The organism is Curvibacter sp. APW13, assembly GCF_032337135.1.
Taxonomy (GTDB): domain Bacteria; phylum Pseudomonadota; class Gammaproteobacteria; order Burkholderiales; family Burkholderiaceae_C; genus Allorhodoferax.
Genome location: NZ_JAVXZZ010000007.1, coordinates 55,923 through 113,593 on the forward strand (window position 1 = coordinate 55,923; position 57,671 = coordinate 113,593).

General features: G+C 60.6%; 49 protein-coding genes and 2 tRNA genes (2 of these 51 cut by a window edge). 9 read left to right on the top strand and 42 right to left on the bottom strand.

Annotated elements, in window-relative coordinates:
• A protein-coding gene (locus tag RQP54_RS19495) for an ATP-binding protein (protein WP_315680229.1) crosses the window boundary here: on the bottom strand, positions 1 to 1,810 show its 5' portion. The gene continues 182 nt to the left of window position 1, outside the view; the window shows 1,810 of its 1,992 coding nt (coding positions 1-1,810); it begins with the start codon at positions 1,808 to 1,810; the stop codon falls past the left edge of the window.
• A gap of 106 nt (positions 1,811 to 1,916) precedes the next feature.
• On the bottom strand, positions 1,917 to 3,485 hold the full coding sequence (locus tag RQP54_RS19500) for a B12-binding domain-containing radical SAM protein (protein ID WP_315680230.1): 1,569 nt from the start codon (positions 3,483 to 3,485) through the stop codon (positions 1,917 to 1,919).
• Positions 3,486 to 3,503: 18 nt separating this feature from the next.
• On the opposite strand from RQP54_RS19500, the gene RQP54_RS19505 reads away from it, so the two are divergent.
• Entirely contained in the window at positions 3,504 to 3,845 is a 342-nt protein-coding gene (locus RQP54_RS19505; RefSeq protein WP_315680231.1) for a DUF167 family protein, read from the top strand.
• Positions 3,846 to 3,866: 21 nt separating this feature from the next.
• Here the strand turns inward: RQP54_RS19505 and RQP54_RS19510 are convergent, their stop codons facing one another.
• The gene (locus RQP54_RS19510) at positions 3,867 to 4,505 is read right to left on the bottom strand and encodes a hypothetical protein (protein ID WP_315680233.1); all 639 of its coding nucleotides are present in this window, start codon (positions 4,503 to 4,505) and stop codon (positions 3,867 to 3,869) included.
• Between the two features lie 186 nt (positions 4,506 to 4,691).
• Between RQP54_RS19510 and RQP54_RS19515 the strand changes: the two genes are divergently transcribed.
• From RQP54_RS19515 to priA, 5 genes are all read left to right on the top strand, one after another.
• Positions 4,692 to 5,243, top strand: a complete 552-nt coding sequence (locus RQP54_RS19515) for an outer membrane protein (protein WP_315680234.1) — start codon at positions 4,692 to 4,694, stop codon at positions 5,241 to 5,243.
• 105 nt (positions 5,244 to 5,348) lie between these two features.
• Complete coding sequence (locus RQP54_RS19520) at positions 5,349 to 7,601, top strand: protein-disulfide reductase DsbD family protein (RefSeq protein WP_315680236.1); 2,253 nt, start codon at positions 5,349 to 5,351, stop codon at positions 7,599 to 7,601.
• Between the two features lie 11 nt (positions 7,602 to 7,612).
• Complete coding sequence (locus RQP54_RS19525; protein ID WP_315680237.1) at positions 7,613 to 8,026, top strand: CoA-binding protein; 414 nt, start codon at positions 7,613 to 7,615, stop codon at positions 8,024 to 8,026.
• Between the two features lie 55 nt (positions 8,027 to 8,081).
• On the top strand, positions 8,082 to 9,215 hold the full coding sequence (gene hemE, locus RQP54_RS19530; RefSeq protein WP_315680239.1) for a uroporphyrinogen decarboxylase: 1,134 nt from the start codon (positions 8,082 to 8,084) through the stop codon (positions 9,213 to 9,215).
• A 407-nt stretch (positions 9,216 to 9,622) separates the two neighbouring features.
• Positions 9,623 to 11,767 (top strand): primosomal protein N', encoded by a 2,145-nt coding sequence (gene priA / locus RQP54_RS19535; protein WP_315680240.1) that lies wholly within the window; start codon positions 9,623 to 9,625, stop codon positions 11,765 to 11,767.
• A 304-nt stretch (positions 11,768 to 12,071) separates the two neighbouring features.
• Here the strand turns inward: priA and RQP54_RS19540 are convergent, their stop codons facing one another.
• The 3 genes from RQP54_RS19540 to RQP54_RS19550 form a co-directional block, all read right to left on the bottom strand.
• Positions 12,072 to 12,293: a hypothetical protein gene (locus RQP54_RS19540; RefSeq protein WP_315680242.1), complete on the bottom strand. Its 222-nt coding sequence runs from the start codon at positions 12,291 to 12,293 to the stop codon at positions 12,072 to 12,074.
• 451 nt (positions 12,294 to 12,744) lie between these two features.
• Positions 12,745 to 14,286 (bottom strand): methyl-accepting chemotaxis protein, encoded by a 1,542-nt coding sequence (locus tag RQP54_RS19545; RefSeq protein ID WP_315680244.1) that lies wholly within the window; start codon positions 14,284 to 14,286, stop codon positions 12,745 to 12,747.
• 204 nt (positions 14,287 to 14,490) lie between these two features.
• Positions 14,491 to 15,486 (bottom strand): AEC family transporter, encoded by a 996-nt coding sequence (locus RQP54_RS19550; protein WP_315680246.1) that lies wholly within the window; start codon positions 15,484 to 15,486, stop codon positions 14,491 to 14,493.
• Positions 15,487 to 15,643: 157 nt separating this feature from the next.
• On the opposite strand from RQP54_RS19550, the gene RQP54_RS19555 reads away from it, so the two are divergent.
• Together RQP54_RS19555 and RQP54_RS19560 are read left to right on the top strand one after the other, a co-directional pair.
• Entirely contained in the window at positions 15,644 to 17,743 is a 2,100-nt protein-coding gene (locus RQP54_RS19555) for an ATP-dependent helicase (protein ID WP_315680248.1), read from the top strand.
• 86 nt (positions 17,744 to 17,829) lie between these two features.
• Complete coding sequence (locus tag RQP54_RS19560; RefSeq protein WP_315680250.1) at positions 17,830 to 18,723, top strand: phospholipase A; 894 nt, start codon at positions 17,830 to 17,832, stop codon at positions 18,721 to 18,723.
• A gap of 15 nt (positions 18,724 to 18,738) precedes the next feature.
• Here the strand turns inward: RQP54_RS19560 and RQP54_RS19565 are convergent, their stop codons facing one another.
• The 15 genes from RQP54_RS19565 to RQP54_RS19635 all read right to left on the bottom strand — a co-directional run bounded on the left by RQP54_RS19565 (position 18,739) and on the right by RQP54_RS19635 (position 36,026).
• Positions 18,739 to 19,311 (bottom strand): hypothetical protein, encoded by a 573-nt coding sequence (locus RQP54_RS19565; protein WP_315680252.1) that lies wholly within the window; start codon positions 19,309 to 19,311, stop codon positions 18,739 to 18,741.
• A gap of 91 nt (positions 19,312 to 19,402) precedes the next feature.
• Entirely contained in the window at positions 19,403 to 21,322 is a 1,920-nt protein-coding gene (locus RQP54_RS19570) for a nucleoside-diphosphate sugar epimerase/dehydratase (protein WP_315680305.1), read from the bottom strand.
• Positions 21,323 to 21,398: 76 nt separating this feature from the next.
• On the bottom strand, positions 21,399 to 21,959 hold the full coding sequence (locus RQP54_RS19575) for a sugar transferase (RefSeq protein ID WP_315680254.1): 561 nt from the start codon (positions 21,957 to 21,959) through the stop codon (positions 21,399 to 21,401).
• A complete protein-coding gene (locus tag RQP54_RS19580) occupies positions 21,956 to 22,957 on the bottom strand; it encodes an SDR family oxidoreductase (RefSeq protein ID WP_315680256.1) in 1,002 nt (333 codons plus the stop codon). Before RQP54_RS19580 ends, RQP54_RS19575 begins: the two co-directional genes overlap by 4 nt.
• Positions 22,911 to 24,158 (bottom strand): glycosyltransferase family 4 protein, encoded by a 1,248-nt coding sequence (locus tag RQP54_RS19585; RefSeq protein ID WP_315680258.1) that lies wholly within the window; start codon positions 24,156 to 24,158, stop codon positions 22,911 to 22,913. The genes RQP54_RS19580 and RQP54_RS19585 overlap by 47 nt, the downstream gene beginning before the upstream one ends.
• A 7-nt stretch (positions 24,159 to 24,165) precedes the next feature.
• Positions 24,166 to 25,302: a non-hydrolyzing UDP-N-acetylglucosamine 2-epimerase gene (wecB, locus tag RQP54_RS19590; protein ID WP_315680260.1), complete on the bottom strand. Its 1,137-nt coding sequence runs from the start codon at positions 25,300 to 25,302 to the stop codon at positions 24,166 to 24,168.
• Between the two features lie 12 nt (positions 25,303 to 25,314).
• Positions 25,315 to 26,430: a UDP-2-acetamido-2,6-beta-L-arabino-hexul-4-ose reductase gene (gene wbjC, locus RQP54_RS19595; protein WP_315680262.1), complete on the bottom strand. Its 1,116-nt coding sequence runs from the start codon at positions 26,428 to 26,430 to the stop codon at positions 25,315 to 25,317.
• A 3-nt stretch (positions 26,431 to 26,433) separates the two neighbouring features.
• Positions 26,434 to 27,516 carry a polysaccharide biosynthesis protein gene (locus tag RQP54_RS19600; RefSeq protein WP_315680263.1) on the bottom strand — a complete coding sequence of 361 codons (1,083 nt, stop codon included), beginning with the start codon at positions 27,514 to 27,516 and terminating at the stop codon, positions 26,434 to 26,436.
• Positions 27,486 to 28,457 (bottom strand): hypothetical protein, encoded by a 972-nt coding sequence (locus tag RQP54_RS19605; protein WP_315680264.1) that lies wholly within the window; start codon positions 28,455 to 28,457, stop codon positions 27,486 to 27,488. Before RQP54_RS19605 ends, RQP54_RS19600 begins: the two co-directional genes overlap by 31 nt.
• Positions 28,458 to 28,459: 2 nt before the next feature.
• Positions 28,460 to 29,263, bottom strand: coding sequence for a class I SAM-dependent methyltransferase (locus tag RQP54_RS19610; protein ID WP_315680266.1), 804 nt, complete (start codon positions 29,261 to 29,263; stop codon positions 28,460 to 28,462).
• Positions 29,260 to 30,396, bottom strand: coding sequence for a glycosyltransferase (locus tag RQP54_RS19615; protein WP_315680267.1), 1,137 nt, complete (start codon positions 30,394 to 30,396; stop codon positions 29,260 to 29,262). The genes RQP54_RS19610 and RQP54_RS19615 overlap by 4 nt, the downstream gene beginning before the upstream one ends.
• 7 nt (positions 30,397 to 30,403) lie before the next feature.
• Positions 30,404 to 32,134, bottom strand: a complete 1,731-nt coding sequence (locus tag RQP54_RS19620; RefSeq protein WP_315680268.1) for an ABC transporter ATP-binding protein — start codon at positions 32,132 to 32,134, stop codon at positions 30,404 to 30,406.
• Positions 32,134 to 33,075, bottom strand: coding sequence for an FkbM family methyltransferase (locus tag RQP54_RS19625; protein ID WP_315680269.1), 942 nt, complete (start codon positions 33,073 to 33,075; stop codon positions 32,134 to 32,136). Before RQP54_RS19625 ends, RQP54_RS19620 begins: the two co-directional genes overlap by 1 nt.
• Positions 33,072 to 34,310 carry a hypothetical protein gene (locus RQP54_RS19630; protein WP_315680271.1) on the bottom strand — a complete coding sequence of 413 codons (1,239 nt, stop codon included), beginning with the start codon at positions 34,308 to 34,310 and terminating at the stop codon, positions 33,072 to 33,074. The genes RQP54_RS19625 and RQP54_RS19630 overlap by 4 nt, the downstream gene beginning before the upstream one ends.
• A gap of 129 nt (positions 34,311 to 34,439) precedes the next feature.
• Entirely contained in the window at positions 34,440 to 36,026 is a 1,587-nt protein-coding gene (locus RQP54_RS19635; protein WP_315680272.1) for a hypothetical protein, read from the bottom strand.
• On the opposite strand from RQP54_RS19635, the gene RQP54_RS19640 reads away from it, so the two are divergent.
• A complete protein-coding gene (locus RQP54_RS19640; RefSeq protein ID WP_315680273.1) occupies positions 36,025 to 36,180 on the top strand; it encodes a hypothetical protein in 156 nt (51 codons plus the stop codon). The genes RQP54_RS19635 and RQP54_RS19640 overlap by 2 nt on opposite strands.
• Positions 36,181 to 36,400: 220 nt before the next feature.
• On the opposite strand, the gene RQP54_RS19645 is transcribed toward RQP54_RS19640, so the two are convergent.
• The 21 genes from RQP54_RS19645 to rpoB form a co-directional block, all read right to left on the bottom strand.
• Entirely contained in the window at positions 36,401 to 36,673 is a 273-nt protein-coding gene (locus RQP54_RS19645; protein ID WP_315680274.1) for an FkbM family methyltransferase, read from the bottom strand.
• Positions 36,673 to 37,344, bottom strand: coding sequence for a PIG-L deacetylase family protein (locus RQP54_RS19650; RefSeq protein ID WP_315680276.1), 672 nt, complete (start codon positions 37,342 to 37,344; stop codon positions 36,673 to 36,675). The genes RQP54_RS19645 and RQP54_RS19650 overlap by 1 nt, the downstream gene beginning before the upstream one ends.
• A complete protein-coding gene (pseI, locus tag RQP54_RS19655; RefSeq protein WP_315680277.1) occupies positions 37,337 to 38,383 on the bottom strand; it encodes a pseudaminic acid synthase in 1,047 nt (348 codons plus the stop codon). The genes RQP54_RS19650 and pseI overlap by 8 nt, the downstream gene beginning before the upstream one ends.
• A 1-nt stretch (position 38,384) precedes the next feature.
• Entirely contained in the window at positions 38,385 to 39,095 is a 711-nt protein-coding gene (locus RQP54_RS19830; protein WP_409997593.1) for a WbqC family protein, read from the bottom strand.
• A complete protein-coding gene (locus RQP54_RS19660; RefSeq protein ID WP_315680278.1) occupies positions 39,083 to 39,721 on the bottom strand; it encodes a formyltransferase family protein in 639 nt (212 codons plus the stop codon). Before RQP54_RS19660 ends, RQP54_RS19830 begins: the two co-directional genes overlap by 13 nt.
• A gap of 20 nt (positions 39,722 to 39,741) precedes the next feature.
• Positions 39,742 to 40,953 (bottom strand): formyltransferase family protein, encoded by a 1,212-nt coding sequence (locus tag RQP54_RS19665; RefSeq protein WP_315680279.1) that lies wholly within the window; start codon positions 40,951 to 40,953, stop codon positions 39,742 to 39,744.
• Positions 40,954 to 40,967: 14 nt separating this feature from the next.
• On the bottom strand, positions 40,968 to 42,104 hold the full coding sequence (gene pseG, locus RQP54_RS19670; protein WP_315680280.1) for a UDP-2,4-diacetamido-2,4,6-trideoxy-beta-L-altropyranose hydrolase: 1,137 nt from the start codon (positions 42,102 to 42,104) through the stop codon (positions 40,968 to 40,970).
• Entirely contained in the window at positions 42,062 to 42,763 is a 702-nt protein-coding gene (gene pseF, locus RQP54_RS19675; protein WP_315680282.1) for a pseudaminic acid cytidylyltransferase, read from the bottom strand. The genes pseG and pseF overlap by 43 nt, the downstream gene beginning before the upstream one ends.
• Positions 42,760 to 43,878 carry a DegT/DnrJ/EryC1/StrS family aminotransferase gene (locus tag RQP54_RS19680; RefSeq protein ID WP_315680284.1) on the bottom strand — a complete coding sequence of 373 codons (1,119 nt, stop codon included), beginning with the start codon at positions 43,876 to 43,878 and terminating at the stop codon, positions 42,760 to 42,762. The genes pseF and RQP54_RS19680 overlap by 4 nt, the downstream gene beginning before the upstream one ends.
• Positions 43,871 to 44,239, bottom strand: a complete 369-nt coding sequence (locus RQP54_RS19685; protein WP_315680286.1) for an FdtA/QdtA family cupin domain-containing protein — start codon at positions 44,237 to 44,239, stop codon at positions 43,871 to 43,873. The genes RQP54_RS19680 and RQP54_RS19685 overlap by 8 nt, the downstream gene beginning before the upstream one ends.
• 10 nt (positions 44,240 to 44,249) lie before the next feature.
• Positions 44,250 to 45,617, bottom strand: a complete 1,368-nt coding sequence (locus tag RQP54_RS19690) for a UDP-glucose/GDP-mannose dehydrogenase family protein (protein WP_315680287.1) — start codon at positions 45,615 to 45,617, stop codon at positions 44,250 to 44,252.
• A gap of 33 nt (positions 45,618 to 45,650) precedes the next feature.
• Positions 45,651 to 46,823, bottom strand: coding sequence for a UDP-4-amino-4,6-dideoxy-N-acetyl-beta-L-altrosamine transaminase (pseC, locus tag RQP54_RS19695; protein WP_315680307.1), 1,173 nt, complete (start codon positions 46,821 to 46,823; stop codon positions 45,651 to 45,653).
• A 222-nt stretch (positions 46,824 to 47,045) separates the two neighbouring features.
• A tRNA-Gly gene (locus RQP54_RS19700) sits at positions 47,046 to 47,121 on the bottom strand.
• 7 nt (positions 47,122 to 47,128) lie between these two features.
• Positions 47,129 to 47,204: transfer RNA gene (locus RQP54_RS19705), tRNA-Phe, on the bottom strand.
• 50 nt (positions 47,205 to 47,254) lie between these two features.
• The gene (locus tag RQP54_RS19710) at positions 47,255 to 47,914 is read right to left on the bottom strand and encodes a response regulator (protein ID WP_315680288.1); all 660 of its coding nucleotides are present in this window, start codon (positions 47,912 to 47,914) and stop codon (positions 47,255 to 47,257) included.
• Between the two features lie 15 nt (positions 47,915 to 47,929).
• Positions 47,930 to 50,200, bottom strand: a complete 2,271-nt coding sequence (locus RQP54_RS19715; RefSeq protein WP_315680290.1) for a sensor histidine kinase — start codon at positions 50,198 to 50,200, stop codon at positions 47,930 to 47,932.
• Positions 50,197 to 50,820, bottom strand: a complete 624-nt coding sequence (locus tag RQP54_RS19720) for a DUF4390 domain-containing protein (RefSeq protein WP_315680291.1) — start codon at positions 50,818 to 50,820, stop codon at positions 50,197 to 50,199. The genes RQP54_RS19715 and RQP54_RS19720 overlap by 4 nt, the downstream gene beginning before the upstream one ends.
• Positions 50,777 to 52,090, bottom strand: coding sequence for a 16S rRNA (cytosine(967)-C(5))-methyltransferase RsmB (gene rsmB, locus RQP54_RS19725; RefSeq protein ID WP_315680308.1), 1,314 nt, complete (start codon positions 52,088 to 52,090; stop codon positions 50,777 to 50,779). Before rsmB ends, RQP54_RS19720 begins: the two co-directional genes overlap by 44 nt.
• A gap of 5 nt (positions 52,091 to 52,095) precedes the next feature.
• On the bottom strand, positions 52,096 to 52,605 hold the full coding sequence (locus RQP54_RS19730) for a hypothetical protein (protein ID WP_315680292.1): 510 nt from the start codon (positions 52,603 to 52,605) through the stop codon (positions 52,096 to 52,098).
• A 73-nt stretch (positions 52,606 to 52,678) separates the two neighbouring features.
• Positions 52,679 to 56,899, bottom strand: a complete 4,221-nt coding sequence (gene rpoC / locus RQP54_RS19735; protein WP_315680294.1) for a DNA-directed RNA polymerase subunit beta' — start codon at positions 56,897 to 56,899, stop codon at positions 52,679 to 52,681.
• A 19-nt stretch (positions 56,900 to 56,918) separates the two neighbouring features.
• On the bottom strand, positions 56,919 to 57,671 hold the 3' end of the coding sequence (rpoB, locus tag RQP54_RS19740) for a DNA-directed RNA polymerase subunit beta (RefSeq protein ID WP_315680295.1). Its footprint extends 3,360 nt past the window's final position; the window shows 753 of its 4,113 coding nt (coding positions 3,361-4,113); its start codon lies beyond the right edge, outside the window — the gene reads right to left on this strand; its stop codon occupies positions 56,919 to 56,921.

The following is a 57,671-nucleotide window of genomic DNA, read 5'->3' on the forward strand; positions in this document are numbered from 1 at the left end:
CGAACACGCGCTCCAGGTGCGCCGCCGGGATGCCGACGCCGTTGTCCTGCACGGTGAGCTTGACGTGGCTGTCTCCCTGCTCCTCGGCCGAAATGCTGACCACGCCGTGCGCGATGCCCTCGAAGGCGTGCACCATGGCGTTGTTGATGAGGTTGGTGAGCACCTGGCCCAAGGGGCCGGGGTAACTTTCGAGCGACAGCGTGGCCGGAATATCGGTGCGCACCTCGTGCGAGGTCTTGCGGATGCTGGGCCCGAGCGTGAGCAGGATTTCCTCCACCGTATCGTGCAGATTGAAGCGGCGGCGGTTGACGCTGGTCTGGTCCACCGCCACCTGCTTGAAACTGGCCACCAGGTCGGCCGCATGGCGCAGGCTGCGCAGCAGGATGCCGGTGCCTTCGCGCGTGTTGGCGACATAGTTCTCCAGGCGGCTGCGGGTGAGGCCTGAAGCCATGGCCGCGCCGAAGTCGCGCGTCTGGTCGGCCATGGTGCTGGCCACGGTGAGGCTGTTGCCGATGGGGGTATTGAGCTCGTGGGCCACGCCCGCCACCAGTGAGCCCAGGGCCGAGAGCTTTTCGCTGCGTACGAGTTCGGACTGGGTAGCCTGCAGGCGTTCCATGGCTTCGGTGAGCTCCTGGGTGCGCTCGTTGACGCGCTGCTCCAGGGTGGCATTGAGTGCGCGAATCTCGCCCTCGATGCGGCGCTTCTCGGTCACGTCGACGAAGGCCAGGATCAGCAGCGACTCCCCTTCGAGGGTGATGGTGCGTCCGGTGATGGAGACCAGGATGTCCGCGAGGTCATCGCCGCGGCACATCCAGACCTCGGTGTCATCGATGGCCCCGGTCTGCGACAGCTGCGCAATCATGGCCTCGCGGTCGGTCTGGTTGCGCCAGACGCCGTTGGAGGTGCCACTGGAGTCGACGATCTCGGAGCGACTGCGGTGGAACATGCGCTCCCAGGCGCCATTGAGGTCACGCACCCGGAAGTCCCCGCCGTGGTGCGACACGGTCATGGCCACGGGTGAACCGTCGAAGATGGCCGCGAACTTGGCCTGGCTGAACACCAGGGCGGCCTCGGTGCGGCGGCGCTCCTGCAGCTCGTGCTCCAGCTCGCGGGTTTTCTGCTCGCGTTCGCTCAGCAGCGCCGCCAGGTTCTGGCGCATGCGGTCCAGCCCGCCAGAGAGGGTGCCGAACTCGTCGGCCCGGAACCAGTGGAAGGGGCGCGAGAGGTCGCCTGCGGCCATGCGTGTGGTGCCCGACTCCAGATCGCGCAGCGGGCGGATCATGCGCCGCTCCAGCAGCATGAGGATGAAGGCAAAGGAGATCACAACCTGCGTGAGCAGGGCCAGGCCCAGTTTGGCGAGGTCCACCAAAAATTCGCGCTTGATGCGGGTGGTACTCATCTCGACCACGAGGTGGCCCACACGTTTGCCGCTGTAGGTGACCGGGCGCTCTTCGCGCAGGATGTCGCCCTCCACCAGGCCTTCCACCTGGCGCTTGACGAACACTTCGCGGTATTCGTCCGACACCGTGACCCGCGCCACGTCGGGGTTGCGCATGACGGCATCCACCAGCTCGGTGGCCACGCCACGGTCCAGGTTCCAGATCGCTACGGCCACGCCGCGGGCCAGCACATCGGCGTACTGCTGCATGGGCAGGGTCACGCGCAGTTCCACTTCCTTTTCCAACCGACTCGTCACCTGGAAATAGGCCAACACCAGGGCCGGCAGCAGGATGCTCAAACCAGCCCCCAGCACCAGCGTTTGCCGTACGGACAGGGTTCTCAGTGGGCGCCAGCGCAGAAGTGGGGTCATCGTCGGTTGTGGAGGCACGCCCGCCTGGAGCAGCGCGTGCAGTCTACGGACACTGTAGTGGCAATTGCCTGCTCAGGCAATACACCACAGTGCATGCTACCGCAAGTCAGTGACTGCCGGCGTGCATCTGCTGGCGCTGGTCCGCGCCCCTGCGCCGGCTGCGCGACTTGTCCACCGGCGGCAGCAAGCCCTTGAGTGACTCGGGCTGCACGTGGGCACCGCTGGCGGCGTAGTCGGCCAGCAGCGCCGCACGCACCGGTGTGGCATCCAGCCCACGCACCGTGACCAGGTGGGCAAACAGGGCGTCCACCAGCGCATCGGGCGTCCACCCCATGGTCTTGCCATGCTGCGCCCACAGCCAGGTGGAGAAGGCCCAGAAGTGGGCGAAGGGCGCGGCCCCCAGCAGCAGCGGCAGGGTGCGGGAAAACCGGCCGGAGTTGGCCACCAGATCCCAGTAGCGGGCAAAGCGGGTGAAGGCCTGCATCTGCTCCAGAGGTACATCGGCCGTGGCCTGCACGGTGTAGGGCGGCTGCGGGTCGTAGACCATGCCCCACGCCTGGGTGTGGCGGGCAATGGGCGTGCCGCGCAGGCGCTTGAGGATGCCGACCTGGATTTCATGCGGGCCCAGCGCCCACAAGGTGTCGAAGCCCTGCGCGAAGCTCTCCAGCGTTTCGCCGGGCAGGCCAAAGATGAGGTCGGCGTGCAGGTGCGCCGTGGACTGCCGCGCCAGCCAGCGCAGGTTGGCCTGGGTGCGCGCGTTGTCCTGCTTGCGCGAGATGCGCTTTTGCACCTCCACATTGAAGGTCTGGATGCCCACTTCGAGCTGCAGCGTGCCGGCGGGAAAGCGCGCCAGCAGTTCCTTGAGCCGGTCCGGCAGGTGGTCGGGGATGACCTCGAAGTGCGCCATGAAATCGGGTTCGCCTGCACCGGGCGCGGGCAGCTTGGCGAGGAAGAATTCGAGGATGCGGGCCGAAGCGTCGATCTTGAGGTTGAAGGTGCGGTCCACGAACTTGAAGTGCCGCACCCCGCGCTGCCACAAGGTCTGCAGCGCCTGCATGAAGGCATCCTGCGGAAAGCTCCAGGCGGTCTTGTCCAGCGAACTCAGGCAGAACTCGCAGCGAAAGGGGCAGCCACGCGAGGCCTCGACGTAGATGACGCGGTGGGCCACATCCTCGTCGGTGTACTCGCCGTAGGGCATGTCCAGCTGCTCCAGCGCTGGTTGCTCGCCGGCAATCACCTTCATCAGCGGCTGCGGGCCATGCACCAGGGCGCGGCACAGCTTGGGGAAACTCACGTCGCCCCAGCCGGTGATGACATGGTCGGCCCAGGCGACCACGGGCTGGGTATCGAGCTCGTGGCTGACCTCGGGGCCGCCCAGCACGATGACCAGGTCGGGCCGTGCGGTTTTGAGCGCCCGCACCAGTTCCGTCGTCTGCGCCACGTTCCAGATGTAGACCCCCAGCCCGAGGATGGCACGCTCGACCCCGTCCACGGCCTGCAACAGATCCTGGGCGGTCTCTTCGACGGGGCGGTTGATGGTGTATTCGCGCAGGCAGCTTCCGGCGCGCAGGTCGTCTCCGCCGTAGCGCGCCATGTTGGCCAACAGGCAGCGCAGTCCCAAGCTGGCGTGGATGTAGCGGGCGTTGAGCGTGGCCAGCACGATGCGGAAAGTCATGGGGCTATTATCGGCAGCATGACCGCCCCCCGCCCGCGCAACACCACCGGAGACTCCTTCTGCGCCTGGGACGGCGATGTGCTGGTGCTCAATGTGCTGGGCAAACCGGCGGCAGCGAAGGACGCCATCGGCAAGCCCAAGGGCACGCAGCTCAAGATCAGCGTCACCGCCCAACCCAAGGACGGCAAGGCGACCGACCACATGGTGCGCTACCTGGCACCGCTGTTCGGCGTGGCGGTGAAGGACATCGAGGTCGTCTTCGGCCAGGAAAACGTGAACAAGCAGCTGCGCATCAAGGCCCCCAAAAAAATGCCTGCGGTGGTGGCGCAGGCATTGGGGTTGGACGAACGCAGCACATAGCTGCGATCCATGGGAAAGAGGTCAGAACGAGTAACTGATGCCGAACGACAGCAAGGGGAAATACTTGAGATTGTTGATGGCGTCCTGAACCTTCTGGTTCTGGGCATCGACATCGGCCTGGGTCACACCGGCTCCGGTGGCGGTGAGCGTGGACTTGGGATTCTGGAACATGACGCCGAAATCCATGTTGAAGCCCAGGCCCTTGTCCATCTTGGGTTTGATGCCATAGCCGATGCCCAGGTAGGGGGTGATGCCATCGCTCATCTTGGCTTCGGCATTCACGGTCGCCGTCTTTCCATTCACCTGCCCGGTTCCGCTCACGGTGATCTTGTTGTTGTTGGCCAACGCCCCGGCGCTCACGCGAAAGCCCTCGCCCAGCGGGTACCAGTCGCCCACCAGCATCACCGAGTTCCAGTCCACCTCCACAGTGAGGTTGGAACCGGAGCCGAAGTCCCCCACATCCCCCGAGAACTTCTGCTTGGGCAGGTAGTTCAGTTGGCCGCGCAGGGCCCAGTTGGGACTGACCGAGGCGGCATAGCCCAGCCCCAGCCCATTGGTTCCGAGTTGCGTGTAGGCGGTACCGTTCTCACCCGCCTGTGTGGCCAGAGGCAGGAGGGCGGCCAGGCCGGCGATGATGGTCAGTTGACGTATTGCATTCATGAAAGAGACTCCCTGGGTTGAAACAATGCTGCGCATGCGGGTTATACGGCCTTACCCTTCACCAGCATTACAAAACTTTACCCCAGCCTGTTCCCTCCGCCCGTCCACGGGTGGACAATAGCGGCCAACGGAGGTTCCGTACCGCTGGCGGCTGGCCGTAGCCGCGTTTCACACAGGAGTTCATCCATGAAAAAAATCGCTCTCGCCCTGGCCTGCACCGCACTGGCCACCCCCCTGGTCTTCGCGCAGGCCAAGAATTTTGAAGGTTTGAGCCTGAGTGCATCTCTGGCCAATGCCAAGTCCACCATCGACACCACGGGCGCAGCATCCATTGATGGCACCAGCACTGGGCTGGACCTGAATGCCCAATACAACTGGGCACTGGGCCAGGAATTCGTGCTGGGCGTCGGCGTCAACATGGGAACCGGCAGCAACAAGGCGGGCACTTCCGGCACTACCGATGTGGTCACAAAGAATCGCTATGCCCTGGAATTCACACCGGGCTTCGCCGTCTCTAAGGACGTTCTGATCTACGGAAAGATCGCCTCTTTGAGTGCGACCGTCGACAGTGGCACGAACACCGACGTATCTGGCATCGGGTATGGTCTGGGCGTACGTGGCATGGTCGACAAGAACACGTTCTGGCAGGTTGGTTACGACTCCAACAAGTACGACGAAAAGAACAGTTCGACTCTGAAGTCCACCGTCTTCTCCCTAGGCATCGGCTACAAGTTCTGACCCCCCTTGCTGTACCAGAAAGACCCACTTCGGTGGGTTTTTTTGTTTCAGCGATACTTGCAGCGCTGGCGCCTGCGGCATCCGCCGTCGGCGACGCCCGAAGCCATGACCACCCGTTCCCACCCTCTCCCCCTGCCCCTTGCTACGCTCTGGCGCACTGCAGTCGCTAGCTTTTTAATAGCTACCTGCACCCATGCCGCCTCGGCCCAAGCCGTATTTGGCCCACAAAACGCTTCCTCTGCCGGTCCGGTAGACCTGACCGCCCAGCCCCCCAGCGCCGTGGTGCAGACCGAGCAGGTGCGTGCCGAACTGGTGGCCCATGCCCCGCAAGGCCTGGGGCCGGGCAAGCCGCTGCAGCTGGGCCTGTGGCTGCAGCACCAGCCGCACTGGCACACCTACTGGAAGAACCCCGGCGACTCGGGCCTGGCAACCAACCTCAACTGGACCCTGCCCGCGGGCTGGACGCTGGGCGACATCCTGTGGCCTACCCCGGCCAAGCTGCCGGTAGGCACCTTGGCCAACTATGGCTACGAGGGCAGCGTGCTGCTGCCCGTGCCCGTGACCCTGCCCAAGACTGCCGTCAAGGGCGAGACCGTGAAAGTGGCCTTGGAGGCCTCCTGGCTGGTGTGCGAGAAGGAATGCGTGCCGCAGGACGGCAAGTTCGTGCTGCAGCTGCCGGTGGCCACCGCCAGCACCGCCCACGCGGACCTGTTTGCCACCCACGCGCAAGCTGTGCCGCAGCCCCTGGTCGGCAAGGCCACGGCCACCCCCACGCCGCAGGGTCTGCGCCTGGAAGTGACGGGCCTGCCAGCCGCCTGGGCTGGCAAGGCACTCACCCTGTTGCCCGAAACACCCGAGCTGCTGGAGCCCCGCACCACCCCCGACAGCACCCAGAAGACGACCAGCGATGAGCCAACGCCGACCACGCAGTCCTGGCGCAACGGCAGCTGGAGTGCGCTGGTGCCCTACTTCAGCTTGCGCAGTGCCACGCCGACCGACATTCCCATGGTGCTGGGCCTGGGCACGCAAGGCGTCAGCTTCACCGCCACGGTGGAAGGCCCGTGGCCCGAACCGGCCAAGCCCGATGCCACACCAGTGGCCCACACCCCGGCAGCAACGGCAGGCGGTTCGGAAACACCCGCCAGCCTGCCCTGGGCCCTGGCCGCTGCGCTGCTGGGCGGGCTGATCCTGAACCTGATGCCCTGCGTGTTTCCGGTGCTGGCCATCAAGGTGCTGGCTTTTGCCAATGCCGACGAGCGCGCACGCCGCGACCACCATGTGCAGGGCCTGGCCTACACCGCCGGCGTAGTGGGCTCCATGCTGGCCCTCGCGGGCCTGATGCTGGCCCTGCGCGCCGGGGGCGAGCAGCTGGGCTGGGGCTTCCAGCTGCAAAGCCCGGGGGTGCTGGCCGCCTTGGCCCTGCTATTCACCCTCATTGGCCTGAACCTGGCGGGGGTGTTCGAGGTCGGCAACCTGCTGCCCTCGCGGCTGGCGGCGCTGGAGGCGCGCCACCCTGCCGTGGACGCCTTCCTGTCCGGGGTGCTGGCCGTGGCCATTGCCTCGCCCTGCACCGCCCCGTTCATGGGCGCCTCGCTGGGCTATGCCATCGGCCTGCCCGCGGTGCAGGCGCTGGCGGTGTTCGGCGCGCTGGGCCTCGGGCTGGCCCTACCTTACCTGCTGGCCAGCTGGGTGCCGCAGGTGGCACGCTGGTTGCCGAAACCCGGTGCCTGGATGGCGCAGTTGCGCCATTTCCTGGCCTTCTTCATGTGGGGCACGGTGGCCTGGCTGCTGTGGGTGCTGGGGCACATCACCGGGCTGGACGGCGCCATGAGCCTGGGGGTGCTGCTGCTGGGCGTGGCCCTGCTGGTGTGGGCGCTGAACCAGCAAGGGCGTTCGCGCACCGTGCTTGCTATTGTTTCCGCAGCACTTCTCGCCCTGTTGGCGGGGGCTATCGGCCAGAACGTCACCAGAGAGTTGCCTCAGGAGACTGCCGACGCCAGCGGTGCCAAGGCCGGTGTGGGGCAGTGGCAGCCCTGGTCGGCAGCGGCAGCGCAGGCCCACCTCGCGGCCGGCCACCCGGTGTTCATCGACTTCACCGCCGCCTGGTGCATCACCTGCCAGTACAACAAGAAGACCACCCTGTCCGACCCGGCGGTACTGGCCGACTTTGCGTCCAAGGACGTGCAGCTGCTGCGTGCCGACTGGACGCGGCGCGACCCCGCCATCACCCAGGCCCTGCAGGCACTGGGGCGTTCGGGCGTGCCGGTGTATGTACTGCAGGCCCCGGGCCAGGCGCCGCAGGTGCTGTCCGAAGTGCTGAACAGCACCGAGTTGCGTGCTGCCATCGCCAAACTCTGATTACCCGCCCCATGACGCTGGAAGACGATATCCGCCACATCCTGCAGACCACCCGCACCTGTGCCGTGGTGGGCCTGTCGCCCAAGCCGCACCGCGACAGCTACCAGGTAGCCCGCGTGCTGCAGGCCCATGGCTGGCGCGTGCTACCCGTGAACCCGGCGGCGCAGGGCAGTCAAATCCTCGGTGAAATGGTATACGCCACGCTGGCCGATGCAGCCAAGGAACATGCCATCGACCTGGTGGATGTGTTCCGCAACAGCGAGGACGCGGGCGCGGTGGTCGATGAGGCGATTGCTGTCCAAGCCCCAGCGGTATGGCTGCAGTTGGGCGTGGTCAACGACGCGGCCATCGGACGCGCCCGCGCCGCCGGATTGCGCGCCGTGCAGGACCGCTGCACCAAGATAGAAATCACCCGCCATTCTTGACCTGCGTCAAGCACGCTGCGGCCAAGTGCGGCGCACAGCCTGCGACAATCGGGGGATGAGCACCCCGACCTTTGCCCCCCTGCACAACGACACCTTCCTGCGTGCCTGCACGCGCCAGGCCACGGCCTACACCCCGCTGTGGCTGATGCGCCAGGCCGGGCGTTACCTGCCCGAATACTGCGCCACGCGCGCCAAGGCCGGCAGCTTCATGGGCTTGGCCACCAACCGCGACTACGCCACCGAAGTCACGCTGCAGCCGCTGGACCGCTACCCGCTCGACGCGGCAATCCTGTTCTCTGACATCCTGACCGTGCCCGACGCCATGGGGCTGGGGCTTTCGTTTGCTCAGGGCGAAGGCCCGCGCTTTGCCAAGAACGTGCGCGACGAAGCCGCTGTGGCGGCCCTCGAAGTGCCCGACATGGCCAAGCTGCAGTACGTGTTCGATGCGGTGTCCAGCATCCGCAAGGCGCTGACCGTGGACGGCAAGGGCCGCGTGCCGCTGATCGGTTTTTCCGGCAGCCCCTGGACCCTGGCCTGCTACATGGTGGAAGGCGGCGGCAGCGACGACTACCGCCACGTCAAGACCCTGATGTACAGCCGCCCCGACCTGATGCACCGTGTGCTGGCGGTGAATGCCGACGCCGTGGCCGCCTACCTGAACGCCCAGATCGACGCCGGCGCGCAGGCCGTGATGGTGTTCGACAGCTGGGGCGGCGTGCTGGCCGACGGCGCCTTCCAGGAATTCAGCATGGCCTACACCAAGCGCGTGCTGGCGCAGCTGAAGCGCACCGACGCCCAGGGCCACTACATTCCGCGCATCGTGTTCACCAAAGGCGGCGGCCTGTGGCTGGAGCAGATGGGCACGCTGGACTGCGATGTGCTGGGTCTGGACTGGACCGTAAACCTGGGTCGCGCCCGCGCACTGGTGGGCGGTGCCGAAAACGGCCCCGGCAAGGCACTGCAGGGGAACATCGACCCCAACGTGCTGTTCGCCCCGCCTGCCGCCATCCAGACCGAGGTGGCCAAGGTGCTCGACAGCTTCGGCACACCCTACACCGGCACCGGTACGGGCCCGACGCACATCTTCAACCTGGGCCACGGCATCAGCCAGTACACCCCGCCCGAGCATGTGGCCGCGCTGGTGGAAGCGGTGCACAGCCATTCGCGCCGGCAGCGCCAGGCGGCCTGACGCGCACGTCAACCCACCCACCGGGCCCGGCCCGGTTTTTTTGTGCCCGGCGCTAGCACAAAAAAGGCCGAATTCGGCCTCTGCTGTTGCACTTATACACAAAAATCAACGTCACCTAGTGTTTACCCTAGGCCCGCTTGCAGATCGCGCTATGAAAGCCGTAGCGCGCGTAAGTTGTTGATTTATAAGGATTCTGAAAAATTGCTGAATTTCTGGGCAATGTGTGCAAAGCCTTGATTTTCAAGGCTTTGGCGCATCCCCCACCAAGTTACCAACAAAGTTATCCACAGAATATCTGAATCGCGGTGGATTGCTGATTTCCACCCGCTCCCGGGCGGGTACGCGGCTGAATTTCAGGCATATTCGGGGGCCGCTGCATTGCGCACCGGCCCTGCTGTCTGCCCGCCATGTCCTCCACCCTCCTGCACGTCCTGGTCCACACCCCCGCCCACGCGCGGCTGGGCTCGGTGCTGAGCTACCGCCACGCCGAGCCGCTGCCAGCCGGTACGCTGGTGCGCGTGCCGCTGGCGGCGCGCGAAACCCTGGGGGTGGTGTGGGACGCCCCGGCACCAAACTCCGCCGCCCCGACCGAGCCCGACAAGCTGCGCGACGTCTCCGAAGTTCTGGAAGGCATTGCGCCGCTGGGTGCGTCCTGGCGTGCGCTGCTGCAGTTTGCGGCCAGCTACTACCAGCGCTCGGCCGGTGAAGTGGCGCTGGCCGCGCTGCCGCCCCAGTTGCGCGAGATTGACGCCGAACAGTTGCAGCGCCGCCTCAAGCGCCATGCCAAGGCCGCCTTGGCCCAGCCGGACGCACCTGCGCCCACCGCGGCACCCGCGCTGAGCCCCGAGCAGGCGGCAGCGCTGGCGCAGATCGCCAGCCAGAGCGGCCCCTTCCTGCTGTTCGGCACCACCGGCAGTGGCAAGACCGAGGTCTACCTGCAGGCCGTCGAAGCCTTGCTGCTGGACGACCCGTACGCGCAAGCCCTGGTCATGGTGCCCGAGATCAACCTCACCCCCCAGCTCGAAGCCCGCTTCACCGCGCGCTTTTCCGGGCGTTTCGGCGCACAGTCGGTGGTGTCCATGCACAGTGGCATGACCCCGGCGCAGCGCCTGCAGAGCTGGCTCGCCGCGCACCACGGCCAGGCGCGCATCGTGCTGGGCACGCGCATGGCGGTGTTTGCGTCGCTGCCGCACTTGCGCCTGATCGTGGTGGATGAAGAGCACGACCCGAGCTACAAGAGTGGCGAGGGCGCGCGCTACTCGGCCCGTGACCTGGCCGTGTACCGGGGCAAATTGGAAAACGCCAAGGTGGTGCTGGGTTCCGCCACGCCCTCGCTGGAGAGCTGGTACCTGAGCCGGCCCGCCGCCGAGGGCGGCCGCTACCAGCGCCTGGCCATGCCCAGCCGCATCGGCGCCAAGGCAGGAGACGCACCCCACACCGGCTTGCCCACCGTGCGCCGCGTGGACATGAACCACCAGCCGCGCGGCGTGGTGTTTTCGGAGCCTCTGCTCAACGCCATCAAGGAGCGCATCGCCCGTGGCGAGCAGAGCCTGATCTTCATGAACCGGCGCGGCTACGCCCCGGTGCTGCACTGTTCGGCCTGCGGCTGGAAGAGCCAGTGCAAGCATTGCAGCGCCTGCCGCGTGTTCCACAAGGTGGACCGCACGCTGCGCTGCCACCACTGCGGCTTTACCGACCGCGTGCCACGCCACTGCCCGGACTGCGGCAATGTGGACATATTGCCCATGGGCCGCGGTACCGAGCAGCTGGAAGAACATCTGGGCGAACTGCTGGTGGACGTGAAGCGGCCGGACGGCGGCGCCGTGCGCATTGCCCGCATCGATGCCGACAGCACACGCCTGAAGGGCTCGCTCGAAGAGCAGCTGGCGGCCGTGCATGCGGGCGACGTGGATGTGCTGGTGGGCACGCAGATGATCGCCAAGGGCCACGACTTCCGCCGCATCACGCTGGTGGCCGCCATCAACCCCGACGGCGCGCTGTTCTCCAGCGACTTCCGCGCCGCCGAGCGCCTGTTCGCATTGCTGATGCAGGCCGCAGGCCGCGCCGGGCGCGACACCTCGCTGGGCACCCCGAGCGACGTGTGGGTGCAGACCTACGAGCCCGGCCACCACCTGTATGTGAGCCTGCGCGCCCACGACTACCCGGCCTTTGCCGACACCCAGCTGCGCGAGCGCGAAAGCGCGGGCATGCCACCGTTCACCGCCCAGGCGCTGGTGCGCGCGGAAGCCCGCACCCAGGAAGCCGCCCGCGCCCTGCTGGACGCCGCGCGCGAGGTGGCGCTGACCGACATGCCGCAGTGGCCCGGCTGGGCCCCGGTGCTGGAGCGCGTGACCGTCTACCCCGCCATCCCCAGCGCAATCCAGCGCGTGGCCAATGTGGAACGAGCCCAGATGCTGGTGGAGAGCGACTCGCGCGCGGCGCTGCAGCAGTTTCTCTCGGCCTGGGGCGATGTGCTGGCGCAGTGCCGGGAGCGACCGGAGTGCAAGGGGGTCATCCGCTGGGCGGTGGATGTGGATCCGCTGGGGATTTGATCTTTCCTCTTGCTACTTATTTCGTAGCTTATTGCGCAATCTATTCGCGGGCTACGGGCGGATCTATGCCTTGGGGTTTGTTTTTTCAGGGAACCATGAGGCAATGCTTCGGTTCGGAGAATTTGCCTTGGCAGGCGGCTTCCTCACGCCCCCCTCACTCCCCCCGCCCTCTCTCGCCCCGCCGGGCGAAAGAGGGAGCTAACAGCCCCATGTGGCCGCGTGTTTAAACAAGGGAAGTGCACGCGCTCATTGGCGTTGACTATCCCGGTTCCAGCGTGCTGTTGCACTTCCGGGAGGAAATAGCTCAGCTCCAGAAAATTCCCAGGATTGCGAGCATGTTGACCACCCAATTGGCACGTCGCGATGCATTTGCGCTGTCCGGTGAAATCGGAAATACCGCTGCACTGTTCCATGCCCACCGGTTGTAGGCAATCGCCAGTGGAATGCCGAACACACCAAGCCACAAAGATGCCCCTGCTAGGGAGGCAACTGGAAAGGCCAACACGACGATCGCAACGGTCGCCATCGGTATCCCCGAGGCGGTGCTTGCCACTACGTGTGACAGCCCTCCGCAGTGCGGGCACTGCGCTGGGCGTTCTCGGCTGGAGCTGCGCTTGGCCTGTGTCGTTATCTCTGCGCTGGCGCAATGAGGACAAAGAGTCATATGGGTTGAATGAGGTGTCAGTACACCGCGGTGCACTATACCTCTGACCCTGCCGCAGACACCAACAAAGCCATCACTAGCAGTAGCGCGTGCACTTCCCTTGTTTAAACACGCGGCCAAATGTGGCTGTTGGGCTCCCTCTCGCCCGGCGGGGCGAGAGGGCGGGGGGTGAGTGGGGAAATTGAGGAAGCCGCCTGCAAGGCAAATTCTCCGAACTGAACCATTGCCTCATGGCTCCATTTCGCTCCAATTTGCTATCAATTGAGTAGCTACTCGCGCAATAAGGGAGAGGGCCAAAAGCCCCAACCACCCATCAATGCAACTTGAAAGCCGCCACGATCTGGACCTGCTCCTGGGCCTGGCTCTTGAGGCTCGACGCCGCCGCGGCCATCTGTTCCACTAGGGCGGCGTTTTGCTGCGTGACCTGGTCCATGCTGACTACCGCCTCCTCGATTTGTGAGATGCCGGTGGACTGCTCGCTGCTGGCAGCATTGATCTCAGCCATGATTTCGGTGACGCGGCGGATGCTGCCCACCACTTCGGTCATGGTCTCGCCGGCCTGGTCCACCAGTACCGTGCCTTGCTCCACGCGCTCGACGCTGGCGTTGATGAGGCTCTTGATCTCCTTGGCCGCTTCGGCGCTGCGGCCGGCCAGGCTGCGCACCTCGCTGGCCACCACGGCAAAGCCTCGCCCCTGCTCGCCCGCACGCGCGGCTTCCACTGCGGCGTTGAGTGCCAGGATGTTGGTCTGGAAAGCGATGCCGTCGATGACGCTGATGATGTCGCTGATCTTGCGGCTGGACTCATTGATGCCGCGCATGGTCTCCACCACCTGACCCACCACCTCGCCGCCCCGGGTCGCCACTTGGGACGCGTTGGCCGCAAGCTGGTTGGCTTGGCGCGCTGCGTCGGCATTTTGTTTCACGGTGGAGCTCAACTCTTCCATGCTGGCTGCAGTTTCTTCGAGCGCGCTGGCCTGCTGCTCGGTGCGCATGGAGAGGTCATTGTTGCCCTGCGCAATTTCGGCACTGGCGGTCGACAGGCCTTCGGCGCCTTCGCGCACCCGCGACACCAGATCGGTCAGGTGGTTCTGCATGGAGGCCATGGAACCCATCAGCTGTGCCACCTCGTCCTTGCCCTGCACCACAATCGGGTGGGTGAGGTCGCCCTGGGCGATGGCCCCAGAAGCTTCGATGGCGCGTTGAAGCGAGGCCCGAATGGAGCCCACCAGCATCCAGCCCAGCCACACGGCCAGGCCGACACCGACTGCGAAGAAGGTCCAGGACAGCATGCGGCGCTGCGATTGCTCGGCCGTGGCGGCCTTGTATTCTTTGTCGGCCTCGTCAATCTGCAGCTGGACCAGCTTGAGCATAACGGCATGCTGGCTGTCGTACAGCGGGGTCACCACCTCGCTGAGCAGGCGCAGGCCTTCGTCCTTGTTACCGGCCTTGATGGCCGCCACCGTGGGCAGCAAGCCTTTGTCCTTGTAGGCCGCACGTTTTTCCTTCCAGTCTTTGGCCAGCACCGTCTCTTCCGGCGTCAGGTAGGTGGCCAGGTAGGCATCGTAGGTTTTGGTGATCTGCTCGACATTACCTGGAAACTCTTCAAGCGCTTTGTTCGCCGCCTCCGTGCTGGTCTGGTGCAAGGCCATGGACAGCAGGTACTGGTTGCGCGTCACCAGGCGCTGAACGGTGGCCAGCTGCCCCAGAGCCACCGTGCGGTCCTCGTACACGGTGCGCAAGGACTCGTTGGACATGCGCATGCCGCTCAGGCCCAGGTAGCCGACACCGAGGATGACCAGGATCAGCACCCCGCACAACATGGTAATGCGGGTGGAAATCTGGAAATTGTTCATTGTTGCCTCCTGCGAACAGCGGGGGCCTGGCAGCTGCATTCGCCCCATCCTTCTCGGCCAGGCGCTGTCACTGTAGCGCTTTGACTCCGTGCTGCCAATGGATTTTGGGGCCCAGGGGACAATATTTGCTACTAATTTGGTAGCTACTCACCCAGCAACTGCGCGAAATTGCACCAAATTAGTGCTTGGCGCCTGGTTACGTGCTTAACTGCGCCCCACCATCACCGCCACCGCCCCCGAGAAGGTGATGAAGGCCGCAGCGGTCGAGACCAGGATGATGCGGGCGATGCGGCCGTTGTCGGCGCCGAAGCGCTCGGCCAGCAATGACACATTACTGGCGCTGGGCAGCGCGGCCAGCAGCACCAGCACGGTCAGCGCCGGCTTGTCCAGCGGCACGCCCAGGCTGATGGCACTCACGCCGACGAGCAGCACGAGCAGGGGGTGCAGGAACAGCTTGGTCAGGGCCACGGGCACCACCTCGTCCCAGGGCACGGCGTGGGCGGCGTCCTGCTCGGCCAGGATCTGGGAGCGCGCCAGCACCGCGCCGATGGTGAACAGGGCCACGGGTGAAGCGGCGTCGGCCAGCAGACCGATGGTCTTGGCCACTGGGGCGGGCAACTCGATGGCAAAGGCCGACACCACGGCGCCGAGCAGGATGGACCAGGGCATGGGGTTGGTGGCGACGCCCTTGAGCGCATTGCGCACGGCCTGGGCTGCAGCCGCGCCGCCGCCCATGCCGGCCGGCAGGTGGGCCGCATCGAGCCGGGACAGGGCGATGCACAGGCTGGAGGTGATGACCATGTCCACCAGAATGGTGACGATGGCGGTACCGGCCGCACTTTGGCCCAGCAGGGCCACCAGCAGCGGCACGCCCATGAAGCCGGTATTGGGGAAGGCACCGACCAGGGCGCCGAAGGCTGCATCATTCCACCCAATGCGGCCATGGAGGGTGATGACCATGACGAACCCCACCACCACCAGCCCGCACAGCAGGTAGGTGAGCGCCACGCTGGGGTCGAACAGCTGGGCGATGGGGGTGCTGGCACCAAAGCGGTACAGCATGCACGGCAACGCGAAGAACAGCACGAAGCTGTTCATGCCTGGGATGGCCGCCAGGGGCAGCAGGCCCCGGCGCGCCGCGACAAAGCCGCACAGCACCAAGGCGAAAAACGGGAAGGTGACGGAGAGGATGTTCAGCACAGCCCCATTGTGCCGCCGCGGCAGGCCGGTGCCTGTACCTCGGCTGACAGGCCCTTGGGGCCAGCAGCTTCACACGACGCCGCTACACTTGGCCCCTTTTCCTGGCCCTATTGCTGTGCCACGCCCGCGCGGCGTGGCGGTCGCCCCGTTCCACCGCATGTCTTCCCACGCCACCAAAGCCCCCATGGGCATGAATCCCGCCCAGCAGGAGGCGGTGAACTACCTGCATGGACCGTGCCTGGTGCTGGCCGGGGCGGGTTCGGGCAAGACGCGCGTCATCACCCAGAAGATTGCGCGGCTGATCCAGATGGAGATGCCCCCGAAGCGGATTGCCGCCATCACCTTCACCAACAAGGCCGCGGCCGAGATGCGCGAGCGCGCCAAGGGCCTGATCGGCAAGGCGGCGAAGGACGTGCTGATCTGCACCTTCCACTCGCTGGGGGTGCGCATGCTGCGCGAGGACGGCGGCGTGCTGGGGCTCAAGAGCGCGTTTTCCATCATCGACACCGACGACGTGACCAGCCTGCTCAAGGACGCGGGCGGCACGACCGACGCCAACACCGCGCGCGGATGGCAGTGGACCATCAGCGCCTGGAAAAGTGCGGGCCTGAGCGCGCAGGAAGCGCTGGCCGCTGCCAGGAACGAGGACGAGCGCGTGGCCGCCGTGGTGATGGAGCGCTACCAGGAGCGATTGACGGCCTACCAGAGCGTGGACTTTGACGACCTGATCAGCCTGCCGCTCAAGCTCCTGCGCGACCATGAAGCAGTGCGCCAGCGCTGGCAGACCCTGCTGGGCCATGTGCTGGTGGACGAATACCAGGACACCAATGCCACCCAGTACGAGCTGCTCAAGCTGCTGGTGGGCGGCCCCGAGCGCGCGCGCTTTACGGCCGTGGGAGACGACGACCAAAGCATCTACGGCTGGCGCGGCGCCACGCTGGACAACCTGAAGAAATTGCCGGTCGAGTTCCCGAACCTCAAGGTCATCAAGCTGGAGCAGAACTACCGCTCCACCAGCGCCATCCTGCGGGCCGCGAACAACGTGATCGGCCCCAACCCCAAGCTGTTCCCCAAGACACTGTTCTCGGAGCTGGGCGAAGGCGAGCCGGTGCGGGTGGTGGAAGCCGACAACGAGGAGCACGAGGCCGAGCGGGCGGCAGCGCGCATCCTCAGCATCCGCGCGCAGGGTGCCGGGGGCGGCACGCAGTTCAAGGAATGGCGTGACTTTGCCGTGCTGTACCGCGCCAACCACCAGGCCAAGCCCTTCGAGAAGGCGCTGCGCAAGGCCAACATTCCCTACAAGGTGTCGGGCGGTACCAGTTTCTTTGACCGCGCCGAGATCCGTGACCTGTGCGCGTGGTTCCGGCTGTGGAGCAACAACGACGACGACCCGGCCTTCGTGCGCGCCATCACCACGCCCAAGCGCGGCATCGGCCACCAGACCCTGGCCAGCCTGGGCACCTTTGCCACGCAGTACAAGGTCAGCCTGTTCGAGGCGCTGTTCGCCTCGTCACTCGGCTCGGTACTGAGCGCCAAGGCAGTAGGCAGCCTGCACGAGTTCGGCCGCTTCGTGAACGACCTGGAGTTCCGCGCCCGCCAGACCCAGGGCAAGGAGGCCGCGCTGGCCTTCATGCAGCAGTGGCTCAAGGACATCGCCTACGAGCAGCACCTGTTCGACCACGAGGACAGCGAGGCCGTGGCCACCGCCAAGTGGGGCAATGTGCAGGAGTTCTGCGAGTGGATGGCGCAGCGCTGCGAACCCGACCCGGAGGCGCCCCACGAGACAAAGTCACTGCTGGAAGTGGCGCAGACCATTGCGCTGCTGTCCACCATTTCCGAGCGCGAGCAGGAGCAGAACGTGGTCACGCTCTCGACCCTGCACGCCAGCAAGGGGCTGGAGTGGCCTCACGTCATATTGGCTGGAGTGACCGAAGGCATGCTGCCCTTCAAGCTCGACGACGATGCCGATGGCGACGAACTGGCCTTGGGGCTGCGGCTGCAGGAAGAGCGGCGCCTCATGTACGTGGGCATCACGCGAGCCCAGCGTAGCCTGGCCGTGAGCTGGACCCGGCGACGCAAGAAGGGCCGGGACACGGTGCAGGCCCTGCCCAGCCGCTTCATCGCCGAGATGGCGCTCGACGCCCAGACGGCCAAGGAAGACCCGCGCGAGAAGCTCAAAGCCCTGCGCGCCGAGTTTGCCCGCAAAGCGCAGGACGCCAAGGAGGCGCTCAATGCCAAACCCGGAGGGAGTGCATGAAACGATTTCCTTCAATCGCTATTACTTTCATAGCTGCATGCACAATATCTACGCCGGCAAGCGCTCAAATTGACACCCCAGCCACGGTGGAGCAGCTGGCCCCGGCTTCGATTCCTGTGCAACCCTGCCACGACCCGCACCTCACGCCGCTCGAGCGCTTCTGGGAACTGCGCGGCGCCGCCAACTGCGGCACCTTCGGCTTGCGCGGCTACCGCCCCATCAGCCTGGGTGCCACGGTGGCCGACGGCGTGAACGGCACCCCCACCAGCCCCACCGCTGGGCACACCGGCACGACCCAGGCCTACACCAACAACGAGACCCGCATCCAGCTGTCGGTACGGACCAAGGTGGCACAGGGCCTGCTCACGGGTGGAAGCGATGAGCTGCTCGATTCGGTCTGGTTTGCCTACAGCCAGCAGTCCTACTGGCAGCTGTTCAACAGCGAGCTCTCGCGCCCCTTCCGCGCCACCGACCACGAGCCGGAACTGATCTACATCCTGCCGCTGCAGGCCGAGTTGCCAGGCGGGTGGCGCTGGGCCTATGCGGGCGTGAGTGCCAACCACCAGTCGAACGGCCAGAGCCTGCCGCTGTCGCGCAGCTGGAACCGCGTGATTGCGATGGCTGGCTTCGAGCTGGGCCAGCGCTGGACGGTCAATGTGCGCGCCTGGCAGCGCCTGCCCGAAGCGGCGGAAGACGATGACAACCCGGACATCGTGGACAAGGTAGGGCGTGGCGAGGTGAGCGTGCTGTGGAACGCCAGCAATGACAACAGTGTCGGGCTCACGGTGCGACCGGTCTTCGGATCGGGAGATGCAGGCTCGGTGCGCCTGACCTGGTGGCACCGCATCGGACAGAGCACCAACCCGCGCTCCAGCCTGCGCTTCCACACCGAACTGTTCAGCGGCTATGGCGATTCACTGGTGGACTACAACCACCGCCGCACAGCGCTCAATTTTGGGCTGACCCTGCTGGACTGGTAGCGGACAGTACGGGCTTCAGCGGTTTGAGCGGTGATCCCGCGCATTGAGTTGGCCATCGAAACCACCCAAGCCGACCGAGTGCTCGATGCCGAACAGCTTGTCGTGCGTCTCACCGAGGGTCATCATGGCGTTGACCGCCTCCTGGTGAAAGCCTTGGCGGGCATGACCGGTATCGTCGTAGCCGGTCATCAGCAGCTTGTCGATGTAGGCGCTGCACTCCTTGTAGCCCCACATCATGCGTATGGTCTTGGCAATGCGTGCGTGGTGCAGTTCGATGATGCCGAGCGCTTCTTCCGCCTGCTGGGCGAGTGACTTCTCGCTCAAGGGCATGGGCTGGGTATCCGAACCCGGCTCATGGGGAAACCCAAGGCTCGGCATGGGCGTGGGCCCGGCTGGTGGGGTATCCGCTGGCAACGGCGCACCACTCCCCAGGCGCAGTTCGGCCGACGCTGTGGCCTCGTCCCACATGCCCCAGCCGGTCTCGGGGTCACTCACCTCTTCAACCTCCATGCCCCGCGGGAGCTGGGAGTTGAGCTTACTGTCTTGCGCGGCAGGTTTGTCTTTGTTGGATCGGAAGCGTTCGAACATACGAAACTCCTGAAGTTGCACCATGGTACTCCAAGAATTCCTGCATGGCTACGTGCCAACTGCCGTGCGCGACCGGGTTGGAAAGTGCGCTTCAGCCCGTTCCTGACCGCTCCTGGAGAGCAGCGCCGTTTCCACGTGCCAAATAGACCCAATCCACGATTTCTTCCGCGGGCGTAAACCCGGCCACGAGCTGTTGCAGCAGTTGGCGGATCGCCGGCACATCGTTGCAATTCAGGGCTTGCTCCAGTGCCTCGATCCGGACGGCCAGTTCCTGCCAGGGCAAGAACTCCTCATGCGCCTTCATGATGCGCGCATGCGGTGTCGGCTTCGGGTTGTCGCCGATGAGCAATTCCTCGTACAGCTTCTCGCCCGGACGCAACCCTGTGATCTCGATCGCGATGTCGCCATCGGGATCGGTCTCATCCCGCACCGTCAGGCCCGACAGCTCGACCATGCGCCGGGCCAGATCGATGATGCGCACGGGCTGTCCCATGTCCAGCACGAACACATCCCCGCCTTTGGCCATGGCTCCGGCCTGTATGACCAGCTGTGACGCCTCGGGGATCGTCATGAAATAGCGGTTGATGTCAGGGTGGGTGAGCGTGATGGGCCCACCGTCCCGGATCTGCTGCCGAAATCGAGGCACGACCGAACCGGACGAGCCCAGCACATTTCCAAAGCGGACCATGCTGAAGCGCGTTGCCGGCTCGGTGGCCGCCAAGGCCTGGAGCACCATCTCCGCCAAACGCTTGCTTGCCCCCATGATGTTGGTCGGCCGCACCGCCTTGTCGGTACTGACCAGCACGAAATCGGAAACACCCGCAGCCACAGCGGCCTGAGCCGTGCACAGCGTGCCCAGCACATTGTTCTTGACGCCTTGTGCAGGGTTGTGTTCCACCAGCGGCACGTGCTTGTAGGCTGCGGCGTGGTACACCGTATCCGGACGCCAGGTCGACATCAGCTCGTCGATGCGCACGCGATCCTGCACCGAGGCGAGCAAGGGGACAAGGCGAATGCTGCGCCCCGCGAGCTTTTCTTCCAACTCCTGGTGGATTGCATAGAGGGCGAACTCGCTGAGCTCGACCAACAGCAAGGTGCATGGTCCGACTGCGAGAATCTGGCGGCACAACTCGCTTCCGATCGACCCCCCCGCGCCGGTGACCATGACGACCTTGCCCTGGATGTTCAATCCAAACAGCTGCGGATCCGGATCTACCGGATCGCGCCCCAGCAAGTCGTCGATATCCAGCTCCCGGAGGTCGGAGATGCTGACCTTGCCCTGCACCAGGTCCGCCATCCTGGGCAAGGTTCTGACCGCCACATGGGCGCCACGCATGAGTGCAAGGATCTCGTTGCGACGCTTGCGGTTGATGCTCGGCATTGCCAACAGGATGTCCCGGATATGCAGCGTCTCGACCAAGCCTGTCAAATCCCGCGGGTTGTAGACAGGCAAGCCGTTCAGGACGTGACCATGAAGACGCTCATCGTCGTCCAGGAACCCCGCAACCAGCATCTGGTTTCCGTTGGCCAGGGCTGCCACCAGTTCGCGTCCTGTGGCCCCGGCACCATAGATAAGCGCCTTGGGCCGCTTGGCCTGCTTCAGGATGAACTGGTATTGATCCCCGAGCCACACACGTACGAAGGCCCGGGAAGCCCCGACGAACAACAGTAGCAGGATGGGCTGGATGATCCCTACCGTGCGCGGGACCTCGGCAACGCCCACCGCAGTGAATATCGCGAAGTACAGCAAGCCGTAGATCCCGATGGCACGGGCAACCGCCAGCAGCGCCGGCCACCCGTTGTAACGGAAAATGGCGCGGTACAGACCCGAGACGATGAAGACCGGCAGTGCCAGCGCAATGGAGGCACCTGCAGCCCACAGTGCGCGACCAGACAATGCCACGAATTCGCCCAGGCGCAGGTAGTACGCCAACCAGACCGTGAGCACACACAGTCCCATGTCCACCGATACGGCAATCAAGCGCTTGGCAGCGCGCGGCAATGCCAGCATTGGCGAGGCCAATGGCTTCAGAGGAAGGCTCAAGTTGTCCCCCCATCGCGTGGCCAGAATCTGTGGGCGCGCACGGTCAATGGGACACTCCATCTCTTGCAATTACTTTTCGGGCAGTGAGCACGAGAATCTTGAGGTCAAACCAGAAGGAGCGGCGCTGAAGATACTCCACGTCCAACTGCACCTTCTGCGGTATGGGAAGCTCATCGCGACCATTGACCTGCGCCCACCCCGTCAGACCCGGCATCAACTCGTGCACGCCCCTTTCGGTACGCAGGGCAATCAGGTCGTCCTGGTTGAATAGGGCCGGGCGCGGTCCGACAAAGCTCATGTCGCCCTTGAGGATACTCCACAGCTGCGGAAGCTCGTCCAGACTGGATTTGCGCAGGAAAGATCCTATGGGCGTCAACCATTGGCCGGGGTTCTCCAACAGATGCGTCGCCACCGCGGGTGTGTCGATGCGCATGCTACGAAACTTCGGCATTTTGAATATGCGGTTATACCGTCCCACGCGGTCACTCCAGTACAGCGCCGGACCTGGCGACGTCAAGCGAACGGCGATTGCCACGATCGAGACGGGTACCAGCAACAACATCGCGGCCAACAATGCCACGCACAGATCAAACCACCGCTTCATCGTTTCATCCCTAGCGCTACTTGCAACAATCCTGCATCAACCGTTATGGGTGGCGCCCACCCCAGGCGAGTGCATGTCTTGGATATGTCCACTTGCAAGGAGCCACATAGCCGCGCATACACACTGCCTCGGTTGAGCGCCGCTGCCCCCAATCGGAGAATCCCCGTTGGCAGGTACACCAGCCGGGCAGGGGTGCCCAACGCCCTGGCCATGCGCTGAATCAACTCGCACGTGGACAGGTCCTCACCGTCACTGACGAGAAAGGTCTGATTTGCCGCTAGCGGGTGCTTGAGACAAACGACGATCAGGTCGACCAGATTATCCAAGGCCACCATGCTGCGCCGATTGAATGTAACGGCACCCAATGGCAGTGGCACACCGCGCGCCACCCCACGCATCATCGCCGCGAAGTTTGCCTTCACGCCCGCTCCATAAACAAGGGGCGGGCGTATGATGACCAACTCCATCCCCGCAGATTTGGCGATCCGGTGCAGTTCCTGCTCTGCCTCATGCTTGGATATGGCATAAGCATCCTGCGGTTCCGGCGGGTCCTCCGCCGTGAATGGCTGCCCTGGCAGCGTGGACTCCCCGTTTACCTTGACCGAGCTCAGGTAAACGAATCGCCTGACGCCAGCAGCCGCCGCTTGGCGTGCAAGGTTGGCGGTCCCCTCCACGTTGACCTTGCGAAATTCTGCCAGGGGATTCACAGATCGCTCATGCATGACATGCACCCTGGCCGCACAATGCACAACGACCTCCATGCCCTGCAAAGCGCGTTTCCAGCATGTGGACCCATCGATTCCACCGACTTCCACTACCTCGCAAGTCATTGAAGGGGTCCACCCCTTCCCCCTGACAGCTGCCATCACACCACCTTCAGGGTGGTCTTGAGCCAAGCGCTTTACCAATGCGCTTCCTACGAATCCGTTGGCCCCCGTTACCAAAATCAATTCAGGTACTCCCCGAGAGGCGCTTCGCGCCAAGGGCTGCTGCCTCATGCAACAGGGTGTCCAACCGAGCCATCAGTGCGCTACGCCCGAACTCGCTTTCGGCATAGCTGCGCCCATTCCTACCCATCTGGGCCCTTGTCTCGGGCGGAAGCGCCGCCAGTGCGGTCACCGCGTGCGCGAGCCCTGCGCTGTCTCCTGCGCCGCAAGTGAAACCAGCCTGTGCATCCCGAATCACCGACGCGCCCTCGCCATCCAGCATTCCAAGAATCGGGACGCCCGCCATCAAATAGGACTGCACCTTGCCGGGAATGGTCATGCTGAACACCGGATCACGCTTCAAAGAAACAAGCAAAGCGTCCGCATGGGCATAGAAGGACGGCATTCGCTCCAAAGGGAACCGTCCGGACAGAATGACTCGTTCCTGAAGCCCGCGCCGCAGCACCTCGTTCCGGACCCATTCCGACTGGCGTCCATCGCCGACGATGACCCAGCGGATCCCGGGATTGTCACGCAGAAGTTGGGCTGCTTCCAGTACCGCCGGCATATCCTGCGCTTCACCGATGTTGCCAGCAAACAGGACGGTGAATACGTTGTCCTGAACTGGGATCTCCGGTGCCGGTTCGGCCTGCCGATCGGCAAACACCTCTTCCGACCAGTTGGGAAAATAGCGGATCTTGGTAGGTTCATTGCAGTATTTCGCAATGCTACCCATGAATGCACGGGACTGTCCCAGCACCAGGGCGCACCGGTTGTAGATAAAACGGACCATGTGGCCCACCCAGCGCAGAATGGCAGGAGACCGGACCACACCAATGGCAGCCAATGTTTCTGGCCATAGGTCCAGCACCCAAAACACCACCGGTGCTTTCTTTAGCTTCCCCAACAGCACAGCCGGTAGTCCCACCGTTACTGGAGAGGGTTCGAAGACAAAGATGACGTCAAATCGCTGGCCCCACAGCAAGACCGGGCCCCAGAGCAACCCTCCCAGCACAAACGAGAGGTAGTTCAACACCAGGCGGACACTCCCGCTCCCACGCGGCAACATCGGGACTCGAAGCACTTGGGCGCCCTCATACTGCATGAAGTCATCCGGTCGGATTCGGTATCGGTCGAACACGCTTCCTTCCGGATAGTTCGGTACGCCCGTCAGAACCGTCACTTCGTGCCCACGATGCCCCCAGTCTCTGACAAGATCGTTGATACGGAAGTTTTCCGGCCAGAAATACTGGCTGACAACGAGAATCCGCAAAGGTACCTCAGTACTTCTTCCACACCACGCGGTTCACGTAGTCGGTGTAACTGTGGATGATCCGGACGACCTTGTCACTGACGTTGGGCATGCTGTAATCGGCCACCAAACGCAAGGTGCGGTCGCTCCCCCGCTGTTGCTGCTGCAATATCGCCAACCCTTGCCGGACACGATCCGCCTCGAGCCCGACCATCATGACGGCCGCCTCTTCCATACCTTCCGGGCGCTCGTGCGCCTCGCGAAGATTGAGCGCAGGGAAATTCAGGATGGACGATTCTTCGTTGATGGTTCCACTGTCCGACAAGACCGCTTGCGCATGCATCTGCAAACGCACATAGTCATGAAAGCCCATTGGCTTCATCAACTGAACCAAGGGGTGGAATTCTGAACCGGTTGTATTGATGCGTTTCTGGGTTCGCGGGTGTGTGGAAACCACGACTGGAAGCCCATACTCCTGCGCAACCGTGTTGAGCACTTTCACCAGCTTGAAAAACGCGTTGTCCGATTCGATGTTCTCCTCGCGGTGGGCACTGACCACGAAGTATTTCCCCTGGCTCATTCCCATGCGATCCAGAACATTCGATGCCTCAATGCGTGGCATGTAGTGCTGCAGCACTTCGTACATGGGACTTCCAGTCTTGATCACCTGGTCTGGAGGAAGGCCTTCACGCAACAGGTACTCCCTCGCCAACGAACTGTAGGTGAGGTTGATATCCGCCGTATGGTCGACGATTCGACGGTTTATTTCCTCTGGCACCCGTTGATCGAAACAACGGTTCCCCGCTTCCATGTGGAATACGGGCACCTTTCGCCGTTTGGCCGGAATGACCGCCAGGCAACTGTTGGTATCCCCCAGCACCAGCATGGCGTCCGGCAATTCATCCGCCAGTACGCAGTCAACTGCAGTGATCAGATTACCAATTGTGTTGGCCGCACCCGTCGAATGCGCGGCGCAGTCGAGAAAGTGATCCGGCTTACGGATATCCAAGTCCTCGAAGAAGACCTGGTTGAGTTCGTAGTCATAGTTTTGTCCAGTGTGGACCAGAACGTGATCGCAATGTGCATCCAAAGCTGCCAGCACACGCGACAGACGGATGATTTCGGGTCGGGTTCCGACCACGGTCATGACTTTGAGCTTTTTCATGGGTACGTTGACTCAGACTGGGCAACTGATGGTATCCGGCCGGTCGCGATCAAACACTTCATTCGCCCACAGCATCACTATCATTTCGTCGGTACCAATGTTGGTGATGTCATGCGTCCAACCCGGCACTGTTTCGACAACCATCGGCTTCTCACCGCGGGTCTCTAGCTCGTGCATTTGCCCTGTCTGCATGTGCCGAAACCTGAATCTTGCCTGCCCCTTGATCACGAGGAATTTTTCCGTCTTGCTATGGTGGTAGTGCCCGCCGCGGGTAACTCCTGGATGGGCAGTCAAGTAGGAGAACTGTCCGCAATCTGGCGTCTTTAGCATCTCGACGAACACGCCTCTCGCATCTTCGTGGCATGGTAGCAAGTAAGAGAATCGATCTGATGGCAAATAACTGACGTAGGTGGAATACAAAGCGCGCACAAGACCGCGTCCGACAGGCGGCATCATGAGACTATCGCGGGCATCCCGGAACGCTTCGATCTGCGATAGCAAGCCAGCAACAGTGGTCGAGTACTGAGGCGTAACGACTTCACAGCCATGCGCATCTGGCGCTGGATCAGCCCCATGCAACAATGCCAGAAACCGATCCAGAACATCATCGATGTAGGTCAAGGTCAACTTTGCTTGCCCGTCGTGAACCTGTACCGGCAAACCTCGTGCGACGTTGTGACAAAACGTGGCAACAACCGAGTTGTAGTTTGGTCGAGCCCACTTCCCAAAGACATTGGGCAACCGGAACACGTGAACTCGCCCACCGGTTTTCGCACCATGGCTCCAAACTATCTGTTCTGCCATCCGTTTGCTGTGACCATAGGCATTGTCAGCGGTCGCCTGCATCGATGAGGCAAGAACGATGGTCGCGGGCCGCTTTGCTGACTCCAAGGCACTGCAAATCCTTTGTGTCAAGTCTGCATTGCCTTGCATGAATTCGCTAGGATCCTGGGGACGATTAACTCCTGCCAAATGGAAAACAAAATCTGCCTCCCCGAGATAGCTGCGCAATTCATCCTGCGACGTCGCCCGGGTCACACACTGCACATCGTCATAACCGGCTTCTGTCAGACGTAGCCGCAGGTTACGGCCAATGAAACCATCCGCGCCGGTAATCAACACCCGCACAGCTCAATCCTCGACAACAGCGGACTCGCCGCGAACGATACGGCGCATGAATTCGAGTTTCATCAGGAGCTCTTTCATACCTTGCACATCCAACCGTAACGTGTTGTGAGAGTTGTAGTCATCGTCGTGGTTGCTCTGCGTCAACCTACGCTCACCTTGTTCCACGTACTTGGCGTAGTTCAAATCCCTGCTGTCCATAGGTACACGATAGTAAGCCCCCAGGTCAATAGCGTATGCAAGCTCCTCTCGGCCCAACAACGCCTCATACAGCTTCTCGCCGTGCCGAGTTCCTATTTCAAGTACTGGATGATCAGGGCGCCCCATCATTTCGAGAATCGCCTGAGCCAGCACCCTTACCGTTGCTGCTGGGGCTTTCTGGACAAAGATGTCTCCGTTTTGGCCATGCATGAATGCGTAGAGGACCAAATCCACAGCATCATCAAGAGTCATCATGAATCTGGTCATGCCTGGGTCAGTGATGGTGATGGGCTGCCCGGCAAGAACCTGATCCACAAAAAGTGGAATCACCGACCCCCTGGAGGCCATGACGTTCCCATAACGCGTGCCACAGATGACCGTTGAGGTTCCGTCTAGTCCACGGCTGGCGGCGACCATGACTTTCTCCATCATCGCCTTGCTGATGCCCATCGCATTGATGGGATAAACCGCCTTGTCGGTGCTCAGACACACGACGCGCCTCACGCCGGCATCAATGGCGGCACGCAGCACATTGTCAGTACCCAGCACATTGGTCTTGACTGCCTCCATGGGATGGAATTCACATGACGGAACTTGCTTGAGCGCGGCAGCGTGAAACACGTAGTCCACACCTCGCATGGCAGTCGTCAGACTTGCCGGATCCCGCACATCTCCCAGAAAGAATTTCACCTTGTGATGCGCAAACCGCTTACGCATGTCATCCTGCTTCTTTTCGTCGCGACTGAATACGCGGATTTCTCGGACGTCGGACGCCAAAAACCGCTTTAGCACCGCACTACCGAAAGAGCCAGTCCCCCCGGTTATCAATACGGTCTTGCCGTCAAAATCTTGCATGTTCAGACTGCCTTGATGAATTTCTTTAACCATTGCTTTACTTCCTGCGGCACCAGCCACTGCACCAGTCGCTGTGATTTGATCCTGAGGAAAGGTTTGACACCGCCGGAAAACCCCGGTCGTATTGAACGCACTTCACTCAATATGCCGATCAGAGACTGTTCATACGCGCGATAAACTGTCTCTGGCTCTCGGCCCATGGCTCGGTAAGCGGCTGAAAGACGGTCAAAGCTACCATCCGACAAGAGCTGAAACTGGTGAAAGTGGTAAAAAATCAAGGGCTCGCCATCCACGAATATTTTCTTGTGGTTATCTTCCGCAAAACTGTATTGCGCATAATTCCACGGAGCCAACCCAGCCCCCACGTGTTGGATGACATGAACGCCGTCGAAACTAGCGGGCCACTGATCGAGATATTTCTGGTCACCCATTCGATCGCCTTCCAAGCGATGAAAGCACCACTCAATGCACTGCTCACGCCAGCGAGCAAGGCAAGCCATTCCGTGAGCATCTCGACGAAAACCTACCCATTCCACGCAGAACCGACCGTTCACCTCTAGGTGCTTGAGCGCAGGCGGAAAGCGATGCTCAATGATGACGATCGAAGCATCTCCGATCTCGTCGAACAACGGCTGCAACGGCGAATAAAACAACAGATCAGCGTCGAGGTAGGTAATGGCATCGATTTCCGGGTTGTGCTGCAGCACATACCAGGGCAAGCAGGGTGACAGGGTCCAGCAGTATTCCGCCACGCTGCGGTCGGGCTTTACCGCCAACAGTGCCTGATCTTCGACCTCCGGCAGCGACAGGCACGTCACATGCGCAAGACCTAGCTGCTCCAGAATCTCGCGCGTCTGCCCGTCCATACACAGCACATGTACGTATGCATCGGGGCAGTGCTGCTTCAGGGTGCGTAGCATCGCCACGCCCTTGAGCAGGTAGTTGCTATCAAACAGGGTACAGAAATGGCGCATGTTCAGGCGGCGTTCTTGCGGCAGACGTAAGTCCGGGTGGCACAGCCAGCTCCATGACTCACGGTTTCGTCCAGCGTGTAGGTGGCCAGCAGATCCAGCCCGCTGTCAGCCAGCAACTGCAGGAACTGCGGTTCGTTGAAGTGGATCTCGACCGTTTCCACACCATAGGCTTTCTTGCGGTAATACTTGTTCGGCTGACCCAGCACCACGGGTGTACGATGGAAGATCGCGTAGCGGCTGGCGACCCGGGCGGTCTCGGCCACGGCGGCCTGGTACTCCGGGATGTGAAGCAGACAGCAGCCTGAGATCACGGCATCGTAAGCATTGTCCGCGTATCTGAGCGAGGTCGCGTCCTGCACATCAAAATGCAGCTCAGGATAACGCTGCCGAGCCAACGCAACAAAGGCCTCTGAGTAGTCGCAACCAGCGTAGTCCACATTCAGCCCGGCGATCTTGAAGACCTCTGAGTAGTAGCCACTGGAGCAGCCCACTTCCAGCACACGCATTCTTCCTGCGCTACCCTGCAAACCGCGCAGGCTCTTGACCATGACGTCGAACACGGCGATCGCCGCTCCGTGGCGGTACTCAGCTAGCTGCCGATCCACCAGCTCACGCTGCCTGACAGGCAGATCATCGTCTTTCCAGGCGGTGCGCAAGCGAACGGATTCGCGGCCTACCTCATCCCCGGCCATCTCCACGTAGTGGGTCGACACGCCTCGCCCCGGCATCACCAGGTGCAAGCAACGCTTGAGCAGGCTCTTCAGACGCGGGAAGCGGTTGAGCAGCACACGCAATTGAGCCTTCATCGAACACCTCCCGCCAGATAGCGCTCCAGCACCCGGACCAGTTCCTCCATGCGCCACTGGTAGGTATGCTCGCGCAGCGTACGGGCCTGACCAGCCCGGGCAATGGCGCGCGCCTCATCGGGATGGGCAATGTAGTAACGAATCAGCTCGGCCGCCTCTTCCGGGCTGGAGTAGGCTACCACCTCCTTGCCCACTTCGAACAACTCACCCAAGTTGTCCTTGCGGTCGGTAATCAACAGCGCCCCAACACCAGTGGCCTCGTATAGGCGCATGTTGTTGGCGTTGTTTTCGGCCACGTTGATGTGGCGATTCAGCGTGACCCGGCTGCGCGCCAGCGCGCGGTACATGTCCAGGCCCCACACTTCGCCGTGATGGCGGGCCACAATGGGAGAGGACCGGCTCAGGCTGTCCGCGCCATAGCCAAAGAACTCGATTGGCGTGCTGCCCGCTAGGTATTCCAGCATGGGCAGCGCCTTGCCGTGGTGGCGGCTGATGCCGCCCACGAAGCTCGCGTCGATGTCCTTTTCCACGCTCCCCAGCAGCTCCAGCACGCGCGTGTCGAAGCCGATGCGGAAGTATTCCGACGCCACCCCCATGGCCCGCAAGCGAGGCACGAAGTGGGGAAAGGACGTCATGATCAGGTCATAGCCCTTCAGATACGCCTCCGGCGGCATCGGGCTGGCAATCTGGCCGACGATAAGCTTCACGTACGGTCGAACCTCGGCCAGCTTCTGGGGCGTGAGAAACCACAGGTCTTGGCAGTACAACACATCAGGTCGAGTCGCCTTGATTTGCTCCACCGCAATCTCCACCAACCCCGGCAACGCCGACAACCAGGGCCCGAGCACCGGCAGTCGCAACAGGCGCTGCGGCAGCTTCAGGGCCAGCGGGCTGTAGCGCACGCCCTGTTCCTGCGCCCAGGTTTTCTGCAGGGGCGTGCAGTTGACGATCAGGTCCTGGGCATCGTGCCCCATGGCCTGCAAGTGGCGCGAGTAGAAATCGGAGGTGCCAAACACCTGTTCAAGCAGTTTTTGTCGCTGGTTCGTATAGGCCTCGCCGGCCAGCGCGGGGTGCACATCATAGTGGGCCGCCAAGAAGCGGGGGTAGTAGGTATCGAGTAGGGCGATGCGCATGTAGGTATCAATCCGCCTGGCCTGCTGCCGCAGCCGCTTCTGCTTCCGTCCGTGGCGAGCCTATGGGCAGCACTTCGTCAGCCAAGGCTGCGATCTCCGGATCGTGGGTGATGAAAATGATGATGCCGTCGCGCATGCGGGCACGCAGCTTGGCCACCACCTCAACACGCGTATCCGGATCGAGTGCGCTCGTCGCCTCATCGAGGATCAGAACGTCGGGCTGGCGTATCAAGGCGCGCGCAATACCCAGGCGCTGGCGCTGGCCGCCGGAGAAGTTCTCTCCCAGATAGGTCAGGCGGGTATTCAGCCCTTGCTCCAGCAAACGGACCATGCCTTCGAGGTTCACGGTTTCCAATGCGGCATAGATCGCATCGTCGCTCGCTTGAGCGCCCAATAGCAGGTTGTCCTTAACCGTGGTAGAAAAAATCTTGGGCTGTTGCTCCACCAGCATGAAACGCGCGCGTGCCGCGTGCAGCGGCAGGCCGCCCTCGTTGACAGTCACCGCGCCACTGTCGGGCACGCTCAAACCCAACAAGATATCTGCCAGGGTGGACTTGCCGGCCCCCGAGGGGCCAACGACGGCGTAGGTATGCCCCGCCTCGAAGTGAAAGCTCACGTTATCGAGCACACGCCCGCGATCGCCATAACTGAACGACACCCGGTGCAGGTTCATGGCGCGCACCGGCACCGCCGCTACGACTTCCGTTACACGCGGCTCCTCCCTCGCCAACTCAACCAGCGCGCCAATGTCCTTGACAGCGCGGATGTCCGTCAGGAGCTGCGAGCCGGCCGCCACCATCTGCCCAAGTGAGGCAAACACCCGGATGATGATGATGGTCCCGGCGAACAGGGCCGCGTCCGTCATGCCCACTGAGGCGCCAGGCCGCAAGACAATAGCTGCCAGTAGCAACAGCACTATGGCCGGAAAGGCCTTAACCCCCGTTTTGATGGCGTCCAGTTCGACCAGCATGCGGATATAGGCGTGAATCTGCGCGGCGTAGGTGGACATTACGAACCGTTCGCCATGCAGCGAACGGATGGAGCGCAGGCTGTTCAGCGCCTCCACGAAGGTCGTACCGAGTTCCCGAGACAGATTGACCGCACGATTGTTCACGCGTACCACGCGCCGCAGCAGGAAGGCGATCACGGCTAGGCTGGCCACCAGGAACAGCACGACACCCGCGAACACCTGCGGGGAAAACTGGTACAGCACCACCATACCGACCAATGCGGTAGAAAAACCAACCGCTGTCTGCAGTAGGCTGCTGACGATGGTGCCGCTCTTAAACGTGTCGTCTCCCGCCATGGTGATGTAGTGCCCCACCGAGCGCGTGTATACCCGCCCCATGGGCTCCAGCAGCAGGATGTGGCCAAAGACCTTGCCACTCAACGTCTCATGCACCCGCTTGCCCAGCCAAGTTGTCAGCACGGCAAGAAAATAGCCCAAGAGCAACCGGACCATCATGACAATGAAGAACAGCCACAACCAGGTTCTGGAAACCGCTTCCAGCCCCAGTTGCGCGGCAACTTTGCTCCAGACCTGTGTGACCGGTGAATTGGCGGCCGTCTGCCCCGGCGCCATGGGAATCATCAAACTAGTGGCCAGGTATTCCAGCACCAGCACCAGCAGGGTCAGTGCTGCCACGGCATAAAAGGCACGAAAATTCCTCGCCACAAAGACGGTATAGCGAACGATCTGCCCCGCGATTGCGGCGATCGAAGCAAGGACGTAGTCCATCAGACTGCTGCTTTGAGGATAGCCACCAGTGCGTCCACGCTGCAACCCTGTATGCTCAGGAAACTCACAACCTCTGCATCATGCTCCAGCAACGACATGGCTTCTTCGTAAAACAGGTTGGTCAGGTAGAACGCCAGCAGGCTGACGCGGTACTCCACCGCCAACGTGGCGGCCACGTCCGGGCGCAGCGCAAACACAGCATCGCACTCATTGAGATAGGTGTTGCGGCCGGATCGCACACGCCCGGAACGCGCCACTGCAGCAATCGGCTTGATGTGCAGCAATTCAAAACCCTGCTGCTCCATGTATTCACAGGCTTGCCAGAACTTTCCCGAGCCCTTCATCACCGGCTGTGCCAGAAGGGTGGATTCCATCTCGATACCGACGATGCGCCTCTCATCAAACAAAGGCTGCGCACCCTGAAGGATGGACAGCTCCGTACCCTGCGTATCGAGTTTGACGAAGACCGGCGCGGTGGCTGACAGCCCCGCCAGCGCCTGTACCAGGGTGAGGGTCTCGATCCTGCGTTCGGTCACCGGAAAAAAATAGCCCAGGCTGGACACACGGTGCTTCATGGACGGTGTTATTTCCGGCGGCAGGAGACTGGAACCGGTGTCCACATTCGTCACGTACAGGGTTTGCGTGCCGCCTTCGCGGCTCAGGCCGGTGGTGCAAGCCGCCACTTGGCAGGGCCAACGCCAGGACTTGACGTAGCCGATGTTGGCTTCGTTCGGCTCCACGGCCAGCCATTGCGTTCTGGGTGCGTTCAGAAACGCCAGCCATTTACCATGGGGGTAATAAGAAGCGCCGACGTCCACGCAAATCGATATCGGCAGGTAGGGGCTCAGCAGTATGGAAACACGCCAGGGCAGGGTGCGCTGGCGCAAGAAATTCTTCGCTGACTGCGGGATCAGACGGCGCGCGGCCAGGCCCAGACTCATGACAACATCCTTTTCACCTTGCCCATGGCACGCTCCGTATACGTCAGATCCGAAAAAATCACCTGCAGCGCTAGGCGCTCGCCTTCCTGCATCAGCCCACCGCGGTGCAGCAGACGAGCACCGTCGAACGCAATAAAGGTTCCGGCAGGCCCGATCATCCTGCGCTCACTGGCGGCCAACTGGCTTTCCAGTTCGCTGCCGGGCAGTACGTCCCAGCCCATGTGCGAATTGAAGCGCAGGCACTCAGGAAGGCGCATGAAATGCCGCCTGAAGTTCTCCGAATTTACTGATTGGTGGTACTGTTTAGCGTAGTAGTCCTTTAGCGGCGAATCAGCACGGTTGCCAACTATGCCCACTACCCGGCCTATCATTTCCTGCAACGGGTTCAATTGCATGGCCTCGTAGGCGCCTGGGTAGCACCCCGTTGGACCATTTCGCTCCGTCACATCGGAGAGATAGACGATGGACTTGGGGCAGGAAATGGTTTCGTCCAGGTGAGCATAAAGCGTCCGGGGCGGGCGCTCCAGGCCCGTGATGGCGTTTTTCCACCAGGTGGCCTGCGGCACACTCAGCTCCAGCGACACGCCAATCACGCTGGTCTTGCGCCCCGTGTAGGCGCTGACCGTATCCAGCACCCCCAACGCCTTGAACTCGCGATTCAACACGCCGCGGATGGCACGAACCGTTCTTCCTGTATTGACAGACAGGTCTTCGCGCTTCAATCGTCCGGAGGTGGCATTGGTGCGGAACTGACCCATTTCCTTCATAGCCAGGCCGCGCAGTTCTTCCACTGCGCTGCCCGGGAGTCGACCAAAGAAGTGCCGGTAGGCCTGCATGTGTATGGCGGCTTGTCGCGTGGATTCATGCTCCAAACTCACGGAATGTAGGCAGGGCTGCCTTGCGTACCAAACCAGTTCCTCCTCAAGCAATCTGACACATTCGCCCTGAAGTTCAGTGAGGAAAGATTTTTCTGGTTCCTCTTTAGCCTGCGCCAACATGTGCGAAAAAATCCCCGCCAAGGAATGCCGACACTCCCTCCTCAACGCTGTGAGGCTATTGCCATTGAGCGAGGCTCCTATTTGCCGCACAGCCGCGTAGGTTGCATTGAAAGTCGCCAACTGATCATCTGGCACGCTCCAGCTTGGGACATGAAACCCGAAAGCTGGGTGGTCCCGGTAGCCGATCTCCATCAAAGGTTTCAACACTTGCATTTTGACCAGTTCCTTGTCGGCCATTTATTCGAATGCAACAGCCCGTAATACATGTCCAGCACCACCATCAGATATCGCCACAAGCCTTTAGAAAACGCATCCGCCAGGATCCGCCCGACGCAAATAAGTATTATTCCCCAGATCAAGTCACACTTATCCTACAGCTGCATCAGACTTCGCCATTGCGTCGATAAAACGCTTGAATGCTGGCAGTCTCACCAAGCCACGGAAACCCTGCATCACAGACTCCTCGGTGATCTCACCCACATTGCACGCCTTCCAAAAATCCACGAAAGCCCGTCTCAAGGTTTGTTGGTCTTCTTCTCCATATAGGTTATGCATGTAGTAGAAGGCCAGTGCCTGGCGCTGCATTTCCTCCCTGGGTAGAGGCATCAACCCATGGCTTTCCAGCATGCCCTTGTACTCTTCCCGTGTGCGGGCGGTACGGCAAAAGTCAAAGGTGTAATGCGGGTGGCGTGCACTGGTGATGCTGGGCACGCCCAGATACGCCAGTTCATGCGCAACCGTACCATAGACCGTGACGCCGCAGGAGATGCCGGCCTGGGCTAATTGCACATTGCTTACACTGGCCGGCAACCATTGGAGATCGGGGTATTTCTGTCGCAACCGCGACAGGGCCTCGTCGCTCAAGGCGATCTGGTTGGGATGTGGTTTGAGGAAGAAGCGTGCACCCGATTTTTGCAACACGTCGACCGTGCAGCAGATCCAGCGCCAGAAGTCATGGAAAACCAGCTCAGGGTAGACGTGCGGACTGTCGTAGAAGTCATGCAGGAAGACCACCACCGCCCCATCCAGCCCGGCAGGCAGCTCCACGCCGGATTGGGCATAGGCTGATTGCCGCATGTAGCTCGTCGCCGCGTCTATGCCGCCTGACAAACGGTTTTCCAGCTGATCGCGTGCCTGCTGCAACCGCTCGTCCTGTCGATCCAGTGCATCGAACCCACTTTTGTAACCATCGAAGTTCTGAGTGTGGAAGCTGTCAGCTTGCGTCAGCCGCTTGGCAAATCCATTCAGACTTCCAAACGACCAGACTGCTACACCGTGACGCAGCGCCACGCGTGCTGGTATGCCATGTTCGAGGTAGGTTGTGTAGGAAGTCAGATACCAGCGCGGTTTGCGTCGACCGAAATAGGCATGCGCCTGCCTGACATCGCGCAGCGCCTGCCACACAAGGCGCCGAACGAAGGGATCCTTCACATCGAACTCAGGTGACGGCTTGAAGCGCAGGTAAGAATCCACCAGCAGGTCGGCGACTTCTATACCATCAATCTTTAGTGATAAGTCCTCCCCCTGTTGTTGCAGTTGCCGCCAGAGCGGTCCTGAGCGAAACCAGTCTGCGAGATCATTGAGCGGATGTGCCCACGAGGCACAGCGGTAAGCCACGCCATCAATCAGCTCGTCATAGGCGCGCACCCAAGGGTTGGTCCAGAGCCAGGCTACCGGCGCACTCCGCTTGATTGCGGCTTTCCAACCTGTGCCGACTGCACCGTTAATGGATTGAACAATAACCACTTCAGAAATGACAGCGCCATGGGCTTCAAGGTTCGCACGAATGGCTCCAAACAAAAGAAAATAGAACTTATCCCGGACTGATTGGAACGACAACAAAGAACGGGCGACTCCTCTCAAGGGGTTTTTACGCATACCCGAAAAAGACTGAGGCCTTAGACCGGGTTCCTGTGGGTACCTCGATAACAGCAGGCTCATCTTCTTCAACATGACCGACACCTTATTCATCACGATCCGAATCCTCCAGCTCAACACCGGCAAACAGGTGAGCCTCAACAGTAAGTTTTTTGTCAATACAGCCTTACTGTTTGTCCAAATAGACATCCAACATGAAAAGGCGCAACATCAGATGGAGAGAGACTGAAGCAGAATGTCTGGTATTTCACCCCTTCAGCAATGCCAATTCCGTCCATTCCACATCGAGATGAAGAAAACCAATTGGGTTTTGAGTACGAGTACGCTGCGGCAATGAGTTGTGGGTTCGGGCCATCGCAACGAATTCGAACTCGGGTTCGCCCCCCCTCCCCGCAAATGGTCGCAAACCTTTGCATGCGCTCCAAATCCTAATCGTAATCGAAGGACACCTAGGCCGCGCAGTAGATGCTGTCGCGTGCTGAGCGGTTTTGCCGGCATTTCAGAAAGTTCTGCGGCGCGGGCTCGACCAGCAGGCCACGCCAGTTGCGGTATTTCTCGAAATACAGACTGTTGGACTGGGTCACCCCGTCATTAGCGCCGAGCTCAACAAAATAACTGTTGTCATAGTCGACGTATTTTTCCAGCTTGTAATCGAGCTGATTCAGGCTGAAATATTTTCCTCGCAGCAAACGTTTGGCGAGTGACTTGATTACGTTCACCATTACCTGAGAACCCTCATGACCATGAATGCCTCAGCGGCATCAACCCCCACGCAGTATCCACGGTGCTTCGCCAGGCTCCGCATGTGCTCCATGCTGCGTGAATGGGGTGGCGCACGCATCTCCAACGCGTAGGCTTCCAGCGCCCGCATTTTGGTTTCCATGTGGGCACTGATGTCGACAAACAGATTAGGAAGGAAGGGGGCCAGCCCCGTACTGCTCCATTCGGTACTGGACATCACCTCAAAGGCAAGTATTTCCCGGACAGTGCTGTTTGGGAGAGGTCGGCAAGCCGTCATGACTGCTTGGTGGACCAGCCGGTGATCGACATTCAGGTCCCCGCAATGATGCGTATAGATGATTTCCGGCGCGAGCTTGCCGATTAGCGCCTCCAGCGGCTGGATGATATCCAGCAGAGGCAGGCTGTCGAGCCGGTTGTCCGGCAAGTCCAGAAACGCCATGGTGCTGATGCCGAGGATGTTTCGCGCGTTCTCTGTCGCCCGCTGGCGGTGCACCAAATCCTCTTGTCCAGCGCCGCCCCTTGACGTAACCCCGTCGGCCACAAAGACGACATGAACTTTGTCGCCCGCGGCAACGTGCTTGGCAATGGTTCCGCCGCAGCCGAGGGCCTCGTCGTCTGCATGCGCGGCCACTATGAGGATCGCCTTACTCATCAAACTGATCCCAACTCGTTGGAGTACCCCTAGCGATATCTCTCTTGACTCGCTTGCCCAGTACTTGGTCTATTTCTGACGGCTTTAGGCCAAATCCCGGTCTAATGCTCCGGATGTGGTGGGGCGTGACTCGCTCCCCCGCCTTAATGCCATTCACAAAAAACAGCGATCTCGCAAAGATCTTGTTTGCCTTTGCCTTTTCGGTCACAGAGTAGTCGATCTTTCCCAGCAGTCTTTCTGTATTTCTGACGAGGTCTACCAATTCGGTCAGCTCGCCAGGCTCGATTGAAAAGGAGGCATCCGGCCCTCCAAGAGCCCTGTCTAGGGTAAAGTGTTTTTCAATGAAACAGCCTCCCAGAGTCACAGAGGCTAGTGATACTTCGTGTCCAAGAGTGTGATCCGAAACCCCTACCATGACGCCAAACTCCTTTTGCATATGCGCCATAGTCAGCAAGTTGATTTCCTCCAATGGAGCGGGATAAGCGGAAGTACATTTTAACAATAGGACATTCTCGTTGCCGACACTTCTACAGGCATGAACCGCAGCCTTGATATCGTCATACTCAGCCATACCAGTCGATATCACCATCGGCTTCCCAAATGAGGCCACATGGCGAATCAGGGGCGTGTCAAATATTTCGAAAGACGCGATTTTGTACATCGGCGGGTCAAATTGACGCAAAAAATCTGCGGCACTAATGTCATATGGCGTAGAAAAACAAATCAGGCCTTTATGACTACAACGTTCAAATATTGGCGCATGCCATTCGTATGGAAACGGGGTCTCGCTGTAAAGATCGATCAGCTTTTTTCCATCCCACGGCGTCCCACTGTTGATGACAAAATATTCATTATCACAATCAATTGTCATCGCTTCAGGGGTAAGAGTCTGAATCTTGAAGCCATCAGCTCCAGCTGCGGCCGCTTGATCAACGAGCTCTAACGCCTTGTCTAAACTATGCAAGTGATTAGCTGACATTTCAGCAACGATGAAAACAGGCGCTCCAGCACCCATTCTTTTGCCTTGTATTTCTATCATTTCAACCTCTCAAATCAGGTGTAGACCTTACAAAGTCAAACAACCACTCTACCCCACAGTAAAACAGCGCATCCAAGTACCCCATATATGGAACAAACGGTCTACCCCCTTGGTCATATATCGGGTGATGAAACTCATGAAACCTAACCTCTATCCCAGACCCCAGGAACCCCTCCGAAACGCCATAATTGCGCCCGTTTGGTCCAGACACGTAGCAATCAGCGTTGACACGTTGACTAAGCAGGCGAAGAACTTCGACCCCCCCCCTCGCGGTCTCTTCTGGCGTGAGCACATTGCTGGCGAGTACAAAGCAAGGCTCAAATGACAACAGCTGGCATGTGTTTTTCAACAATTCGATTAAAACATTTGCATAACGGTTTGAAACCTCATCTATCTTATATACACGATCAAGCAATTCCTCATTAAAGTAAGGCGCCTTACCATAATGCTGCGATATCCTATCCTTGTGCTCATCCATCCAAGTACGGCCGTTTATTTCCGCGTTTACGATTAAAGACCGACTCGACGAGGCAACCGGAATTGTCAACCAAGCTGGCAAAGGCAATAATAGTTTATTGCGATTCTCCCATCCTCTGGCTTGCCGCTGCACAACGTCCAAGACCACGAACTTATCAGCAAAATATAATCTCTGGAGATAGTTCAGCGCTGGAAGATATCTCGGTTGAGAAATAACCACGTTCAACGACACCACTCCTTCAGACTACTCGCTTCCGTAATCTTTTTCAGATCGTCAGCAGCTAGCGGACCAAAATAGGTTCCGCTTTGGGGACTCAGATCAAAGGCAGGAACTTCCCCCCGCCCAAGACCATCGCACAAATCTTTCGCAAGGAACTCCAACGCCGTCAGCAACCGAGAATAGTTTTGAGGGTAGTCGCTTGCGTAATCTATAGAGAACTCGATTCTGCTGACGAATCGTCCAGCATCGATTCTTTCGTCCGTAATTTGATGCACGCTTAATGACATAGATTTGAATCCATTGAGAATTGCATTTGGCAACGGATGACGCCCTCGATTCGTATAGATGCAGCCTGGATGGAAATTGAAGAGCGATTTGAACCAATCGATGTGTCTCTTCTTGAATAACAGCCCAAAACTTGCTACTACGCCAACCGGCCTCAATGCTGGATCAAGCACCCCATCCAGTTCATCAAGTCCATTTATTTCTATCCACCTGATATTGTTGGCTTTACAGAAGTCCTTGGTTTTTCCCTCATTGCGCCTCGCTTCAAGCACCACCAATTCAACTCGCATCGAGCAGGTAAATGTCTTTAGCACCGGAAGGTACGAACCGAAAAATACTATCGGATTAATTTCCATGTAGACCTCGTTTGCACCCGTTAACTCACTTTCTCGCCCCATTTTTTAATTGAAATCTTGTACCGCACGCCAGCCATTTCAAAATACGCGGGGTACTGATCATTGTCCACAACCCTAAGCAGATTGAACTGCTCGGCCAGGGTCTTGGATGGGTCCAGCCTACTGTCTGTCGGCCTGCGGCGTGCATAGACACTTCCCGCCCCTGTCTGCGGGCGCGCCCTGTCGACGATCGCTGGGTATGCCTTCACCCATTGCATACACAAATCTAGCGTGGCCTGGGCCTGGAGCAACCTCCACTCAGGATTGAGCTCGGTTCCATTGAGCGTAATCCACTCCTGAAGGTAGATAGGGCCGGCGTCAACGGCATCGACAGCCTCGATCAGCGTCACGGGAATGCGGTTTTTCCCCTCCAGAATCTGCCACGTCATGGGCGCCCAGCCCCGGCCATCAGGAAGCTCGCTCTCATGAACTACCAGCGTGTGCCTGTACTGCTTGCGAACCTCTGCCGAAACGATGCGACTGAAACTCAGGCAGAAGCAGAAGTCGGCGGGAAGAGCTTGTTCTACCCTGTGCGCAATCCGGACCGTGTGCCCGGCCAACACCCACTCTTCTGCCAGCTCATCGACGTAGGGGGAAATCCAGGAGCCTGCATCCGTCAGCACCTGGATCACGTACCGCACGCCGTCGCTCTTTTGCAGGCCGGCATGAACGAGACGGGACTTCAACCCCTCCCGCGCCGCCAGCCAGGCACTGCGCAACAAGCCCAGCCTGACCACATCCCGACGGGCGTCTCCATCCTGGAAAGACTGCCGAAATCTACCTTCAATGGAAAAACCAAATTTTCGGTACGGATCGACCTGAAGACACCCGTCCTCCATCAGGTCCCAGGTCACCCTCTGCACGTCAGATTCGGAAAATGCCAAGTCCAATCCTTCAAACATCATGCGCCTCAGCGTAGTACGCGTAACGTCTCCCGCCACCACCCAGCCGACCTGTACTTCATGACTCCCAGCATGCTGTCGACCCAGGAAGATGGCTCCTTGCACTCCACCGATCTCATCTTCATAAAGATAGATTCGGGTATTTGCATCCCTTGCATCCAGCTGAAGCCAGGCATCGATTTCACGGCCGCCAATGACCTGCCGATGCAACAAGGCGCCGCCCCGACAAGACGTACTGCACCAGGCGAGAACGAGCGGTATCTGCGTCGGATTCAAGGGATTGAAGGCCATCATCTATCCTGTGTTTAGCCCAGCACAAAGTCGCACACGCGTTCCGCCCCTGTCCCTGGCACCAGATCCTGACACCTCCGGCTCATTTGCCTCAGTCTCTCCGGATCCTGGAGACATCGACCGATGGCATCGGCAATGATTTGAGCACTGACCTGCGTGCTTTCCCCGAGAAAATCGATATAGCCTGCCGCCTGCATTGCAACGTTAGTCGCCGTCTGGTTGGCAGCAATGCTGATGACAACGGCCGGCAAACCAAGACACATACGCTCCCAGCTCGTAGACCCGCCGGCGCTGATCATCAGGTCTGCCCGGGCCATCCATCCCGCCAGAGAGGGCAGGCCGCTGTACACATGTATCGCGGGTCGCGCAGCCGCCTTATGGGTTATGCCTTGCGGGTCCGGGTGATTGACGCCAACCACCACATCTACAAGCAAATGCGCCAGTCTGGGTTGCGCGAGTGCATCCATGACCTTACCCGTTTCATTTGTCAGATCGCTGCCCCCCATGAACACGAGCACTCGCCCGACCTCACCATCGCGCGGGGGCATGTGGGCACGGAGCGTTGCATATTCTGGCTTCAACAACGCATATCGCGGGCCCAGCATGGTGACGCAGTGATCCGGGATCATCCCCTGGTAGCGGCGAGACATATCATCGCCAAACCAGTTCTGGTCCAACAAGAAATCGCATTCATGCCTGCGGTCAGCCAGATCGTCGATGACCACCATCCGGCGCACATGTGGCCGGAGAACCTCTTCCCAACGGATGTCGATTGCGTAGTGATCAATCACCAGCATATCCGGCTTGATAGCCGACATCGCACGTAGCGTCTGCTCAGCGTCGCTGCGCCAATCGCAACCCAGCCAGCCAGCATGCGCAGACTGAGAGCCGCCCGCTGCAGGTGCTGGCTGTAAGGGTGCCGGACCAGCCGGCAACTCCATCACGTCGTAACCTCGCTGCCGTATCGCGGTAATCATGTTGCCAGGGTGCATGCGACAAACGAAATATGACTCTAGCCCCCTGGCTCGAAGTTCGCCAGCCAGGGCAAGACAGCGGACCACATGCCCGGTCCCAATTTGCCGGGAAGCATCTGTCCGAAAAACGACCTTCACATCAGCCTCGCCTCGCTCTGCATGGCTTTGAACAACCACTCGGCGCGCAGCCAGTCTTCAGGCGTGTCGATATCCTGCACACGATGGCGCGGCAATCGAACAGGAATAGAAGATGGCGTAAAGAAGGCTGGGTCTTCCAACCAGGCTTTCGACTTTCCCCAATAAAACTGACCCGCATCGTGCCACGCCTCTTCCAGGTCTTGCGAGCGAGTACTGAAATGTCCGGGATAAAACATTTCAACGCGCCCCAGCTCTGTGATACGGATAGCCCGCTGAATAGGGAACGGGTAACTGGTGACCGAGAACGCATAGCTACAGACGTTGGCTAGCAGCAAGTCCAACCCCCGGCGCAAATCATCGCCTTGGACAAATGGCGCAGTGGCGTATATGCAGCAAACCTGTGACGGTTGCCTGCCCACCTGCTGAAACCACTCAACAGCATGACGTACGACGGGAATTGTCCCTGTGTGGTCATCGGCGAGCGCCGCAGGCCGCATAAACGGCACGCCCGCCCCCCACTGCCTGGCGACATCCGCAATCTCGGCGTCATCGGTGGACACGATCACCTCGTCGAAGCATCCGCTCTGCAAAGCCGCCTCAATCGACCACGCAATCATGGGCTTGCCACAAAAGGGCTTGATGTTCTTGCGCGGAATACGCTTGCTGCCGCCGCGCGCGGGTATGACGGCCAGCCTCATGACGCGGCATCCTTATGGGCAAACTCGCCGATCAGCGCCGCTACGCGGCAAATGTCGTCAGTCGTGTGGCCAGCGGATATGGGCAAGCTAAGCTCCGTGGCATGCAGTTCCTCGGCAACGGGATAGGCGCCTGCCAGGATCCCCCGCATGGCTTCCTGCCGGTGCGGAGGGAGGGGATAGTGGATCTCCGTCTTGACGCCATGGTCCAGCAGATGCTGGCGCAGGGCGTCGCGGCGCCGATGACGGATGCCGTAGATGTGAAACACATCGTATTCATCGGGCCGCCGCACCGGCTTTGCCACCCATGCCGGCAGATTCGCAAAATAGACCTCGGCCAATGCCCGTTTGTGCGCAGTCATTTCATCAAGATGGCGCAGCTTGACGCGCAGCAGCGCGGCCTGCAACTCGTCCAGGCGGGAGTTCACGCCGACATAGCGGTTTACATACTTCTGCTTGGAGCCGTAGTTGCGTGTGTGGCGCAGTCGGTCGGCCAAGGCATCGTCATTGGTGACGATGGCGCCCGCATCGCCCATGGCGCCCAGGTTTTTTGTCGGGTAGAAGCTGAAGCAGCCGGCATCGCCAAAAGTGCCCGTCATCTGCGTCCCCAGGCGGGCGCCGTGCGACTGGGCACAATCCTCCACCACCTTCAGGCCGTGCTCGCGCGCAAAGGCGCCGATGGCGTCCATTCGGCAGGTCTTGCCAAGCAGGTGGGTGACGCAGATGGCGCGTGAGTTGCCGCTCAGGGCCTGCGGCAGGCGGGCCGGATCCATGTTGAAGGTGGCCAGCTCGGGCTCCACCAATACCGGTTTGTGCCCGGCACGCACGATGGCGAGGATGGTGGCGATGTAGGTGTTGGAGGCCACCAGGATGTCGCTGCCGCGCGGCAGGTCCAGCGCCTCGATGGACAGAATGAGCGCGTCCAGCCCGTTGGCCACCCCTATGCAATGCTTGGCACCGACATAGCTGGCGAATTCAGCCTCGAAAGCGCTGACCTCCTGGCCCAACACGTACCAGCCGCTGCGGATAACGCGCGCAGCCGCCGCTTCCAGCTCCGCCATATAGGCCTGGTTGGAACGCGCCAGGCTTTCGTATTCGATGATCTGCGGCTCAGGCATAGGGTTCGTCGATGTATTCACTGCGGTCGTAGGGATGCGAGGACATGACCAGCAGGACTGCCCCCGGACCGAAGGTCATAGTGTGCCAGTCCTTGGGCTCCACCAGCAGGCACTGCCCGGGGTGGGCCAGCACCACGTTGTCAGTAGCAACGCCGTCGTTCATGTAGACGGTGACGGTTCCGCTCACCGCCACCAGGGCCTGACGGGTGTGCCGATGCCGGTGCCCGCCACGGGTCTGCCCATCGGCACCATAGATCCAGTAGCTGCGCACGACGGCAAAGGGCAGCGCCCCCTCGAGCACCGTGAGCGAGCCGCGCGGATCGGTGTGGGTGGGCAGTTTCAGGACTGGAAAATGCGACATGGTTTCGCTTTCATGCCCGACGGCCTATGCCTTCGTAGTGAAAGCCCGCCTCCCGCACTTCGGCCGGCTCATAGAGATTGCGTCCGTCAAAAATGACCGGCTCAAGCAAGGTCGCTTTCATGGCGGCGAAGTCGGGGCTGCGGTAGGCCTTCCATTCGGTGGCGATCACCAGCGCATCGGCGCCCTGCAGCGCCTGCATGGGTTGCTCATGGAAGGTGACCGCCGCAAGTTGCTCGGCAGGCAGGTCGAGCGCCAGGCAGCGCCGGGCCTCGTCCATGGCCACGGGATCATTGGCCTGGACACGGGCACCGCGGCGCACCAGTTCGGCCACGATCGCGCGGCTGGGTGCGGCCCGCATGTCGTCGGTATTGGGCTTGAAGGCCAGGCCCCAGAGCGCAAAAGTGCGCTCCTGCAGGTTCTGCCCGTAACGCGCCAAAATCTTGTCCACCAGCACGTGCTTCTGCCGGTTGTTGACCGACTCCACGGCCTGCAGGATCTCTAGTGCCTGCCCATGCTCGCCCGCGGTGCGCACCAATGCCTGCACGTCCTTGGGAAAACAGCTGCCGCCATAGCCCGTCCCGGCATAAAGGAAACTGTAGCCGATGCGCGGGTCGGAGCCGATGCCCTTGCGCACCTGCTCGATGTCCACGCCCACGCGGTCGGCCAGGTTGGCCAGTTCGTTCATGAAGCTGATGCGCGTGGCCAGCATGGCGTTGGCAGCGTACTTGGTGAACTCGGCGCTGCGCACGTCCATGGTGAAAATGCGGTCGTGGTTGCGCGTGAACGGGTGGTACAGGCGCACCATGAGTTCGCGCGCACGCCGGCCTTCGGGCGTGGCTTCATCGGCGCCGATGACGATGCGGTCGGGCCGCATGAAGTCCTCCACCGCGGCGCCTTCCTTGAGGAACTCGGGGTTGGACACCACAGCGTAGCCAGCCGCCCCGGCCGACAGCTTTCTTGCCGCCAGTTCCTCAGCAATGGCGGCCTGCACCCTGTCGGCGGTGCCCACCGGCACGGTGGATTTATCCACGACCACCTTGAAGTCGTTCATGTAGCGGCCGATGTTGCGGGCGGCCGCCAGCACGTACTGAAGGTCGGCGCTGCCGTCTTCGTCGGGAGGGGTTCCCACGGCGATGAACTGGATGTCACCATGGACCACACTGGATGCAACGTCGGTGGTAAAGGCCAACCGACCAGCTGCACGATTGCGATCGACCAGTTCCTTGAGGCCAGGCTCATGGATAGGAACTCCCCCCGAATTGAGTATGGCAATCTTCGCGGGGTCTAGGTCAAGACATAGCACGTTATTGCCAAGCTCTGCCAGACAGGTACCGGTTACCAATCCTACATAGCCGGTTCCGACAACAGTAATTTTCATTTATTTGACGGATTCAGGTCGGAGCCAAATCAATTAAAAGATCGTCTGATATCCAGATGGAGTCAATAGTCGACGCACCACCAAGTCCTGCTGTTCCGACGTCAGACCTGGATAAATGGGCAACGTAATTGCTTCCGCATAGTAGCGCTCTGCCTGCGGAAAGTTTTCCGGCTTAAAACCCATGCGCTCGTAATATGGCTGCCGGTAAACCGGAATGTAATGAAGATTCACACCAATGCCATCAGCACGCATTCGCTCGAAAACTTCCCTATGACTGGTTTTAAGGACGCCACTAGGTAGTCTCACAATATACAAATGCAAAGCCGAATAAACGTTTGGGTACTGAAAGGGTCGGACAATTGCTGTATCCCTCAACAATTCGTCATATCGCTGCGCAATTGCCTTTCTCTGAATGACAAATTGATCGAGCCTTTGCATTTGACTTAGACCGAGCGCAGCCTGAATATCGGTCATACGGTAGTTGAAACCAAGCTCAATTTGCTCGTAATACCAAGAACCATCAGGTGGGCGGGTCATCTCGGATGGGTAGCGCGTAATGCCATGACTACGCAAACGAGCCATTCGTTTTACCAATTCTGGATCATTGGTTACGGCCATCCCCCCTTCACCGGTGGTAATTATCTTGACGGGATGGAAACTGAAAACGGTAATGTCACTGAAACGACAACTACCAATCTTCGCCCCTTGGTAACTCCCCCCGATGGCATGAGACGCGTCTTCAATGGTTCGGAACCCGTATTTAACGGACAATGCGTGAATCTCAGCCATTTCACATGACTGTCCAGACAAATGCACTGGAATAACAACCTTGGGCAATCGCCCATTGTTCTGTGCATGCTCAAGCTTTTCAGCCAAGCTGGAAACACACATGTTGTAAGTGGACGGATCGATGTCAACAAAATCAACTTCAGCGCCACAGTACAAAGCGCAATTGGCACTGGCGACAAACGTGATGGGCGATGTCCAAACAAGGTCGCCAGCCCCCACACCCAACGCAAGGCACGCTACATGAAGCGCACTAGTTGCACTATTGACAGCGACTGCATAATTGGCACCACAGTAGCTCGCAACAGCCCGCTCAAATTCAGGCACGCAAGGCCCTTGGGTAAGAAAATCTGAACGCAGAACCTCAACCACTGCATTGATGTCCTCGTCAGAAATTGACTGCTTACCGTATGGAATCATGTGAATAAAAACAAGATCGGACGCAACTGTTTCCGAGAGAGGTGCTGGAGAACGCACAAAACTCTACTCACGCGCCCAGAATTTGTTGCATGCAGCGCCCAGAACTTTCAATGCACAGTGAATAGAGGGTTGGAATCGCATTCTGCCACACCCATGTTGGCAAACGCCCCCAGCAGCCCACCAAAGCAAAACGCCCATCACATCGGACGGGCGTTTTGTTTTTGGAGCGGGATAAGAGGCTCGAACTCTCGACCTATACCTTGGCAAGGTATCGCTCTACCAACTGAGCTAATCCCGCATTGAACTGGTGGCCTGGGGCGGAATCGAACCACCGACACAAGGATTTTCAATCCTCTGCTCTACCGACTGAGCTACCGGGCCAGAGCCTCGCAGTATAACACAGAAATCCAAACCTTCTCAAACAGTCCTAGTCAAGCTGGCTTTTTGCCGCGCGTGAGATCAACTCCAAGTTGCTTGAGCTTTCGATACAGGTGAGTCCGTTCAAGACCAGTCTTCTCAGCGACCCTGGTCATGGAGCCATTTTCCTTACCCAGATGGAATTCGAAGTAGGCCTTCTCAAATTCGTCGCGCGCCTCCCGCAATGGCTTATCCAATGAAAAAGTTTGTTCGGCCACTTGCACCACCGGTGACACCGCAACCACATCGGCGCCTCGGTCTTCTTGGTGCACCCGTATCGGCGACGTACTAGGCGCTCCCTTGGCAGTGGCATTGCGGGTCAGCCCTTGCTCCACCGCCTTGAGCAATTTTTGCAGGGTGATGGGCTTTTCCAGGAATGACAACGCACCGATTTTGGTAGCTTCGACTGCTGTATCGATGGTGGCATGTCCGCTCATCATGATCACCGGCATCGTGAGCGCCCCGGCCATTGCCCATTCCTTGAGCAAGGTGATGCCATCGGTATCGGGCATCCAGATATCCAGCAAGACCAGGTCGGGCTGCTCCTTGGCGCGGAAGGCCCGGGCTTGCGCGGCGTTTTCGGCCAACTCGACGTTATGACCCTCGTCATTGAGGATCTCCCACAGCAAGTCCCGAATGCCGTGCTCGTCGTCCACTACCAAGATGTTTGCCATGTTCTGATGATGTCCCTAGATCGCCGCCGTTGCGGTCGCGGCTTCAAATGATAACGATACTTGTGCACCGACTACCTTGTCTCCGATCAGGCGGTTTCCAATCTCAATGCGCGCCCGATGCTCGTCGGCAATCTTTTTGACCACTGCCAAGCCCAGTCCGGTTCCCTTTTGCTTGGTAGTGACATAGGGCTCAAATGCCCGTTGCAGTACGGCCTCTGTAAATCCAGGACCGTTGTCCTGAATAGTTAAGCGTACACGCGACGCACTGGAGACCCACTGAGTGATGATCTTGACGCGACCTGTCAATGGTGTGCTCGCTGTCTCCTGCGCCTCCAATCCGTTTTGGATCAGGTTATGCAGCACTTGCCTGAGTTGTTGGGAGTCTGCCGCAATCGTTGGACAACGTTCGTCTAGCTCCAAGTCTATGCGTTCGGCCGTTCCAATTTCGTACAAGGTGATGACAGACGTCACCAGGGCGTTGAGGTCCGCCGGTTTCAATTCGGCACGAGGCAGCCGGGCAAAATCTCGGAATTCATTCACGAGACGCTTCATCGCGTCGACCTGTTCAACAATGACCCGCACGGACTTGGACAGCAAGGCCTGGTCCGAACCTTCCAATCGCGCAGACAAGCGATGTTCCAGACGTTCGGCTGACAGCTGGATCGGTGTGAGCGGGTTCTTGATTTCGTGGGCCAAGCGCCGCGCCACTTCACCCCAGGCCTGGGCGCGCTGAGCGGACACCACCTCGGTAATGTCGTCCAGAACCAAAAGCCACTGACCACTGGGCAACAGGGCGCCGCGGGCAATCATGGTACGGGTGCGAGAGAACGGGTTGCCGTCCACTTCCTTTCCATCCTGACCAAAGTCCACCGTCTGTTGCCAATAGGATTGTGCGTGGGGCGAGGCCTCAAGCAGATGCGAGAACTGCTGTCGAACCACCGGGACAAGCGGTGCACCTGACTGCAGCGCAAAGAAGTTGGCCCCAACCAAGGCTGCAACGGAAGTACCCAGCATGGCCTGAGCACCCGGGTTCGCGATGACGATTCCCCCATCGGCTTGAAGCACCAACACACCCGTAGTGAGGTTATCCAATACAGTCTGCAGTTGCGCCCGCGCCGTTTCGGCTTCGGCTAGGCTGTGCTGTGCCGTCATACGGGCATCCGCTAGCTGTTCGGTCATATCCGCGAATGCCCGCGTCAGTCCCCCGAGCTCATCACGCCCTTGCCAGATCAGCTTGGGTGTCAGGTCGCCGGCAGCAACCTGCTCCACGCCTTCGGCCAGCAGCAGAAGTGGTTGCGCTATCTGGTTTCCCAACGTCAATGCCAACAGCAGTGCGCCAAACACCGCGAGGAACAATCCCAGCGTAAGCGTTCCGATATACATGCGCTTGAGTCCGGCTTGCGACAGTGCGCGCTCCTGGTACTCGCGGGAGACGTTTTCGACCGCCATGGCATTGGACACCAAGGAAGTGGGCAGGGCATGGGCTACCAACAGATAGCGCGGCTCGGTGTTTAGGCCCAGGCCCAGGCCCTCCACCAGCGCCAACACCTTGACCTGGGCTGCAATGCCCGAGGCTGTTGCGCGCTCATCCAGGCCTTCGAACCAGACTGTGCTGCGATCCAGTTTGGCTAGTCGCACCTGGGTCGCGCTGGGCCCTTCCGGTGCAAGGCGTAGCTGTACGTTTCCGGCACTGGCCAGCAGATGTCCTGACGCGGTCCACAGGGTAACTTCATCCGCCCCCAACAGTTCCGCAATACGGCCCAGTTGCAACTCACTGGCGCCCGCGTTTACCAATCCCAACTGGTCGGCCGCATTGCGGGTCTTGCGCATGAGGTCTGCGCCGATGGCATCGAGCGACACCCGACCTAGGCTCAGCCCTGCATCGAGTGCGGATTGCACCCGCGCATCAAACCACGATTCGATCGACCGGGAGACAAACTGATAGGAAACACCGTAGATCAGCAGGCCTGGGGCAAAGCCTACCAACCCAAAGGTCACCGCCAACTTGAGCAGCAACTGGCTTCCAAACCGACGTTGGCGTATTCGTTGGTAGAGCTTCCACCCGACCCAGCAAACGGCCAACAGAATGGCGCTGGCCACTGCCACGTTGGCCACGAACAGCCGCGCGTAGTTCCGTTCAAAGAGTTCCCTGTCACTGGTGGCCTGAGCCAGCAGGTAGAGCAATGCCAAACCCACCAGCAGCATCGCTCCGGAGCCCGCAGCAACAAATCGGCTCAAGGCCCGTGAGCTCGGTCTGAATTCCCTGGGGATGGGGAACGGCTTCATTTCGAACTACCGGCAGGCAACGCCGCGGTGGCAGTGAGAGTGACGTTCCAGTCGGACTGCCCGAGGGTACCAATCTGCAAAGGTACGGCCAGCTGGTTCACGTCAAGGCGGTAACGGAATTCCACCCGATGAGAAACCGTCGGATCGAGCTGCGCTGCCTCGGCAATACGCCAGCGGGCAATGCGCTTGATGGCATTCATCGCTTCGGTCAATGATTCGTAGCTTTGGCTCATCGACAGACTTGCCCCCTCCCCCTGTGGCCCAAGGACCACAACGCGCCATCGACGCGACAGCGGTTGGTAGCCCAACCGGTAGCTGCGCTGGGCAAGTGAGACGCGCTTGTCGAACCAGTACCAGCGCTCGCGATAGACCTCCGCCTCGGCCGTGAACGTCAGCGGAATTCCTTTGGCAAGTACATCTTCGATGGTGGCTGGTAGGTCAAACTGCAATTGGGCAGACAATACGACCTCATCATCCAGCCGCTCGATACGCAGCTGCTGTATCTCGCCCGTGGCCTGTCCCCACGCCTGGGAACACAGAGAACCCCAAAGCAACAGCCCGATTCCGAGCCATGCCTCAGGCAGCAACCTTTTCAAAAAGTGCGTAAAAAAATCCGTCATGGTCGTTACCGACATTGTGGGCGACTGCTGCGGTTTGCAGGGCATTTGTGGGGAGCAAATGGCCAGGTGATGGCAACAATTGTGCGTCCTTGTTGTGTGCAAGAAACGCTGCTTGCTGTGCACGCCCTTCCGAAGCGAATATGGAACAGGTGCAGAACAACAAACGCCCGCCAGGTCGCACGAGCGGCCACATGCATTCCAGCATGAGCCTTTGCGTCTGCGCCAGGGCCTCAATATCGCTTTCCCTTCTTTGCCAACGCACGTCAGGATGGCGTCGCACGATGCCGGAAGCAGTGCATGGCGCATCGAGCAGAACGAGATCGAAGGGCTGACCATCCCACCAAGCTGCCAGATCAGTAAGACTGGCACAGTGCACCTGAGCCTGCAGGCCGAGGCGCTGCAAATTCTCACCAATGCGCTCAGCCCGCACCGGATCCACTTCGACCGCATGTACCTGGGCATCGCTCAATTCGAGCAAATGTCCCGTCTTGCCGCCGGGAGCCGCGCAGGCGTCCAGGATGCGGGTCGCAGCTGTGCTGGCATATCCCTTCAGCAACAATTCGGCGGCTTGCTGCGCACCTGCATCCTGCACGGAGACATGGCCAGAGACAAAGTCAGGTAGTCGGCCGACCGGTACTGGCTGCTCCAGCACGACCGCCTGCCCACCTTGCCATTTCGCGGCAAACCCCTGCCCAACCAGGCGCTCCACGTAGAGCTCAGGATTAGTTTGGCGCCGATTGACCCGCAGGGTCATAGGGGCCGCTTGATTCGAAGCCTGCAGGACTTGTTCCCATTGTTCAGGGTGGTCACTCTGAACTCGGCGAATCCACCACGCCGGAAAGTTCCAGCGCGCTTCGGGGACATCTCGTACGCTAGCCTCCAGCGCCTGACGTTCACGCAAAAACCGGCGCAAACAGGCGTTGACGAATGCTGCTTGGCGCGACTCCTTGCGACAGCGCTTCACCGCCTCCACCAGTTGGTCCACCAATGTGAATTCATCGTACAACGACGCATTCGCTGGTGCCAGCAGGGCCAGCCCGCACCACAATGCCGCTTGCACCCAGATCTTCGGTGGCTTGGCGGCCAGACGCACGGCCACATGGCGCGCATAGCCCATTTGGCGCCAGACCGCAAAGGTCAGCGCCTGCGCCGCAGGGCGCAATTGCGCATTGACCGAATTCAAGGACGTCGCTGCCGATTGCCCCTGTTCCACCTGAGCCAATACGTCAATCGTTGCTTGAAGCTGCTGCCACAAGGGCGGTGTCGCCATGGTCTTCACAGACGCTCCCAGGTTCGCATGCCGACGCTGCGGGCCAGCACACTGGCCGGCATTTGCAGCAAGGCCTCGTTGAGTTCCGAGACATGAACGTTGTAGCGCGTGCGCCGCGCCGCAATGTCTGCCACCAGCGAATCCCATGCGGTCATCAGCTCCTGCGGCAGCACCGCTCCCGCAAGGTCCTCCGGCTGCTGCCGCAATTGGGCCATCCTGTGTTCGACTCGGTCAATGGCTACGCCTAGCCCGGGCGGCACCCCCTCCCGCTTCGGGTCGCGCCCCCACAGCTCCGCCATTTCCGACACGTGTCGCATGTCAGCCCAGACGGAGGCAGCAGTGCTGTCGTCCAGACTGCCAGCAATATCACGGCACCGCAACAGGTACTTGCGCAGTGAACTGCGGGCCTGTTCTGCACCATGGCGCAGCCGCAGCAGTCGGCTGTAGGCACCCACGGCCCAAGCCGCCACTACAGCCAGTCCGACCCAAACCCAGAGCGAAAGATTGACCGCCATGCGAAAAAACTCAAAAAAAACGCCACAGCCCAGTTGAAACGGGCGTGTGGCGCTTCTATTTCAGGAGCAACGCTTACTCAGCGGCTGGCCCCTCTTCGGCGTCTTCCGTGTGGATACCGGCGGCAGCCAGTTCCGCGGCATCGGCCTCGGCGATCGCTCGGCGCTCGGCCTCGTCCATCATTTCACGCGCCTTGCGGGCTTCGTGATAGGCCAGACCTGACCCTGCAGGGATCAGACGACCGACGATGACGTTCTCCTTCAGGCCACGCAGCTCGTCGCGCTTGCCCATGATGGCAGCTTCGGTCAGCACGCGGGTGGTTTCCTGGAACGAGGCTGCCGAGATGAAGCTGTCGGTGGACAGCGACGCCTTGGTAATACCCAGCAGCAGGTTGGTATAGGTTGCGGGAACCTTGCCCTCACCACGCAGCGCATCATTGGTATTGAGCATCTCGGAACGCTCCACCTGCTCGCCAGCAATGTAGCTGGAGTCGCCCGGATTCTCGACCACCACGCGGCGCAGCATCTGGCGAACAATCACTTCGATATGCTTGTCGTTGATCTTCACGCCCTGCAAGCGGTACACGTCCTGCACTTCGTCCACGATGTAGCGGGCCAGCTCTTCGGAGCCCAGCAGGCGCAGGATGTCTTGCGGGTCGGCGGGGCCGTCCACCACCACTTCGCCCTTGTTGACCACCTGGCCTTCGTGCACCAAGATGTTCTTTTCCTTGGGGATCAGCTCTTCCCAGACCTTGCCGTCCGGATCGGTGATCTGCAAGCGCACCTTGCCCTTGGTTTCCTTGCCGAACGAGATCGTGCCGGTGACTTCGGCCAGAACACCCTTGTCCTTAGGAGTACGGGCTTCGAACAGTTCGGCCACGCGGGGCAGACCGCCGGTAATGTCGCGGGTCTTCTGGCCTTCGATCGGGATGCGGGCCAACACTTCGCCGGAGCCCACGTCCTGACCGTCACGCACCTGAACCAGCGCGCCCACGGGGAAGCCGATAGTCACAGAGTGGTCGGTGCCGGGGATCTTGACCTCGTTGCCGTTGGCATCGATCAGCTTCACCTGCGGACGCACCACCTTGGCAGAGCCGCGGCGCTTGGGGTCGATGACGACCAGAGTTGACAAGCCGGTGACTTCGTCCACCTGCTTGGCCACGGTCAGGCCTTCTTCAACGTTCTCGAATTTGATCTGACCGGCGAACTCGGTAATGATGGGGCGTGTCAGCGGATCCCAGTTGGCCAAGATGGTGCCCGACTTGATCTGCTGATCGGCCTTAATGGTCAACACCGCACCGTACGGCACCTTGTGGCGCTCGCGCTCACGACCGTGCTCGTCGTGGATGATGATTTCACCGGAACGGGAAATCACCACCGACTCGCCCTTGCTGTTGGTCACGTAACGCATCGTGGAGTTGAAGCCCACGATACCGTTGGACTTGGCTTCCACGCTGGACGCGATGGCTGCACGCGAAGCCGCACCACCGATGTGGAAGGTACGCATGGTCAGCTGGGTACCGGGTTCACCGATGGACTGAGCGGCGATCACGCCAACCGACTCACCGATGTTCACCAGACCACCGCGGCCGAGGTCGCGGCCATAGCAGCGGGCGCACAGGCCGAAGCGGGTTTCGCAGGTCAGCGCAGTGCGCACCTTGACCTCGTCCACACCGGCAGCTTCCAGCTCTTCGATGGTGTCTTCGTCCAGGATCTGGCCAGGCTTGACCAGCACGGCGCGGGTCTCAGGGTGCACCACTTCGTCAGCAGTAGTGCGGCCCAGCACGCGGTCACGCAGCGATTCAATGACTTCACCGCCTTCGACGATGGCGCGCATCAGGTAGCCATTGTGGGTACCGCAGTCGTCTTCGGTCACCACCAGATCCTGGGTCACATCCACCAGACGGCGGGTCAGGTAACCGGAGTTCGCAGTCTTCAAAGCGGTGTCGGCCAGACCCTTACGGGCACCGTGGGTGGAGATGAAGTACTCCAGCACGTTCAGACCTTCGCGGAAGTTCGCGGTAATCGGCGTCTCGATGATGGAGCCGTCCGGCTTGGCCATCAGGCCACGCATACCGGCCACCTGACGGATCTGGGCAGCAGAGCCGCGGGCACCGGAGTCGGCCATCATGTAGATGGAGTTGAAGGACTCCTGGTCCACTTCCTTGCCGTTGCGGTCCAGCACCTTCTGCTTGGACAGCTGGGCCATCATCACCTTGGAGACTTCGTCGCCGGCCTTGCCCCAGATGTCCACCACCTTGTTGTAGCGCTCACCGGCAGTCACCAGACCGGAGGTGTACTGCTGGGCGATTTCCTTCACTTCGGCTTCTGCGCGTTCGATGATGCCGCGCTTTTCGGTTGGCACCAGCATGTCGTCGATACAGATGGAGATACCAGCCTTGGTCGCAAGACGGAAGCCATTCTGCAGCAGCTTGTCGGCAAACACCACGGTTTCCTTCAGGCCGCACTTGCGGAAGGACACGTTGATCAGCTTGGAGATTTCCTTCTTCTTCAGCGCCTTGTTCAGGTTGGAGAAGGGCAGTCCCTTAGGCAGGATCTCGGACAGCAGCGCACGGCCCACAGTGGTTTCCCACAGCTTGGTCGAGGCCTCGAATTCCTTGGTTTCCTTGTTCTTGGTGTACTCGGTCAGACGCACGTTGATGCGCGTGTTGAGCTCGACTTCACCGGCATCCAGCGCGCGCTGCACTTCGGCGGTGTCGGAGAACACCAGACCTTCACCCTTGCCGTTGATCTTGTCGCGGGTGGCGTAGTACAGGCCCAGCACCACGTCCTGCGAGGGAACGATGGAGGGTTCGCCGTTGGAGGGGAACAGCACGTTGTTGGACGCCAGCATCAGGGTGCGGGCTTCCATCTGCGCTTCGACCGACAACGGCACGTGAACGGCCATCTGGTCACCGTCGAAGTCGGCGTTGAACGCCGAGCACACGAGCGGGTGCAATTGAATGGCCTTGCCTTCGATCAGGATCGGCTCGAAGGCCTGGATACCCAGGCGGTGCAGCGTAGGTGCACGGTTCAGCAGAACCGGGTGCTCCTTGATGACCTCTTCGAGGATATCCCACACCACCGGGGTGCCGGATTCGACTTCCTTCTTGGCCGCCTTGATGGTGGTGGCAATGCCCATCGCTTCCAGGCGCGCGAAGATGAAGGGCTTGAACAGTTCCAAGGCCATCAGTTTCGGCAGACCGCACTGGTGCAGTTTGAGGGTCGGGCCCACGGTAATCACGGAGCGACCAGAGTAGTCCACGCGCTTACCCAGCAGGTTCTGACGGAATCGACCGCTCTTGCCCTTGATCATGTCGGCCAGGGACTTGAGAGCGCGCTTGTTGGCACCGGTCATGGCCTTGCCACGACGGCCGTTGTCCAGCAGGCTGTCGACGGCTTCCTGCAGCATGCGCTTTTCGTTGCGCGCGATGATCTCGGGGGCCTTGAGTTCCAGCAAACGGCGCAGGCGGCTGTTGCGGTTGATGACGCGCCGGTACAGGTCGTTCAGGTCGGAAGTGGCAAAGCGACCGCCGTCCAGAGGAACCAGCGGACGCAGGTCCGGCGGCAACACGGGCAGCACGTCCAGAATCATCCACTCGGGCTTGATGCCAGACTTCTTGAACGCCTCCAGGAGCTTCAGACGCTTGGTGTTCTTCTTGATCTTAAGCTCGGAACCGCTGGGGTCGTTGCGCAGCTTCTCGATTTCGGTATCGATATCGAGGTTCTGCAGCAGGTCCTTGATGCCTTCCGCACCCATCTTGGCCTGGAACTCATCACCATATTCCTTGAACTTCGCGTCGAAGTCGTCCTCGGACATGATGCTGTACTTCTTCAGCGGAGTCATGCCGGGGTCGGTCACCACATATGCTTCAAAGTACAGAACGCGCTCGATGTCGCGCAGGGTCATGTCCAGCACCAGACCAAGACGGCTCGGCAGGGACTTCAGGAACCAGATGTGCGCGCAGGGAGCGGCCAGGTCAATGTGGCCCATGCGCTCGCGGCGCACCTTGGTCTGGGTCACTTCCACGCCGCACTTTTCGCAGATCACGCCACGGTGCTTCAGGCGCTTGTACTTCCCGCACAGGCACTCGTAGTCCTTGATGGGGCCGAAGATCTTGGCGCAGAACAGACCGTCGCGCTCGGGCTTGAAGGTACGGTAGTTGATGGTTTCCGGCTTCTTCACCTCACCGAAAGACCAGGAACGGATCTTCTCGGGCGAAGCCATGCCGATCTTGATGGCTTCGAAGTGCTCATCCGGCGTGAACTGCTTGAACAGGTCGAGTAGGGATTTCATGTGACTCTTGCCCTTTCAATTAATTACGTTCGAGTTCGATGTCCAGGCCCAAGGAACGGATTTCCTTGACCAGCACATTGAAGGACTCCGGCATGCCGGCTTCGATGGAGTGCTCACCCTTGACGATGTTCTCGTACACCTTGGTACGACCTTGCACGTCGTCGGACTTGACGGTAAGCATTTCCTGCAGGGTGTAGGAAGCACCGTAGGCTTCCAGTGCCCACACTTCCATCTCACCGAAACGCTGACCACCGAACTGGGCTTTACCACCAAGGGGCTGCTGCGTGACCAAGCTGTAGGGACCGGTCGAACGGGCGTGCATCTTGTCGTCCACCAGATGGTGCAGCTTCAGGTAGTGCATGTAGCCGATGGTCGTGGTACGGGCGAACGCATCACCGGTGCGGCCGTCGTAGAGTTGAGCTTGCGTACGCGAGGCGGTCAGGCCCTTGGCCTTGGCCACTTCGTCCGGGTACGCCAGCTGCAGCATGTCGCCGATTTCGGCTTCCGTCGCGCCGTCGAACACCGGCGACGCAAATGGCACGCCATTGGTCAGCTCCTTGGCCATGCTCAGCACTTCGCTGTCGGACAACTGCGCCAGGTCTTCCTTGCGACCGGTGCCGTTGTAGATCTTGTCCATGAAGGATCGGATCTCAGAGGCAGCAGCTTCGCGTTGCAACATGTCGCCGATGCGCTGGCCCAGGCCCTTGCCGGCCCAACCCAGATGCACTTCCAGCACCTGTCCGATGTTCATACGCGAAGGCACGCCCAACGG

What these genes read in the sequence shown, in the direction of transcription:
- RQP54_RS19520 (WP_315680236.1), top strand. Translation starts at nt 5,349, where the DNA reads ATGACCACCCGTTCCCACCCTCTCCCCCTGCCCCTTGCTACGCTCTGG.
- rpoC (WP_315680294.1), bottom strand. Translation starts at nt 56,899, where the DNA reads ATGAAATCCCTACTCGACCTGTTCAAGCAGTTCACGCCGGATGAGCAC.
- hemE (WP_315680239.1), top strand. Translation starts at nt 8,082, where the DNA reads ATGAGCACCCCGACCTTTGCCCCCCTGCACAACGACACCTTCCTGCGT.
- RQP54_RS19600 (WP_315680263.1), bottom strand. Translation starts at nt 27,516, where the DNA reads ATGGTTAAAGAAATTCATCAAGGCAGTCTGAACATGCAAGATTTTGAC.
- RQP54_RS19625 (WP_315680269.1), bottom strand. Translation starts at nt 33,075, where the DNA reads ATGAGTCTGGGCCTGGCCGCGCGCCGTCTGATCCCGCAGTCAGCGAAG.
- rsmB (WP_315680308.1), bottom strand. Translation starts at nt 52,090, where the DNA reads ATGGCGACACCGCCCTTGTGGCAGCAGCTTCAAGCAACGATTGACGTA.
- RQP54_RS19715 (WP_315680290.1), bottom strand. Translation starts at nt 50,200, where the DNA reads ATGAAGCCGTTCCCCATCCCCAGGGAATTCAGACCGAGCTCACGGGCC.
- RQP54_RS19635 (WP_315680272.1), bottom strand. Translation starts at nt 36,026, where the DNA reads ATGTTGAAGAAGATGAGCCTGCTGTTATCGAGGTACCCACAGGAACCC.
- RQP54_RS19615 (WP_315680267.1), bottom strand. Translation starts at nt 30,396, where the DNA reads ATGCGCATCGCCCTACTCGATACCTACTACCCCCGCTTCTTGGCGGCC.
- priA (WP_315680240.1), top strand. Translation starts at nt 9,623, where the DNA reads ATGTCCTCCACCCTCCTGCACGTCCTGGTCCACACCCCCGCCCACGCG.
- RQP54_RS19515 (WP_315680234.1), top strand. Translation starts at nt 4,692, where the DNA reads ATGAAAAAAATCGCTCTCGCCCTGGCCTGCACCGCACTGGCCACCCCC.
- pseC (WP_315680307.1), bottom strand. Translation starts at nt 46,823, where the DNA reads ATGATTCCATACGGTAAGCAGTCAATTTCTGACGAGGACATCAATGCA.
- RQP54_RS19690 (WP_315680287.1), bottom strand. Translation starts at nt 45,617, where the DNA reads ATGAAAATTACTGTTGTCGGAACCGGCTATGTAGGATTGGTAACCGGT.
- RQP54_RS19680 (WP_315680284.1), bottom strand. Translation starts at nt 43,878, where the DNA reads ATGCCTGAGCCGCAGATCATCGAATACGAAAGCCTGGCGCGTTCCAAC.
- pseF (WP_315680282.1), bottom strand. Translation starts at nt 42,763, where the DNA reads ATGAGGCTGGCCGTCATACCCGCGCGCGGCGGCAGCAAGCGTATTCCG.
- RQP54_RS19580 (WP_315680256.1), bottom strand. Translation starts at nt 22,957, where the DNA reads ATGAGGCAGCAGCCCTTGGCGCGAAGCGCCTCTCGGGGAGTACCTGAA.
- RQP54_RS19650 (WP_315680276.1), bottom strand. Translation starts at nt 37,344, where the DNA reads ATGAGTAAGGCGATCCTCATAGTGGCCGCGCATGCAGACGACGAGGCC.
- RQP54_RS19570 (WP_315680305.1), bottom strand. Translation starts at nt 21,322, where the DNA reads ATGCTGGCATTGCCGCGCGCTGCCAAGCGCTTGATTGCCGTATCGGTG.
- RQP54_RS19660 (WP_315680278.1), bottom strand. Translation starts at nt 39,721, where the DNA reads ATGGAAATTAATCCGATAGTATTTTTCGGTTCGTACCTTCCGGTGCTA.
- RQP54_RS19510 (WP_315680233.1), bottom strand. Translation starts at nt 4,505, where the DNA reads ATGAATGCAATACGTCAACTGACCATCATCGCCGGCCTGGCCGCCCTC.
- RQP54_RS19630 (WP_315680271.1), bottom strand. Translation starts at nt 34,310, where the DNA reads ATGGCCGACAAGGAACTGGTCAAAATGCAAGTGTTGAAACCTTTGATG.
- RQP54_RS19605 (WP_315680264.1), bottom strand. Translation starts at nt 28,457, where the DNA reads ATGCGCCATTTCTGTACCCTGTTTGATAGCAACTACCTGCTCAAGGGC.
- pseI (WP_315680277.1), bottom strand. Translation starts at nt 38,383, where the DNA reads ATGATAGAAATACAAGGCAAAAGAATGGGTGCTGGAGCGCCTGTTTTC.
- RQP54_RS19610 (WP_315680266.1), bottom strand. Translation starts at nt 29,263, where the DNA reads ATGAAGGCTCAATTGCGTGTGCTGCTCAACCGCTTCCCGCGTCTGAAG.
- RQP54_RS19645 (WP_315680274.1), bottom strand. Translation starts at nt 36,673, where the DNA reads ATGGTGAACGTAATCAAGTCACTCGCCAAACGTTTGCTGCGAGGAAAA.
- RQP54_RS19640 (WP_315680273.1), top strand. Translation starts at nt 36,025, where the DNA reads ATGACCGACACCTTATTCATCACGATCCGAATCCTCCAGCTCAACACC.
- RQP54_RS19500 (WP_315680230.1), bottom strand. Translation starts at nt 3,485, where the DNA reads ATGACTTTCCGCATCGTGCTGGCCACGCTCAACGCCCGCTACATCCAC.
- RQP54_RS19565 (WP_315680252.1), bottom strand. Translation starts at nt 19,311, where the DNA reads ATGTTCGAACGCTTCCGATCCAACAAAGACAAACCTGCCGCGCAAGAC.
- RQP54_RS19575 (WP_315680254.1), bottom strand. Translation starts at nt 21,959, where the DNA reads ATGAAGCGGTGGTTTGATCTGTGCGTGGCATTGTTGGCCGCGATGTTG.
- RQP54_RS19665 (WP_315680279.1), bottom strand. Translation starts at nt 40,953, where the DNA reads ATGGCCTTCAATCCCTTGAATCCGACGCAGATACCGCTCGTTCTCGCC.
- wecB (WP_315680260.1), bottom strand. Translation starts at nt 25,302, where the DNA reads ATGAAAAAGCTCAAAGTCATGACCGTGGTCGGAACCCGACCCGAAATC.
- RQP54_RS19720 (WP_315680291.1), bottom strand. Translation starts at nt 50,820, where the DNA reads ATGACGGATTTTTTTACGCACTTTTTGAAAAGGTTGCTGCCTGAGGCA.
- RQP54_RS19540 (WP_315680242.1), bottom strand. Translation starts at nt 12,293, where the DNA reads ATGGCGACCGTTGCGATCGTCGTGTTGGCCTTTCCAGTTGCCTCCCTA.
- RQP54_RS19710 (WP_315680288.1), bottom strand. Translation starts at nt 47,914, where the DNA reads ATGGCAAACATCTTGGTAGTGGACGACGAGCACGGCATTCGGGACTTG.
- RQP54_RS19555 (WP_315680248.1), top strand. Translation starts at nt 15,644, where the DNA reads ATGTCTTCCCACGCCACCAAAGCCCCCATGGGCATGAATCCCGCCCAG.
- RQP54_RS19685 (WP_315680286.1), bottom strand. Translation starts at nt 44,239, where the DNA reads ATGTCGCATTTTCCAGTCCTGAAACTGCCCACCCACACCGATCCGCGC.
- RQP54_RS19505 (WP_315680231.1), top strand. Translation starts at nt 3,504, where the DNA reads ATGACCGCCCCCCGCCCGCGCAACACCACCGGAGACTCCTTCTGCGCC.
- RQP54_RS19620 (WP_315680268.1), bottom strand. Translation starts at nt 32,134, where the DNA reads ATGGACTACGTCCTTGCTTCGATCGCCGCAATCGCGGGGCAGATCGTT.
- RQP54_RS19730 (WP_315680292.1), bottom strand. Translation starts at nt 52,605, where the DNA reads ATGGCGGTCAATCTTTCGCTCTGGGTTTGGGTCGGACTGGCTGTAGTG.
- RQP54_RS19545 (WP_315680244.1), bottom strand. Translation starts at nt 14,286, where the DNA reads ATGAACAATTTCCAGATTTCCACCCGCATTACCATGTTGTGCGGGGTG.
- RQP54_RS19525 (WP_315680237.1), top strand. Translation starts at nt 7,613, where the DNA reads ATGACGCTGGAAGACGATATCCGCCACATCCTGCAGACCACCCGCACC.